Source organism: Rhizobium sp. F40D2 (assembly GCF_051810745.2).
Classification (GTDB): Bacteria; Pseudomonadota; Alphaproteobacteria; order Rhizobiales; family Rhizobiaceae; genus Rhizobium.
Window position 1 is genome coordinate 677870 of the sequence record NZ_JBPWQX020000004.1, and the last position, 56790, is coordinate 734659.

Annotated in this window: 50 protein-coding genes and 5 pseudogenes (2 of these 55 only partly in view); 21 read left to right on the forward strand and 34 right to left on the reverse strand. The window is 61.3% G+C overall.

From position 1 onward, the window contains the following. The 4 genes from ACS4RS_RS31915 to ACS4RS_RS31930 all read right to left on the reverse strand — a co-directional run. A protein-coding gene (locus ACS4RS_RS31915) for an AAA family ATPase (RefSeq protein WP_449314106.1) crosses the window boundary here: on the reverse strand, positions 1–2732 show its start. The gene continues 3217 nt to the left of window position 1, outside the view; the window shows 2732 of its 5949 coding nt (coding positions 1–2732); it begins with the start codon at positions 2730–2732; its stop codon lies beyond the left edge, outside the window. Positions 2733–3194: 462 nt separating this feature from the next. Further along, on the reverse strand, positions 3195–3362 hold the full coding sequence (locus ACS4RS_RS31920; protein WP_449314107.1) for a histidine kinase: 168 nt from the start codon (positions 3360–3362) through the stop codon (positions 3195–3197). A 362-nt stretch (positions 3363–3724) separates the two neighbouring features. Further along, a complete protein-coding gene (locus tag ACS4RS_RS31925) occupies positions 3725–4108 on the reverse strand; it encodes a type II toxin-antitoxin system VapC family toxin (protein ID WP_439012214.1) in 384 nt (127 codons plus the stop codon). Beyond that, positions 4105–4305: a type II toxin-antitoxin system VapB family antitoxin gene (locus ACS4RS_RS31930; RefSeq protein WP_439012215.1), complete on the reverse strand. Its 201-nt coding sequence runs from the start codon at positions 4303–4305 to the stop codon at positions 4105–4107. The genes ACS4RS_RS31925 and ACS4RS_RS31930 overlap by 4 nt, the downstream gene beginning before the upstream one ends. A gap of 424 nt (positions 4306–4729) precedes the next feature. On the opposite strand from ACS4RS_RS31930, the gene ACS4RS_RS31935 reads away from it, so the two are divergent. After that, on the forward strand, positions 4730–6913 hold the full coding sequence (locus ACS4RS_RS31935) for an ATP-binding protein (protein WP_439012216.1): 2184 nt from the start codon (positions 4730–4732) through the stop codon (positions 6911–6913). A gap of 740 nt (positions 6914–7653) precedes the next feature. On the opposite strand, the gene ACS4RS_RS31940 is transcribed toward ACS4RS_RS31935, so the two are convergent. Together ACS4RS_RS31940 and ACS4RS_RS31945 are read right to left on the reverse strand one after the other, a co-directional pair. Next, entirely contained in the window at positions 7654–7992 is a 339-nt protein-coding gene (locus tag ACS4RS_RS31940) for a hypothetical protein (RefSeq protein ID WP_439012218.1), read from the reverse strand. Beyond that, positions 7992–8231, reverse strand: a pseudogene (locus ACS4RS_RS31945) (divalent metal cation transporter); the annotation flags it as partial. The pseudogene ACS4RS_RS31945 and the gene ACS4RS_RS31940, both read right to left, overlap by 1 nt. Between ACS4RS_RS31945 and ACS4RS_RS31950 the strand changes: the two are divergent. The 4 genes and pseudogenes from ACS4RS_RS31950 to ACS4RS_RS31965 form a co-directional block, all read left to right on the forward strand. Beyond that, a pseudogene (locus ACS4RS_RS31950) lies at positions 8218–8511 on the forward strand (ABC transporter permease subunit); the annotation flags it as partial. The pseudogenes ACS4RS_RS31945 and ACS4RS_RS31950 sit on opposite strands and share 14 nt — an antisense overlap. Next, entirely contained in the window at positions 8508–9359 is an 852-nt protein-coding gene (locus ACS4RS_RS31955) for an ABC transporter permease subunit (RefSeq protein WP_439012219.1), read from the forward strand. The pseudogene ACS4RS_RS31950 and the gene ACS4RS_RS31955, both read left to right, overlap by 4 nt. Positions 9360–9372: 13 nt before the next feature. Continuing rightward, a complete protein-coding gene (locus ACS4RS_RS31960; protein WP_449314108.1) occupies positions 9373–10371 on the forward strand; it encodes a 4-hydroxyproline epimerase in 999 nt (332 codons plus the stop codon). 40 nt (positions 10372–10411) lie between these two features. Further along, positions 10412–11425: a helix-turn-helix domain-containing protein gene (locus ACS4RS_RS31965; RefSeq protein WP_439012220.1), complete on the forward strand. Its 1014-nt coding sequence runs from the start codon at positions 10412–10414 to the stop codon at positions 11423–11425. Between the two features lie 25 nt (positions 11426–11450). Here ACS4RS_RS31965 and ACS4RS_RS31970 read toward each other — a convergent pair whose 3' ends face one another. Genes ACS4RS_RS31970 through ACS4RS_RS31980 form a run of 3 tightly spaced genes read right to left on the reverse strand, consistent with a single transcriptional unit; the run spans position 11451 to position 15103 of the window. Then, positions 11451–12731 carry a M24 family metallopeptidase gene (locus tag ACS4RS_RS31970; protein WP_439012221.1) on the reverse strand — a complete coding sequence of 427 codons (1281 nt, stop codon included), beginning with the start codon at positions 12729–12731 and terminating at the stop codon, positions 11451–11453. Between the two features lie 37 nt (positions 12732–12768). Beyond that, positions 12769–13860 (reverse strand): FAD-binding oxidoreductase, encoded by a 1092-nt coding sequence (locus tag ACS4RS_RS31975; protein WP_439012222.1) that lies wholly within the window; start codon positions 13858–13860, stop codon positions 12769–12771. Then, complete coding sequence (locus ACS4RS_RS31980; RefSeq protein ID WP_439012223.1) at positions 13850–15103, reverse strand: SRPBCC family protein; 1254 nt, start codon at positions 15101–15103, stop codon at positions 13850–13852. Before ACS4RS_RS31980 ends, ACS4RS_RS31975 begins: the two co-directional genes overlap by 11 nt. A 110-nt stretch (positions 15104–15213) precedes the next feature. Between ACS4RS_RS31980 and ACS4RS_RS31985 the strand changes: the two genes are divergently transcribed. Continuing rightward, entirely contained in the window at positions 15214–16101 is an 888-nt protein-coding gene (locus ACS4RS_RS31985) for a LysR substrate-binding domain-containing protein (RefSeq protein WP_439012224.1), read from the forward strand. On the opposite strand, the gene ACS4RS_RS31990 is transcribed toward ACS4RS_RS31985, so the two are convergent. Both ACS4RS_RS31990 and ACS4RS_RS31995 read right to left on the reverse strand, forming a co-directional pair. Beyond that, positions 16102–17754, reverse strand: coding sequence for a DapH/DapD/GlmU-related protein (locus tag ACS4RS_RS31990; protein ID WP_439012225.1), 1653 nt, complete (start codon positions 17752–17754; stop codon positions 16102–16104). It abuts the gene before it with no gap. Between the two features lie 66 nt (positions 17755–17820). Next, positions 17821–18315: an Lrp/AsnC ligand binding domain-containing protein gene (locus ACS4RS_RS31995; protein ID WP_439012226.1), complete on the reverse strand. Its 495-nt coding sequence runs from the start codon at positions 18313–18315 to the stop codon at positions 17821–17823. 173 nt (positions 18316–18488) lie between these two features. Between ACS4RS_RS31995 and ACS4RS_RS32000 the strand changes: the two genes are divergently transcribed. The 3 genes from ACS4RS_RS32000 (at position 18489) to ACS4RS_RS32010 (ending at position 25189) form a co-directional block, all read left to right on the forward strand. Beyond that, entirely contained in the window at positions 18489–18695 is a 207-nt protein-coding gene (locus tag ACS4RS_RS32000; RefSeq protein ID WP_439012227.1) for a hypothetical protein, read from the forward strand. Positions 18696–18723: 28 nt separating this feature from the next. Beyond that, complete coding sequence (putA, locus tag ACS4RS_RS32005; protein ID WP_449314109.1) at positions 18724–22431, forward strand: trifunctional transcriptional regulator/proline dehydrogenase/L-glutamate gamma-semialdehyde dehydrogenase; 3708 nt, start codon at positions 18724–18726, stop codon at positions 22429–22431. A gap of 220 nt (positions 22432–22651) precedes the next feature. Further along, positions 22652–25189 carry a methyl-accepting chemotaxis protein gene (locus tag ACS4RS_RS32010; protein ID WP_439012229.1) on the forward strand — a complete coding sequence of 846 codons (2538 nt, stop codon included), beginning with the start codon at positions 22652–22654 and terminating at the stop codon, positions 25187–25189. A gap of 93 nt (positions 25190–25282) precedes the next feature. Here ACS4RS_RS32010 and ACS4RS_RS32015 read toward each other — a convergent pair whose 3' ends face one another. From ACS4RS_RS32015 to ltnD, 12 genes and pseudogenes are all read right to left on the reverse strand, one after another. Continuing rightward, entirely contained in the window at positions 25283–25981 is a 699-nt protein-coding gene (locus ACS4RS_RS32015; RefSeq protein ID WP_439012230.1) for an aspartate/glutamate racemase family protein, read from the reverse strand. A 173-nt stretch (positions 25982–26154) separates the two neighbouring features. Continuing rightward, positions 26155–26676, reverse strand: a pseudogene (locus ACS4RS_RS32020) (NAD(P)/FAD-dependent oxidoreductase); the annotation flags it as partial. Next, positions 26667–27203 (reverse strand): annotated as a pseudogene (locus ACS4RS_RS32025) (aldehyde dehydrogenase family protein); the annotation flags it as partial. The pseudogenes ACS4RS_RS32020 and ACS4RS_RS32025, both read right to left, overlap by 10 nt. A gap of 26 nt (positions 27204–27229) precedes the next feature. Further along, on the reverse strand, positions 27230–28555 hold the full coding sequence (locus tag ACS4RS_RS32030) for an FAD-dependent oxidoreductase (RefSeq protein ID WP_439012231.1): 1326 nt from the start codon (positions 28553–28555) through the stop codon (positions 27230–27232). Positions 28556–28683: 128 nt separating this feature from the next. After that, the gene (locus tag ACS4RS_RS32035; protein ID WP_449314110.1) at positions 28684–30339 is read right to left on the reverse strand and encodes an ABC transporter ATP-binding protein; all 1656 of its coding nucleotides are present in this window, start codon (positions 30337–30339) and stop codon (positions 28684–28686) included. Then, positions 30336–31202, reverse strand: a complete 867-nt coding sequence (locus ACS4RS_RS32040) for an ABC transporter permease subunit (protein ID WP_439012232.1) — start codon at positions 31200–31202, stop codon at positions 30336–30338. Before ACS4RS_RS32040 ends, ACS4RS_RS32035 begins: the two co-directional genes overlap by 4 nt. Next, a complete protein-coding gene (locus ACS4RS_RS32045; protein ID WP_283200596.1) occupies positions 31199–32149 on the reverse strand; it encodes an ABC transporter permease in 951 nt (316 codons plus the stop codon). Before ACS4RS_RS32045 ends, ACS4RS_RS32040 begins: the two co-directional genes overlap by 4 nt. Positions 32150–32233: 84 nt before the next feature. Next, positions 32234–33844 (reverse strand): ABC transporter substrate-binding protein, encoded by a 1611-nt coding sequence (locus ACS4RS_RS32050; RefSeq protein WP_439012233.1) that lies wholly within the window; start codon positions 33842–33844, stop codon positions 32234–32236. Positions 33845–33907: 63 nt separating this feature from the next. Next, positions 33908–34621: an HAD-IA family hydrolase gene (locus ACS4RS_RS32055; protein WP_439012234.1), complete on the reverse strand. Its 714-nt coding sequence runs from the start codon at positions 34619–34621 to the stop codon at positions 33908–33910. Between the two features lie 453 nt (positions 34622–35074). After that, positions 35075–36355, reverse strand: a complete 1281-nt coding sequence (gene otnK, locus ACS4RS_RS32060; RefSeq protein ID WP_439012235.1) for a 3-oxo-tetronate kinase — start codon at positions 36353–36355, stop codon at positions 35075–35077. A 3-nt stretch (positions 36356–36358) separates the two neighbouring features. After that, positions 36359–37135, reverse strand: coding sequence for a 2-oxo-tetronate isomerase (gene otnI / locus ACS4RS_RS32065; RefSeq protein WP_439012236.1), 777 nt, complete (start codon positions 37133–37135; stop codon positions 36359–36361). Between the two features lie 15 nt (positions 37136–37150). Next, positions 37151–38095, reverse strand: a complete 945-nt coding sequence (gene ltnD / locus ACS4RS_RS32070; protein ID WP_439012237.1) for an L-threonate dehydrogenase — start codon at positions 38093–38095, stop codon at positions 37151–37153. 244 nt (positions 38096–38339) lie between these two features. Between ltnD and ACS4RS_RS32075 the strand changes: the two genes are divergently transcribed. Then, positions 38340–39338 carry a LacI family DNA-binding transcriptional regulator gene (locus tag ACS4RS_RS32075; RefSeq protein ID WP_449314141.1) on the forward strand — a complete coding sequence of 333 codons (999 nt, stop codon included), beginning with the start codon at positions 38340–38342 and terminating at the stop codon, positions 39336–39338. 16 nt (positions 39339–39354) lie between these two features. Then, positions 39355–40023 carry a 3-oxo-tetronate 4-phosphate decarboxylase gene (gene otnC, locus ACS4RS_RS32080; protein WP_439012238.1) on the forward strand — a complete coding sequence of 223 codons (669 nt, stop codon included), beginning with the start codon at positions 39355–39357 and terminating at the stop codon, positions 40021–40023. A 56-nt stretch (positions 40024–40079) separates the two neighbouring features. On the opposite strand, the gene ACS4RS_RS32085 is transcribed toward otnC, so the two are convergent. From ACS4RS_RS32085 to ACS4RS_RS32095, 3 genes are all read right to left on the reverse strand, one after another. Further along, a complete protein-coding gene (locus tag ACS4RS_RS32085) occupies positions 40080–41123 on the reverse strand; it encodes a tartrate dehydrogenase (protein WP_439012239.1) in 1044 nt (347 codons plus the stop codon). A 291-nt stretch (positions 41124–41414) separates the two neighbouring features. Continuing rightward, complete coding sequence (locus tag ACS4RS_RS32090; protein ID WP_439012593.1) at positions 41415–41615, reverse strand: hypothetical protein; 201 nt, start codon at positions 41613–41615, stop codon at positions 41415–41417. 498 nt (positions 41616–42113) lie between these two features. Beyond that, complete coding sequence (locus ACS4RS_RS32095; RefSeq protein ID WP_184377972.1) at positions 42114–42425, reverse strand: hypothetical protein; 312 nt, start codon at positions 42423–42425, stop codon at positions 42114–42116. Positions 42426–42638: 213 nt separating this feature from the next. On the opposite strand from ACS4RS_RS32095, the gene ACS4RS_RS32100 reads away from it, so the two are divergent. The 4 genes from ACS4RS_RS32100 to ACS4RS_RS32115 all read left to right on the forward strand — a co-directional run bounded on the left by ACS4RS_RS32100 (position 42639) and on the right by ACS4RS_RS32115 (position 45578). Further along, a complete protein-coding gene (locus ACS4RS_RS32100; RefSeq protein ID WP_439012240.1) occupies positions 42639–43094 on the forward strand; it encodes a MarR family transcriptional regulator in 456 nt (151 codons plus the stop codon). A 96-nt stretch (positions 43095–43190) separates the two neighbouring features. Then, complete coding sequence (locus ACS4RS_RS32105) at positions 43191–44096, forward strand: LysR substrate-binding domain-containing protein (RefSeq protein WP_439012241.1); 906 nt, start codon at positions 43191–43193, stop codon at positions 44094–44096. Between the two features lie 55 nt (positions 44097–44151). Further along, positions 44152–45273, forward strand: coding sequence for an HPP family protein (locus ACS4RS_RS32110; protein ID WP_439012242.1), 1122 nt, complete (start codon positions 44152–44154; stop codon positions 45271–45273). Positions 45274–45314: 41 nt separating this feature from the next. After that, positions 45315–45578: a DUF6522 family protein gene (locus ACS4RS_RS32115; RefSeq protein WP_439012594.1), complete on the forward strand. Its 264-nt coding sequence runs from the start codon at positions 45315–45317 to the stop codon at positions 45576–45578. Between the two features lie 94 nt (positions 45579–45672). Here ACS4RS_RS32115 and ydiJ read toward each other — a convergent pair whose 3' ends face one another. Beyond that, the gene (gene ydiJ / locus ACS4RS_RS32120) at positions 45673–48711 is read right to left on the reverse strand and encodes a D-2-hydroxyglutarate dehydrogenase YdiJ (RefSeq protein ID WP_439012243.1); all 3039 of its coding nucleotides are present in this window, start codon (positions 48709–48711) and stop codon (positions 45673–45675) included. A gap of 130 nt (positions 48712–48841) precedes the next feature. On the opposite strand from ydiJ, the pseudogene ACS4RS_RS32125 reads away from it, so the two are divergent. The 5 genes and pseudogenes from ACS4RS_RS32125 to ACS4RS_RS32145 form a co-directional block, all read left to right on the forward strand. Then, positions 48842–49036 (forward strand): annotated as a pseudogene (locus tag ACS4RS_RS32125) (SDR family NAD(P)-dependent oxidoreductase); the annotation flags it as partial. A 110-nt stretch (positions 49037–49146) separates the two neighbouring features. After that, the gene (locus ACS4RS_RS32130) at positions 49147–49437 is read left to right on the forward strand and encodes a hypothetical protein (protein WP_439012244.1); all 291 of its coding nucleotides are present in this window, start codon (positions 49147–49149) and stop codon (positions 49435–49437) included. 121 nt (positions 49438–49558) lie between these two features. Further along, complete coding sequence (locus ACS4RS_RS32135; RefSeq protein WP_439012245.1) at positions 49559–49912, forward strand: hypothetical protein; 354 nt, start codon at positions 49559–49561, stop codon at positions 49910–49912. A gap of 30 nt (positions 49913–49942) precedes the next feature. Continuing rightward, a complete protein-coding gene (locus ACS4RS_RS32140) occupies positions 49943–50269 on the forward strand; it encodes a DUF2934 domain-containing protein (RefSeq protein ID WP_439012246.1) in 327 nt (108 codons plus the stop codon). A gap of 4 nt (positions 50270–50273) precedes the next feature. Next, positions 50274–50693, forward strand: coding sequence for an HD domain-containing protein (locus ACS4RS_RS32145; RefSeq protein ID WP_439012247.1), 420 nt, complete (start codon positions 50274–50276; stop codon positions 50691–50693). 73 nt (positions 50694–50766) lie between these two features. On the opposite strand, the gene ACS4RS_RS32150 is transcribed toward ACS4RS_RS32145, so the two are convergent. Continuing rightward, positions 50767–51036, reverse strand: coding sequence for a cyclase (locus tag ACS4RS_RS32150; protein ID WP_439012248.1), 270 nt, complete (start codon positions 51034–51036; stop codon positions 50767–50769). A 55-nt stretch (positions 51037–51091) separates the two neighbouring features. Further along, positions 51092–51355: a hypothetical protein gene (locus ACS4RS_RS32155; protein WP_439012249.1), complete on the reverse strand. Its 264-nt coding sequence runs from the start codon at positions 51353–51355 to the stop codon at positions 51092–51094. A gap of 273 nt (positions 51356–51628) precedes the next feature. Between ACS4RS_RS32155 and ACS4RS_RS32160 the strand changes: the two genes are divergently transcribed. Next, entirely contained in the window at positions 51629–52138 is a 510-nt protein-coding gene (locus tag ACS4RS_RS32160) for an HIT domain-containing protein (protein ID WP_439012250.1), read from the forward strand. 75 nt (positions 52139–52213) lie between these two features. Here ACS4RS_RS32160 and ACS4RS_RS32165 read toward each other — a convergent pair whose 3' ends face one another. From ACS4RS_RS32165 to ACS4RS_RS32185, 5 genes are all read right to left on the reverse strand, one after another. Continuing rightward, positions 52214–52456, reverse strand: a complete 243-nt coding sequence (locus tag ACS4RS_RS32165) for a type II toxin-antitoxin system prevent-host-death family antitoxin (protein ID WP_439012251.1) — start codon at positions 52454–52456, stop codon at positions 52214–52216. Positions 52457–52626: 170 nt separating this feature from the next. Continuing rightward, positions 52627–54477: a DUF2264 domain-containing protein gene (locus tag ACS4RS_RS32170; RefSeq protein WP_439012252.1), complete on the reverse strand. Its 1851-nt coding sequence runs from the start codon at positions 54475–54477 to the stop codon at positions 52627–52629. A 75-nt stretch (positions 54478–54552) separates the two neighbouring features. Beyond that, positions 54553–55827 (reverse strand): extracellular solute-binding protein, encoded by a 1275-nt coding sequence (locus ACS4RS_RS32175; RefSeq protein WP_439012253.1) that lies wholly within the window; start codon positions 55825–55827, stop codon positions 54553–54555. Next, positions 55818–56579, reverse strand: coding sequence for a DUF624 domain-containing protein (locus ACS4RS_RS32180; protein WP_449314111.1), 762 nt, complete (start codon positions 56577–56579; stop codon positions 55818–55820). The genes ACS4RS_RS32175 and ACS4RS_RS32180 overlap by 10 nt, the downstream gene beginning before the upstream one ends. 18 nt (positions 56580–56597) lie before the next feature. Beyond that, positions 56598–56790, reverse strand: partial view of a sn-glycerol-3-phosphate ABC transporter ATP-binding protein UgpC gene (locus tag ACS4RS_RS32185; RefSeq protein WP_439012255.1) — the 3' end only. It continues 917 nt past the right edge of the window; the window shows 193 of its 1110 coding nt (coding positions 918–1110); its start codon lies beyond the right edge, outside the window; its stop codon occupies positions 56598–56600.

A 56790-nucleotide genomic window follows, 5' to 3' on the forward strand; every position in this document is an offset into this window, starting at 1 on the left:
AGCAGCGCTTCGATAGGGCGGCCCCCGAGTTGTCGCCAAAGCCGCGCGTATTCCTGGCGCACCTGTCTCCTGGTCGGGTGGGACGACCACGAAATGCCGACCCGGTGCAGGTAGTCGAGACCAAATATGATGGCCTGATCGCTCCGACCCAGGCTCATGAAAAGGTCGACGCGCAGGCGCGTGACGCGGGCCAGATCGGCGAGGCCGGTGGCTCGGCTTGCCAGTTCTGCGAGGCGGGCCTGCGCCTCCGCCGGTGCCCCGGTCAAGAATTCGCACTCGGCCCTGTGGAGTTCGAGGGCGAAAGCGATTTCGTATCGGCGCTCCCACGCATCGTCCGGCAGGTAAGCCGCACCTGTGCCGGCATAGGCCCGCGCCGATTCGTATGCAGCCGACGCCTTGGCGCGGCGCGTGGCAAGCAGGTTCAAGTCCGCGAGACGCTCGCGCTCTTCACCGGGCGCGATCAGCGCGCCGCCGCAGTTGAGTTGGCCGACAATCTCGAAAATATTCTCATCGAGTGCCTGCGGCGGCGTATGCATCAGCAGGAGGCGGCCAATGGAAAGATGCGCTGCCGCCCGCTCATCTTCAGGGATCAGCCCATAGGCGGCCTCCTGAACACGATCGTGCAGGAAGCGGTATGATGACCCCTCTTCAAGCAGCACGAGTCCGGCCCGCGCCGCGGCCCAAAAGGCGGCATGAACTGCGTCGTGATTTTCGCTCCTGATCAGAGCCAGGGTATCAACCGCCGCCCGATTGCCGAGACACGCCAGCATGTTCAGGGCAGCCTGCGTAGTATCGGGCAGGCGCCGCAGCTTGCTTAGCATAAGATCCGCGACGTTATCGGTATAGCCTTTGGCTCTTATGCGATCGAGATCCCAATCCCAGTGCGCCCGTTCGCGATTGAATTCGAGCAGGCCTTCGTCCGGCAGCGTGCTCAGAAACTGGAGCGCGAAGAAGGGATTGCCTCCGCTCTTCTTATGCACTAGCCGCGCAAGCGGCTGGACACGGTTGCTTCCGCAATGAAGAGCGTCTGCCAGCATCCGGGTCAGATCTTCCAGCCTAAGCGGCGTCAGCACGATTTCATGCACTTGGCCACCGGCCTCCCGGATCGCTGTCAGCCGGCGGATCAGCGGATGGGTGGACGATACTTCGTTGTCGCGATAGGCGCCAATGAGCAGCAGGTGACGCATATCCTGCTGGGTGCACAAATCTTCAAGCAGATCGAGCGTTGCTGCGTCCAACCATTGGAGATCGTCTAGAAATAGCGCGAGCGGATGTTCTGCTGTGGCAAATACTCGCAGTAGGCGCCTGATGTTCAAATGGAAGCGGCGTTTGGCATCCTGAGGCGGCAGATCCGCAACCGCCGGAAGCCGGCCGATGAGAGATTCAAGTTCCGGAATGAGCGTTACCAGCAGCCGACCGCCGGCGCCCAGCTCTTCGGTTAAAGCAGCGCGCCATGGCGCGAGTTCCGCTTCACTCTTGCCCAGCAGCACTCTGACGAGGCCTTGCAGGGCCTGCGCTAGACTCGCATAAGGAATGTGACGCTGATTCTGGTCGAATTTGCCGGAAGCAAACAGCCCACGCGACGGCACGAGGGCGCGGTGGAGCTCCTTCACGACCACGGATTTGCCCACGCCGGCATGACCCGAGACCAGCAGCAGCGTCGGCCCAGCGCCCGCGACGACCCGGTCGAATGCGGAGGTTAGGGCGGCGATCTCGCGTTCGCGACCGTAGGGCCGCTCGGGAATCACCAGTCTGTCCGGAACATCGCGTGTCCCGAGCGGAAATTCTGCGATCCGCCCATGCCTCTCGCTCTCGACGAGGGCACGTCGCAGATCCGCCTCCAGCCCGGCGGCCGTCTGGTATCGTTCCTCTGCGTTCTTGGCGAGCAGCTTCATCACGATTGCCGAGATAACGCGTGGTAGCTCTCTTACACGCTCGGACGGCGGCACCGGTCGCCTGGCAACGTGGCAGTGCACCCATTCCATCGGCTCCGAAGCAGTGAACGGCAACTGGCCGGTGATCATTTCGTAGAGCGTGATGCCGACGGCGTAGAGGTCACTGCGCGAGTCCACCGATCGGTTCATGCGGCCGGTCTGTTCGGGCGCCATGTATGCGAGGCTGCCGGCAATGACCTCAGGGGGCTCGGCAGCCTGGCGCTCACGAGAAAGATGCGATACCACTCCGAAGCCCGTGAGACGGACCCGCCCTTCCGCCTCGTCCACCAGTATATTCGCCGGCTTGATGTCCCTGTGAATGAGGCCGCACCCGTGAACCTTGCCGACTGCCGCCGCAATGCCCTTGGCGAGACGCAAAAAGACAGTGAGTTCGGCGGCCATGCCATGGCTGTGCCGTCCCATCAACTGCGGGAGGGGCACGCCGCCGCAATCTTCGAGGACGAGCACGGTACGACCGTTTTCCGTTGTGAAATCCAACGGTTTGGCTGCCCACTCCCGGTCGAGTTCGTCTTTCAGGCGATATTCGTGGGCCAGTCTGTCAAGACTGGTTCGACTGGGATGTTCGGCTGCAAGCTGCACCCTGAGAACGGCTTTTGATGCGCCTTTGCCGCTCCAGATTAGCTCTCGTGTAAAGATGCGATCGCCGTCAGTCCAGGAGGATTGTGGCTCGTGGTGCCGAAGGTCAGTCGATGTCTGCTGGCTGATGGAAGCGAGCGCGCGCTTCCGTCCGAACATGTTCCTCCTGGTCTTCTGCGCATCTTTGACCGTGTCGTCCATGGCACACCGCTCGCTTCGATGCCGCCCGCATGCATCTCAGGTGCAGGCATCGCAGATCCAATCAAGCTTCACCGACTTTCCTCTCATGTCAACGAGCCTATGCTTCGGATTATTGAGGCGGTCGCATCTCGGTTGATCTTCCTCCGACTCAGGTTCCGGTGCATGTTGTTAAGTCAGCTTCGCGACGAGCAAAGCTGCTGCAACACGGTTTCATGCTTTAAGAAGTGCCGCGCCGGCAGGGTGAAGGTCTCGCGGTCAAGCAAAACGCCGGCGCGGCAAGTCGGCCCGTGATGGGAGGGTGTCTCTTTTAGGGGCCGTTGCAACATTAACTCTGCCTAGATTGCCCTCGCTATTATGCCGAAGTATATTTTTTTAGCCCTTTCGCCCGATTCCTAAACCAAACCAATTCTGCCGGATGTATCAGGTCGCCCTCTTTCTTGCTGATCACCCAGCCGCGAGCATTTACCGGCGGATCCCTTTGGGGGCTATCTGCAGCGAGTGGCGCAACCTCTTTAAGTCTGCACGCCGGCCGAACAGGAGCTCAACGCGCTTCAGATGACGCGCAATATGCTCGAACGCCTTCGGGAAGCGCAGCAATGGGTCGGGCTGGCGGACGAGGGTGACGTACATCTCGTCATCGTAGGCACCCATGGCCGGGCGGGCGTGCTGAATCTTCCCAAGGGGTGTCCCTTACCCGCCCCCGCTCCTCTCTCGCAACCCGGCCCAGCCGGTCGGATCGGGGGCTGCCATCAGCGCCAGCGGCGATGCTGAGTGTCGCATTTCTAAGTGGCTGAGGACGTCGCGTCTCTACTCAGCTTTGACAACAGTGAAATACCGGGGTCAACGGTTCTGGCACGGTGAGAGCTTTCAAGGCCAACGACCGGCTGGTTGCCATAGAGTTCGCTTTTTGAGCCAGCAAGATCGCATAATGCATCGATCGGAACTCTGCGCTCAGGCGGCTCACGACCAGCATGAGTGCTTCGATACAGCATTTAGTTTCCCGCGCTGGCAGGGGTGTGCAATGAAGCCCCCGCCTTTTCGGCCGCTGCCCGCAGACGCCTGTCTCTGGTCCATAAGACCGCTCTTTGATCGAGGAGAACTGAGGCCATCAAGTGGGCATCTGTATAGCCAATGCCCATACTGAAAATGGCGTGGCGATCAATCATCATCATAACTTCGTCGTGCGTCGCGACGAACGCTTCGCGCTGGGCCGCCAGGAAAGCCATCACGCTACTGCGATCCCGAAGGCTGCCAAGTGCGAGCTCTCCGATTACGGCTGGGTGGCATAAGAGACGATCGTCCTCAATAATCCTACGCAGCTCTGAATCGGCATGCCGGAAATGATCGATCCAGATGGAAGTGTCGGCAAGTATCACTTGGCAGCTGCGCTCCGGCGGCGTGGGGCTGCCTCCGCATCCGGCATAGTTCCGCCAAGCGCGATGAGGCGTTTTCCCGACTCCACACGAACAAGCGTCTCCAACGCTCGGCGGACCAGAGCGGCGGTTTCTTTCGTGCCCGTTAGAGACCTAGCCCTTTCCATGAGGGTGTCGTCTAGATTGATAGTCGATCGCATCGTTTGGCTTCCTTATTATGGTGTTATAGATAGCACCATTTGGTGATAAAATCTACGCCTGATCTTCACTCCAATAGGTCGGCTGTCGGATGTGCAAATCCAGCGGCGCGATATTTGCATGAGGCGCGCGGGTTCCGGTCCCATCGACTGCACGCTTGTGGAATGGCGGGGTCGGTGGTCCGTATCCCTTCAAGGCGGATGTAAGTTCGGATTAGGGCGCGGTGTCTGTAGGTTGAACGAAACGGGGCTGTCGGTCGGACCAGTCAGGCCGCTGCTCCGGGGTTGAAGCGCTGGCAAGCCTTCCTCCCAACTTGAACGGTGCCAACAGCCAAGGTTGTGACAGCGTCAGAGCGAATGCTGGACCAGCAAGATGCTTGTGATACTTTGGAGCCAATTCGCGCCCTTACACTCCCGATGGTAGAAGATGACCTCATCCACGTACCTGCCTGCCGAGCGACTTCAGCAGATCCTCGACAGTGCCGTCGATACCGGCATCATTATCTTAGACCCGCACGGAATCGTCGTCAGTTGGAGCAAAGGGGCCAGCAATCTGCTTGGCTGGACTGAAGATGAGATGGTGGGAAAGACTCTGCTCGAGATTTTTCCCGCGCATCAGGATGCCGCGGGTTTGCTCGCCACCGAACTTGCCGATGCAAAGGCAAACGGCAAGGGTGGCGGCGAGGGGTGGCGATTTCGGAAGGACGGGAGCAAAATCTGGGCGGTTGGTGAAACCACGCCGCTGTTTGCCGATGGCGAAGGCTTAATCGGTTTCGTAAAAATTCTCAGAGATCGCACAAGGCAGCGGCGGACCGAATCCGCGCTGCGCGAGCGCACTCGCGCGCTGGAGGTTCTTAATCGTGCAGGAGCTATCCTGGCACGCGAAAACGATCTGGAACGGCTTGTTCAGGCGGTGACGGACGCCGGCGTCGAACTGACGGGGGCGCAATTCGGCGCGTTTTTCTACAACCTTGTCGATCACGCCGGCGAAAGCTACATGCTCTATTCGCTTGCGGGCGTGCCGCACGAGGCGTTCTCAAGCTTCCCCATGCCTCGCAACACGGCCGTATTTTCCGCAACATTCAAAGGGGAAGGCATCGTTCGGTCAGATGATATCACGCAAGATCCTCGTTATGGACAAAATGCTCCCTACGCGGGGATGCCGGAAGGGCATCTTCCCGTGAGGAGCTATCTCGCGGTCCCTGTCATTTCTCGAACAGAAGAGGTGATTGGAGGGTTGTTTTTCGGCCACGCTGATACCGGCGTGTTCAGCGAGGAGTCGGAACGGGGATTGCTCGGTCTTGCCGGTGAGACGGCTGTTGCCATCGACAACTCTCGGCTTTTCGAGGCTGCACAGCGCGAACTGGAGGAACGACGGCGCGCGGAAGAGGCTCTGAAGGAGCTGAACGCTCATCTCGAAGATCTTGTAATGCAGAAGACGGATGAGTTGACCCGCAATGCCGAAGCCTTACGGCAAGCGCAAAAGATGGAGGCGGTTGGGCAGCTGACCGGTGGCGTCGCGCATGATTTCAATAATCTGCTACAGATCATCGTTGGAAATCTCGACACGCTGTTGCGGACTCTGCCGGCTGAGGCAACCCGGCTTCGCCGCGCTGCTTCGCAGGCGATGGGCGGTGCCGAAAGAGCGGCGGCGTTGACCCAACGGCTCCTCGCCTTCGCCAGGCGCCAGCCGCTTGATCCGAAACCTGTCGACGCCAATAGCCTTATTCGGGGGGTGTCGGACCTTTTGCATCGAACGCTGGGAGAAATTTACGAGGTGGAGATCGTTCTTGCAGGCGGCCTTTGGAAAACTGAAGCAGATCCGAATGCGTTGGAAAGTGCCCTTCTTAATCTGGCCATCAATGCACGGGACGCGATGTCGGATGGCGGGAAGCTCACGATCGAGACCTTCAACGCGCACCTGGATGAAGCCTATTCAGCAAATCATGCTGAAGTGGTTCCGGGACAATATGTTGCAATATCTGTCTCCGATACTGGATCGGGGATGGACGCAGAAACCGTCGCTCGCGCTTTCGAGCCTTTTTTTACGACCAAGGATCAGGGGAAAGGGACCGGGCTTGGCCTAAGCCAGGTCTACGGCTTCGCCAAGCAATCGAAAGGACATGTGAAAATCTACTCAGAGCTTGGGCAAGGGACAACCGTCAAGATTTACCTGCCGAGGCTCCTATCGGGGCATGTCGATGAGGAAGCCATTGCCCCTCTCCCACTCCCCGAAGCGGCTGTCGGCGAGATCATTCTGGTGGTTGAGGATGACCCCGACGTCCTGACCTATTCTGTGGAGTCATTAAAGGAGCTCGGTTATCGCGTCTTGGAAGCCAAGGACGGTCCAACGGCATTGCAGGTTCTGGCGTTCAACCTACCGGTGGATCTTATATTTACCGATGTCGTGTTACCCGGGGGCATGAGCGGCGCGGATGTGGTCGCAAGGGCGAGGGAACGTCAACCGTCGATCAGGGCCCTGTTCACGACCGGTTATTCTCGCAATGCCATCGTCCATCAGGGCCGGCTCGATAAGGGGGTCCATCTCCTGCAGAAGCCATTTGCACTCGCAGATCTCGCCTTGCGCATCAGGAACGTGCTCGATCGGTAGCATGGGGGGCGGCCATGTAGTTTCTTTTAACCGGTTGGCGTTTCGCCCATGGCGAACACCACCGCATTTTCCTACTTTTCGCGCAGGCCTGGTAGGAAGCAAACCGCAAACCGCATAGTGGGTCCGTCCTCGAAACTAGCGGCTGAACGAACATCAGTTTCTTGCGCCGAGTGGCGTGGCCCCCAAATCGGTTCCCAACTTGTCGAGCGTGGCGTGCGCTGTCTGCCGCTAATGCCCGTCATCGCTGTGAACGGGCATAGGAAGGCTGTCGTCCTTTTTGCGGAATAGTGAAGTCCGAGAAGGTGGCGGAGGTTGAGTCCGATGATCGTGCCAGCTCGCTCGATAGTGAGTCCTGTCGCCATCGTCGTGGTCGGAAGCTGCAGATGCGGTTATGCCGGCTGACACCGCAACGGCTATTTCTTCAAATGGCTACCGTCCAGCGGGGCAAGTTCCGTTTCGTCGCAAAGCAGCCTCAACTCGGCCTTGCCGATCTGATTTGATTCCAGCGTATGCGATAGCCGCGATGCCTGCGGCGGAGGTGAAAAAGATCAAGTAGCTCTATACCTAATGGCGATGCAGACATTCGCTCCATGGCGGCGTATAGGCCGACATGAAACTCGGTTATAACAAGATCTGGCCCGTCTTGTTCGGCCCGTATCGCTTCGATATGGCCAATCGTTTTGCCCGCTCTCGATGAGACGGCCCGGCCCAGAAGCAATTCGATATTGATCTCCACCAATTTAGGCTCCGGGAATTTTACCCACCACTCTTTCTCGCAGCCAGTCTTGCCAGTCAAAAATCGCGGTGTCTCTCACGGCCGCGTTCAACTGAACGTCAATCCCAATCCCGTGGACAGCGCTCCACGCCACGCGATGGCCAAGTTTGGTGGCAAACCAAGTTATCCATCGCTGTGGTCGGTGACCAAGTCGACCGGCCATCGCAATAGCGCCGACTTCTATCGCGACCACGCGGGGAGGGCCATCTTGGCGCAGTTCGGCGACGATACCGTCTACCTTGCCCATCTTCACGCCGTCGCGGTCGACCAGTTGCTTGTCCAGAACATCATGCAGCAAATCCATCACGTGCCTCCGAGCAGCTCCAGCGGGATGGTCACAATCGCCAGGACAGAGCCCAGAAGAATGATCAAGACGACTGCCTAATTAGAAATAATGCCGTTCCCATGTTTTCCAACATATCGCTCATCATTCATCAGGAAGAGAAACGGAACGACTGTCAGCGGAAGCGTGGCAGCAGTCAAAGCCATGGACAGAATTGTCAGATTTAGCGGATCGACCCCAAAGGCGATCGGGGAGGCGCTCGGGATGACGCCGGCAAAGATGTTCTTCAAGATCCGTCTTCCCTTTGCCCTGCCGAGCATCATGGCTGGCATCAACCAGAGCCTGATGATGGCCTTCGGCATGGTGGTCATCGCCGGCATCGTCGGCTCCGGCGGGCTCGGAGAGACGATCTACGGCGCGATCAGGACACTCGACATCGCCACCTCTATCAATGGAGCGATCGCCATCGTGGTATTGACCATGGTGATTGACCGGATAACCCAGAGTGCCGCTCGCTTGGGAACAGGGAGGAAAGCATGAATCTCTCGACCTTGCAGTTTTCGCCCGGCGCCTTCCTGGCTCCATCAGTCGATTGGCTCAACACCAATCTTCACCCGCTCTTTGCGGCCATCAGCTATCTGGTGGAAACGGTGCTTTCGGCAATCGAGGCAGCACTGCTCTTCGTGCCGCCCTATGCGCCGATCGCGGTCGTCGTCGTCCTGGCATTTTTTGCCGTCAGCCTGCGCGCCGCGGTCCTTGCCGGTCTCAGCCTCGGCTTCTGCCTGCTGGTCGGGCTGTGGACGGCATCGATACAGACCCTTGCGCTGGTCAGCGTCGCTGTCATGATCTCGGTGCTGATCGCCTTTCCGATCGGCGTCCTGTGCTCGCGGCACAAGACACTGGAAGCGGTGGTTCGGCCAATTCTCGACGTGATGCAGACCGTGCCGCCCTGGGTCTACCTCATTCCGGCGGTGATGATCTTCAGCCTTGGACGCGTGCCGGCGATTATCGCCACCATCGTCTACGGCATTCCGCCGATGCTGCGCCTGACGACGCTGGCCTTCAATCAGGTGCCCAAGGTCTTCATCGAACTCGGCAGCGCCATCGGGGCGCCGCCGCGCTCGATCCTGTGGAAGATCGAAATCCCGCTGGCCAAGCAGACGCTGCTGGTCGGACTCAACCAATGCATTCTTCTGTCGCTGGCCATGGTCGTGCTGGCCGGCCTCGTCGGCGCAGGCGGCCTCGGCGCCGAGGTGACGCGCGGCCTGACGCGCATGGAAATGGGGCTTGGTCTGAGGGCCGGCCTGGCGATCGTCGCGGTCGCCCTCCTGCTCGACCGGTTGTCCCGCGGCCTGCTCGACCGTGACAGGCTGCCGAAGGCGAGATGAGGAGTAACCGAGGATGAGAAACAGCTTCTTCTGCATCGACGCGCATACCTGCGGCAACCCCGTCCGCCTCGTCGCCGGCGGCGGCCCATTGCTTCCGCACCTGCCGATGGGCGAGCGTCGGGAAATCTTCGTCCGCGACCACGACTGGGTCCGCAAGGCGTTGATGTTCGAGCCGAGGGGACATGACATCATGTCGGGCTCGATCATCTATCCCCCCTATCGGGAGGACTGCGATTTCGCCGTTCTTTTCATCGAGGTCAGCGGCTGCCTGCCGATGTGCGGCGCCGGCACGATTGGCACCGTGACCGCAGCCATCGAAGAGGGACTGGTCAAGCCGCGCGAGCCGGGTAGGGTCGCCATCGAAACGCCGGCCGGCAGAGTGGATGTCACCTATGAGGAGAAGGGCGGATATGTCGATTCCGTTCGTCTCCACAATGTGGCGAGCTATCTGCATGAGGCGGATGTCGAGGTCGATGTTCCTGGTATGGGCCGTCTGCGCGTCGATATCTCCTATGGCGGCAATTATTATGCGGTTGTTGAGCCGCAAGAGAACTGGAGTGGGCTAGACGGCAAGAGCGCCTCCGACATCGTCGGCTGCAGCCAGAAGCTCAGATCAGCACTTGCCGAGGTCTGCGATCCCGTTCATCCCGACGATGCCAGGATCCGCGGCGTGCATCATGCAATCTGGTGCGACCGCCCGGTGAACGACGTCTCGGACGGACGCTGCGCGGTCTTTTATGGCGACAAGGCGATCGATCGGTCCCCAGGCGGCACCGGCACCTCGGCGCGCATGGCCCAGCTCCATGGGAAGGGGCGGCTCGCCGTCGGGTCGAGATACCGCCATGAAAGCCTGATCGGAACCATTTTCGAGGGCTGGGTCGAAGCCGAGGCAAGGATCGGATCCTATCGCGGGATTCTTCCCAGCATCGGAGGCTGGGCGCGGGTCATCGGCCACAACACCATTTTTGTTGACGACCGGGATCCGCTGGCGCACGGTTTTCAAATCCGATGAGCGCGTTTTCCGAGTTTTGCGAGGCGGCAAGGAGATGACAATGCGACCGGAGCAGCATCGACAGGGAGACGGCGCCGCGAAATCCGCTGCCCGGCTCAAGGTGGGATTCGTGCTGTCGCGGTCGTTTACGCTGTCGGCCTTCGCACTCTTCGTCGACACGCTGCGGCTTGCCAGTGACGAGCAGGATCGGTCCGGAAGGGTGCTTGCCGACTGGCAGGTGATCGGCAGCACGCGGCATCTGATCACCTCGAGCTGCGGGGTCCAGGTTGCTCCAACCTCCGATTTCGTCGATCCGCTGAAATTCGACTATATCGTTGTCGTCGGTGGGCTTCTGACGGTGGAAAACCCTGTCGACCAGCAGACCATCAATTTTCTCAGACAGGCGGATGCCAAGAAGGTGCCGCTGATCGGCGTTTGCACCGGGTCGTTCATTCTTGCGGCGGCGGACCTGATGAAGCGGCACGAGTCCTGCGTGAGCTGGCTGCATTACAAGGAGTTTCGCGAGCGGTTTCCCGACCTCGGCGTTCGGTCCGACCGGCTCTTCAATCTCGATCGCCAGCGCGGATCCTGCGCCGGCGGCAGCAGTTCGGCCGACATGGCCGCGTTGCTGGTCAGGAAATATATCAGCCGGGATGCCGAGCGAAATGCGCTTGAGGTGCTTCAGATCGAGAAGGCCCGGGCGCCGGCGGACATCCAGCCCCGCCGTCCGCTGTATGACGACTATGACGACGCTCGCGTCAAGGCGGCGATGATTACGATGGAACAGTTCGTCGACGGCAGCATATCGATCCAGAAGCTTGCCGGCATGGTTGGCCTGTCACGGCGGCAGTTGGAGAGAATTTTCATCGACAAGACGGGAATGTCTCCCGCCAAGGCCTATAATCGGGTTCGCATGGAGCGGGCAAAATCGATCCTGGTCCAGTCGAAGGCGCCGCTGATCGAGATCGCGCTCGACGTCGGCTTCGAAAACGCCTCGCAGTTCACGCGAACCTTCAAGCGGACCTTCGGGCACACCCCGTCGCAGCATCGCGCGGCAGCTTTAAGAGCACACTGACCGAGACGCCTCGCGCGACGAGGTTTCAGATATCCTCCCACGGAAAGCTGTCCAGCCGCTCCGCGCCCTTTGATGTGATCAGGGCCTGGGTTTCCAGTTTGATGCTCTCAGATCCGGCTTCGGCGATCAGGCTTTCGACGTTGAGCACCATGTTCTCTTCGATGATGCCGCTGAAATCAGGATCGAAATCCGGGTGCAGCAGCACGCCCGGCCATTCGTCGGCCATGCCGGTGCCGTGCAGGGCGAGCGTATAGCGATAAGGCTGGTATTTCTCCGGGATTTGCCACGACAATTCGTTGAACTCCCGGAATGTCATTCCCGGTCGGATGACCGAGAGATTGTGCTCGATCTGGTTCCTGGCTGCGGCGTAAAGCTTCTTCTGCTTGGCGTTCATCGCCACATGGCCTGATGTCCATGAGCGCGAGAGGTCGGCGCAATAGCCGTAGGGGCCGATCATATCGGTGTCGAAGGAGATCATCTCGCCGCGCTTGATGACGTAGTCCGAACATTCCTGATACCAGGGATTGGTTCTCGGGCCTGCGGTCAGCAGTTTGGTTTCCAGCCATTCGCCGCCGCTGCGCGCATTTTCGAAGTGGAGCTCGGCCCAGATTTCCCGCTCGGTGCGGCCCGGCTCTGATACTTCGTACATCCGCGCCATGCCCGCTTCGCAGACGCGGATCGTCCAGCGCATCAGCTCGATTTCCTCGGCGCTTTTGATCGACCGCGCCCGTTCGGCCAGCTCCTGGCCGTCGAGAAGGGTAAATCCGCGTTCCGTGAGTTCGAACGCGCCTGATGGTTCGAGCCTGTCGACGGCGATGCGCCTGTTGGCGCCATTCCCCTTGACGATGTCGGCGATCTCGTCCGCCCAGGCCTTCAGGCGGGGTTCCACGAGGTTGCCTGCGGTGAAGAAGATCCAGGATTTCGACGGCCGGATCTCGTCGATGCCGGGCAGCCCGTCATTGACGTGTTCGGCGCCTTCGAATTCGAAAATAATCGCCGGGCCGTCGGCCAGGATCAGCGCGTAGCGCGACGGATTGTGCATCGTCCAGATGCTCATATTCGACGAGTCGAAGGCATAGCGGATGTTGACGGGATCGTAGAGCAGCAGGGCGCCGCAATCCCATTCGCGCATCTTCATGCGCAGCCGCTCCAGCCGGTAGCGGCGCGCCAGGTCCAAGGTGGCGGCCGGCACAGGACTGATGAGAGGCCGGTCCGCTCCATCGGGATTGAGGTAAGCCTGCTTCCGCTCGTCCTTGAAGACGGTCGAGCCGGCCAGCTCGACGGATTCGTTTTCGTCTCGCAGCATCTGGGATCCCTATTGTCGAAAAGTAATGCGGTGTCGCTCAGCGTTCGATGATGAGATCGCTGAGCGGCTTCGAGCAGCAGGGCAGGAAAAAGCCGGCGTCGATTTCCCTCTGGCGGATGCCGCCATTGTGGTTCATGTCAACCGTGCCTGATGTCAGCTTCGACTTGCAGGTGCCGCAAACGCCGTTGGCGCAGGAAGATGGAATCCTGACGCCCGTCTTCTTCGCACAGGAGAGCACGCTCTGGTCGCCTGTTACCGCGATGCTGCGGGCCTGCTTCGAGAATGTGACTTGAAAGACCTTGGCCGTCGCTTCCTGGATCGCGGGGATCTCGAGTTCGTCGATGACCGCGGCGTCGAAGCTTTCTTCCAGGTAGTGCGAGGTGGGGACGCCGAGCTCGGCGGAAATGCTGCGTGCTGCCGCCATGAATGGGACGGGGCCGCAGCACATTACCGTTCGCTCCGCAATATCTGGAACCGCGAGCCTGACATAGTCCGCCGAAATGCGGCCGGTGAGGCCCGGCCAGGATGCCTCGCCCGCAACGGTCTCCGGCAGGAAGTGCAGTCGAAGGCCCTTGAGCCTGCCGGCGATGCAGGCCAACTCGTCACGGAAGATCAGATCCTGCGGCGTGCGCGCGGCGTGCATGAAGACGACATCGGCAGGATCGCAGCTGTCGGCGAGTTCACGCAGAATCGACATGACCGGGGTAATGCCGGAGCCGCCGGAGAGCAGCAGAAGTTTTGGCTTCGATGCCTCAGACCGGATGAAATGGCCAAGCGGGCCGTTCGCCTTAACGGATGCGCCCGGAACCAGGGTGTCGTGAAGCCAGTTGGAGATCTTGCCGCCCGGAACGCGCTTCACCGTGACGGAGAAGGCGTTCGTGCGATGCGGCGAAGAGGAGATGCTGTAGCACCGGCTTTCTGGCTCTCCGTTGTGCTCAAGGTCGAACAGGAAATACTGGCCGGCCTTGAAGGCGAACCGCTTCCCATCCGGGGATGCGAAGGTGAAGGTCTTGACGTCATGGGTCTCCTGCTGGACGTCGAGACAGACGAGCGCATCGTCTTCCTCGGGATTCCAGACGTCGTGACGGGCGGCCTTTGCGAGCAGCACTTGCGGGGTCCTAGTATCCATGAGCGCGCATCCGGTCGATGTACCAGCTGGCGAACTTGTCGAGGTTCGTCTCGGAAAAGCGGGAATAGGGGCCTGGCTGATAGGCGGGATCGAGAGCGCCGGCATGGGAGCGGGCGACGAGATCGGCGTCCTGATCCGTGGTGGCGACCCAGACATCCGTTAGCTTGTCGAGATCGTAATCGACCCCTTCGACGGCGTCCTTGTGCACCAGCCACTTGGTTCTCACCAGCGTCTTGCCGGCCGAGAGCGGGATGACCGTTGCCACGACAGCATGGTCGCCCATGAAGTGGTTCCAGCTGTTGTGACCCCAGAGATGCGTGTCGCCGAGATCCTTGCGGGTCATCTGCCCGAGGAGCTTGGAGGATGCGGCGGTGGCGTCGTGGGTCTGGGATTCGCCGGCACCTGATATGATCAGCCGCTGCGTGCGGAAGTTCGTGGCGCAGTCGGAAAGCTGCTCGACGGCAGCCGAGGGAAAACCGTCGGCCTCCCATGCCTGCGTGCGCTCCTCGTACAGCCGGAAATGCTCCTCGGCCTGCTCACGATCCTCAGGGCTCAGCGTTTCCGGATCGAAGCCGAAGTCGAGATCGACGAAGGAGACGCAGAGTTCCGGGTGGTTGGCGGAACAGTGATAACACTCGCGATTGTTCTCCATCGTCAGCTTCCAGTTGCCGTCCTCGATGACGTCGGTCTGGTGGGCGATCTTGGCATTGCGGATATCGTAGGGAGCAAGGCGCTCGACCATCGCCTGTTCGAGGCCGGCAATGTCCTCGGGCGGATTGTCGGACAGGCAGACGTAAATCAGGCCGCCGATCGATTTGAAGGTAACGGGCTTGAGACTATGACAATCCTTGTCGAATTCCTTGCCCATATGGGGGGCGTGGCTGAGCTCGCCCGTCAGCTCATAGGTCCAGGTGTGATAGGGACAGACGAGCTTCGAAACGATCGTCTTGCCCGGATTGAGAAGGCGGGAGCCGCGATGGCGGCAGACATTGTGCAGGACGCGGATTTCACCGTCGTCGTCGCGCAGAAGGATCAGGCTCGTCTTGCCGATATCGACGACGGTGGCGTCGCCGGCTTCGGGAACGTCACAGTCGAGGCCGACACAGATCCAGTGCTTGTGGAAGAAGACGTCGATGTCTGCTTCGAACACGTCTTCTCTGACATAGAGGCCGGCCGGCAGCGAATGGCCTTCAGAGCGGGAGTCGAGCAGCGCCGAAATGGAAGATGGGAGCCTGTTTAGCATGAGAACCTCTTATGTGAGAGTTTCCCCAGATTGCGCTTGCAGTGTCGGCCTTTCAACGGCATAAAAAATCATGTTCGCATAATCTTTTCTCATGTGAAAAGGTCTCCAAGATGCAATTTCGAAGACGGCTTCCATCGCTGACCGCACTGGTGACCCTGGAGGCGGTGCTGCGCCGGAAAAGCTTCACCCTGGCTGCGACCGAACTCGGCGTTACCCAGGCAGCCGTCAGCAGGCAGATTGCGTTGCTGGAGGAGGAGTTCGGCCAGTCCCTATTCGTGCGCAAGCATCGAGCGATCGAACCGACGGCAGCGTGCATCAGCCTTGGCGCGACACTGGCGAAGAGTTTTGCCGATATCGCCGAGAGTGTGGAAGCGCTCCAGTCGCGCAGTCAGGACGTGGTGACGATCGGCGCAACCGTCGCATTCTCTTCCTTCTGGCTGCTGCCGCGGCTGGCTGAATTCCGCCGGGCCAACCCGGGCATTCTGGTGCGGGTGATATCCCAGGATAGCCCGATTGCGCTCGACGACGGGGAGGTCGATGTGGCGATCCGCTACGGCCTGCCTCCCTTCAGCGACGGGACGGTTATCGCCTCGCGCGGCGATGTCATTTCCCCCGTCTGCTCTCCCGATTATCTCCGACGTCGGGGAGATGGGCCGCTCGGCTCGGCTGATGAATTCATCGAAACGGATGTTTTCGATCGTTCCTGGTACAGCTGGTCGCAATGGGTTTCGCTCACCGGCGCCAATATGACGGTCAAGCCGTCGCTTCGGTTCAGCCATTATACCGAGACAATCGCCGCCGCGCGCGCCGGGCAGGGGATTGCCTTGGGTTGGCGCATGCTGATCGGCACTTTTCTCGAGGACGGAACCCTGGTGCCCGCCGACCAAAGCGAGCTTGCCGCGGAAGATCGTTACAACGTGATCGTGCCCGTCAAAGCCAAGCGAAGCAATGCCCGCGACCTCGCCGCCGCCTGGCTGACCGCATCGCTGCACGGTTGATTATAAGCCGAGCCCGGACGTTGCAGTCCGGTGCACGCCTTTCGGGACGAAGGCGAACCGATCCGACAGATCCAGGAAATCCGCCGCCAGGTGAATGACCGAAAGCCACATTTCCGTTCCCTGCAAGCTCGGTTCACCGCCATCGGCGAAGGAAAAACCCTTGCCATCTCGCCATCGATCGAGCGCTTTCGATATGAGATCGCGGGCGATCGCCTCGCCATCGGCCCGCCGGTAATCGGTTTGCTGGGCAATCAGCAGCAGCGGATGGATCGTATCGAGTAGGTTGCACGCATTGTATTGCGCGCCGACGAAACCCTTGTGATTTCGGTAGTTGAGGTGAACCGTTTCGAGCGAAGCGTGCGGATGGGGAAGCGGCATGCCGAACTGCGCGTAGGTGCCGCGCGTCAACCGGTAAAAGCCGTTCACCGGTTGCAGCCATCCTTCCAGCGCCGTCGGTTCGCCCCACAGGCCCGAGACGGTGTTGGCGTTACCGCTCAGCCACTCGAAAAGCGCCTGGCGTGGACCTCTGATGCCGAAATACCGCGCGTTGAAGTACATGGCAGTTCCGATGGCATCGACGACGCTGCCGGCGTGCCATGCCCGGCTCGACCAGGGCAGGGTGTTCAGCCATCGCTCCAGCTCTTCAGCACCGAGCTGAACCGCCTGGATGGTGTGCCGTGGCCTGGAGCCGAGCAGTTCAAGCGAATAGCCGACCGAAAGCACATTGTAGAGTGCCTTCGGATCCGCCCTCAACGCCCGGCCATCTACGCGCGAATGCTCTTCGGGGAAAAGCCCGGTCTCTCGATCCTGAAGGCCTTGGAGAAGCTCGACGGTCTGCGACGGATCGAGCCCGGGCGGCAGATGCCCGAAGCCGGCGGCGATCTCGATGGCATCGCACAGATGCCGGACTGCCGGCCGCCTGACGCCGTCCGCCTCCAACGATTCATAGGCCTCAGGCGTTTTCCACCGTGCAAGAATGTCAGGCCATTGCTCTTTCGCGTTCTGACCGAGCTTGAGCAACCGGTCTTCGATATCTCCAGTGCCGGATTTCCTGGTTGCCGCGCCTCGGCTCCGCAGCACCTTTGCCGGTACGCCACCGGCAATCGACAAGGCGGGAATGTCCTGCGTGACCACAGCCCCGGCGGCGATCACCGCGCCGTTTCCAATGGTGACGCCATCAAGGATCACGCAATTGGCGCCGATCCAGACATCGTCGCCGATCGTGATGCCGAGGCTGATAACGCCTTGGCGGTGGATGGGGCGATCAGGATCGTCAAAGCTATGATTGAAGCCGACGATCGATGCATGCGAGGCAATCCGCACCCCATTGCCGCAGGTCACCTTGCCGGACACGCAGGCATAGGGATTGATGGAGCAATCATCACCAAGGATCACGTCGCCCCGAACGAGCGCGTGCCCGGCAATCCAGGACCGCTCGCCCATCGTCAGGCGCTCGGTGAAGATCGCAGCGTTCTCGGCGATATAGGACGTTTCGGCCAATTCAGCGCCGCAGACCCGCCGAAGCTCCGCCTTGCGGGCGAGGTGAGCGGGATGGTCGAGGTCCGACGCAATACGTTCCCACGGAAGATATTGCAGCCGGCGCGCTTCGTTATGTTCGGTCGCCGAGGTTTGCGGGCTGCTGGTGTGATCCATCTCGATCCTCATCTGCGCTTCAGTGGCCGAATATTGGCTTGGCGAGATTGTCGGCAATCGCGCCCTTCAGGACAAGCTCGGCCCGAACTTGTCCCAGGCTTCCTTGACCGTCTCCATCGCGACATTCGTCGAGGTGCTGGCAACGTGGGGCAGCGTCGAGATGCGTTCGCCGAGGACGCGGCGGTAGCGGCCGATGTCGCGGGTGCGGATCTTCAGGAGATAGTCGAACCGGCCGGCGATCATATGGCATTCTTCGACTTCCCGGATTTTCTTGATGGCGTCGTTGAAGCTTTTCAGCGCATCCTCGCGGGTGTCGGAGAGTTTCACCTCGACGAAGGCGATGTGGTCAAGCTGCATTTTCGCGGGGTTGAGGACGGCCTTGAAGCCTTCGATATAGCCGTCGCTGATCAGCCGCTTGAAGCGGATCTGGCACGGCGTCTTCGACAGTCCGACCTGTGCTGCGAGATCGGTGATCGACAGCCTGCCGTCCTCGGCGAGCGCGGCGAGGATCTTCCTGTCGAACTGGTCTAATTCACTAAAGATATCGGTTTCGCTAGCCATGTGAACTTTCGGGAATGAGTAAATAAGTTCATACAGCCTATAAACTGAAAAAATCAAGTGAGATCACGATTGGCGACTGTGATACCTTACACAGCGGCAATCGGAGGAAGGGCGTAGCCGCCCGGCATATTGTCGGATCGGCATTGGCGCTGCGCTCGAAATGGGGATCATGCATGCTCAGGAGTGAACCGGATGACGATCAGAAACCGGACCTGCTCGCTCACTACAGGCCGGTGGCGATAAGGGCGGTGGCTGCGGCATTCACCCTCAAGCGCGGCAAGCCAGATGTCCGCCCGCTTCGCGAGACGGAATATTCCGGCCCAGCTTTTACGGATGACGCCGCCTGGGACGACGAGCCCGGTGTCCCATTTATCCGTTAGACCGAACATCGATTTGATAGGGACTCCCATGTTGAACGCAGCGACCGACACCGTATCCTCCAATGATCCCGCCAACGGCGCGCCGTTCTCGGGCTTTGCCCCGCCGATCCGGCCGCAATCCGAACTTCGCCAGGCCATCACGGCGGCCTATCGCCGTCCCGAGACCGAATGCCTGCCGCCGCTCGTTGCCGCAGCGCGCGTCTCCGAGGCGAAACGCTACGACATTCGCAGCACCGCCCGCACGCTGATCGAGGCGCTGCGCGCCAAGCACAAGGGCACCGGCGTCGAGGGGTTGGTGCAGGAATATTCGCTCTCCAGCCAGGAAGGCGTGGCGCTGATGTGCCTTGCCGAAGCGCTGTTGCGCATTCCCGACACGGACACCCGCGATGCGCTGATCCGCGACAAGATCGCCGAGGGCAACTGGACCTCGCATATCGGCGGCGGCAAATCCATGTTCGTCAACGCCGCCACCTGGGGCCTCGTCGTCACCGGCAAGCTGACCTCGACGGTCAACGACCGCAGCCTCTCGGCAGCGCTGACGCGGCTGATCGCGCGCGCCGGCGAGCCGGTCATCCGTCGCGGTGTCGATATGGCGATGCGCATGATGGGCGAGCAGTTCGTCACCGGCGAAACGATCGAGGAGGCGCTGAAGCGCGCCCGGCCGCTCGAAGCGCGCGGTTTCCGCTATTCCTACGACATGCTCGGCGAGGCCGCGACGACCGCTGCCGATGCCGAACGTTATTTCAAGGACTATGAAAAGGCGATCCACGCCATCGGCAAAGCCTCGAACGGACGCGGCATCTATGACGGCCCTGGTATTTCGATCAAGCTTTCCGCCCTGCATCCCCGCTATGTGAGGGCGCAGGCCGACCGGGTGATGGGAGAGCTGCTGCCGAAGGTCAAGGCGCTCGCCGTCCTCGCCAAGGGCTACGATATCGGCCTCAATATCGACGCCGAGGAAGCCGACCGGCTGGAGCTTTCGCTCGATCTGCTCGAAGAACTCTGCTTTGCCCCTGATCTCGCCGGCTGGAACGGGCTGGGCTTCGTGGTGCAGGCCTATGGCAAGCGCTGCCCCTTCGTGCTCGACTATATCATCGATCTCGCCCGCCGCTCGGGGCGCCGGGTCATGGTGCGTCTGGTCAAGGGGGCCTATTGGGATGCCGAAATCAAGCGCGCCCAGCTCGACGGTCTCGACGATTATCCGGTCTATACCCGCAAGATCTACACCGACGTCGCCTACATCGCCTGCGCGCGCAAGCTGCTGAACGCGCCCGACGCGGTCTTCCCGCAGTTTGCCAGCCACAATGCGCAGACGCTGGCGACGATCTATCATCTCGCCGGTCCCGATTTTGCGGTCGGCAAATACGAGTTCCAGTGCCTGCACGGCATGGGCGAACCTCTCTACGACGAAGTCGTCGGCAAGGAAAAGCTCGACCGGCCCTGCCGCATCTACGCACCTGTTGGAACGCATGAGACGCTGCTCGCCTATCTGGTGCGGCGTCTCCTGGAAAACGGCGCCAACTCCTCCTTCGTACATCGCATCTCCGATCCGAACGTCTCGGTCGAGGCGCTGATCGCCGATCCCGCCGAAACCGTCGCTGCCATGCCCGTCATCGGCGCCGCCCACGCGCAAATCGCCTTGCCGAAAGCGCTTTACGGCAGTGCCCGCGCCAATTCCGACGGTCTCGATCTCTCGAACGAGGCGACCCTTTCCGATCTGGCGCAGACGCTCGCCTCTTCGGCTGCAAGCCCATGGCATGCGCTTCCGATCCTCGCCGACGGCTCGACGGACGGGGTGACGCGTGACGTCCTCAATCCTGCCGATCACCGCGATGTCGTCGGCACGGTCACCGAACTGAAGGTCGAAGAGGCCGCTCGTGTCGTGGCGATGGCGGCCGACTATGCGCCGCAATGGGCGGCGGTGCCGCCGGCCGAGCGGGCGGCTTGCCTGGAGCGGGCGGCCGACATCATGCAGGCCCGCATCAAGACGCTGATGGGCATCATCATGCGCGAAGCCGGCAAATCCGCGGCCAATGCCGTCGGCGAAGTGCGCGAGGCGATCGACTTCCTGCGCTATTACGCCGAACAGGCGCGCAAGACCCTCGGGCCATCTCATGCGCCCCTCGGCCCCATCGTCTGCATCAGCCCGTGGAATTTCCCGCTGGCGATTTTCACCGGGCAGGTGGCCGCTGCACTGGTGGCCGGCAATCCCGTGCTCGCCAAGCCTGCCGGCGTCACGCCGATCATCGCTTCGGAGAGCGTCAAGATCCTCCATGAGGCGGGCGTGCCTGTCGGCGCCTTGCAGTTCGTGCCCGGCAGCGGCCGCCTCGGCGCCGGCATGGTGGGTGCAAAGGAAACAGCCGGTGTCATGTTCACCGGCTCGACCGAAGTTGCCCGCATGATCCAGGCGCAGCTGGCCGAACGGCTGTCTTCGACCGGCAAGCCGATCCCGCTGATTGCCGAAACCGGCGGCCAGAACGGCATGATCGTCGATTCCTCGGCGCTCGCCGAGCAGGTGGTGGCCGACGTCATCGCCTCGGCTTTCGACAGCGCCGGCCAGCGCTGCTCGGCGCTCCGCGTCCTCTGCCTGCAGGATGATGTGGCCGACCGGACCCTCAACATGCTGAAAGGCGCCTTCCGCGAGCTGACGATCGGCCGTACCGATCGGCTGAGCATCGATGTCGGGCCTGTCATCAACGATGGCGCAAAGGCCGAGATCGACCAGCATATCGAGCAGATGCGCGGCGCCGGCCGCAAGGTCGATCAGCTACCGCTGCCCGAAAGTGCCGCGGCAGGGACCTTCGTTCCGCCGACGATCATCGAGATCAAGGACCTGTCGGACCTGACGCGGGAGATCTTCGGACCGGTCCTACATGTCGTCCGCTTCAAGCGAAACGGCCTCGATCGCCTGATCGACGACATCAACGCATCGGGCTACGGCCTGACATTCGGGCTTCACACCCGGCTTGACGAAACGATCGCGCATGTGACCAGCCGCATCAAGGCCGGCAACCTCTACGTCAACCGCAACATCATCGGCGCCGTCGTCGGCGTGCAGCCTTTCGGCGGCCGCGGCCTGTCGGGCACTGGTCCGAAGGCCGGCGGTCCGCTCTATATCGGCCGGCTGGTGCAGCGTGCTCCGGTGCCGCCGCAGCAGGATTCCGTTCATACGGACCTCGCCCTCCGCGATTATATCGTCTGGCTCGACAAGAAGGGCTTACCGGCCGAAGGGGAAGCGGCGCGCGGATATGCAAGCCGTTCGGCGCTCGGGCTCGAGCGGGAACTGGTTGGCCCGGTCGGCGAGCTCAATCTCTACGCGCTCCATCCCCGCGGCCGCATTCTTGCCGTGCCGCAGACCGAAAGCGGGCTCTATCGCCAGATCGCTGCAGCGCTGTCGACGGGCAATCACGTCGTCGTCGACGCCGGCTCCCTGCCGAAATTGGTCCTGGCTGATTTGCCGGCGGCTGTCGCCAGCCGGGTCTCATGGACGTCGGATTGGGAAAAGGACGGGCCATTCTCGGGCGCACTGGTCGAAGGGGATCGCGACAGGGTTCTGGTCGTCAACCGGAAGATTGCTGCTCTGCCGGGTCCGCTTCTGCTGGTCCAGGCGGCGACAAGCGAGGAGTTGACGACAGATCCCGAAGCCTATTGCCTCAACTGGCTGCTGGAGGAGGTGTCGACATCGATCAACACCGCGGCAGCCGGCGGCAACGCCAGCCTTATGGCGATCGGCTGAGAAAAACGATGCGAGGGCGCGCACATGCGCCCTCGATCGCCGTTTCGCATGTCCTGAAAAACTCGACACCATTGACCATTTTTTTAAGAGTTCTGGCTATCGTGGCAAGCTGGCGCGACGACTGCCAATTGCGGTCACATCGACATGATCGCCGAGGCTGTATGTCGATGTGATTGGTCGCGCCGGAGAAGCAGACAATTTCCTGGGCGGGGGCTCCCTTATGGCGTTGATTGACCGACTGTTGCAGCGGATGCGGATCGTGACGAAGGTGCTCTTCTTCGTCGTGCCGCTGATCGTTCTCATCGCCGGCATCGGTCTTTTCGGTTATTTCACCGCCGGCACGCTGAACGGGCAGATGACACTGACCCGGCAGACGATCGATACGCTTTCCAGTTTTCAGCAGCTGCGATCCTCGCTGACCGCCTTTACCGATCTTCCGACAGCGGCCACGCGCGATCGATTGATCGCCAGCATCGCCGAACAGCAGAAGGGCGCGGCGACGCTCGATGCCATGTTGATCGATCCTGCGCAGAAGCAGCAGATCGCTGCCGTGCGTGAACTCGGGGCTAAGATGCAGGGCGGCGCCGACGCGCTTTGGGCCGTGTCGCAGGAGCGCGTCAATACCGAACAGGCGATCGACAACGCGGTGGCCGGGCTGTTTAAGGAAAGCCAGACGGCGCGCAAACAGCTCGACGTTCTCCAGGATCAGGCGAATGGCAAGGAGGCCTTCGTCCGGGCGCTTCTTCTGGATGCCTCGGCCTACAAGAATCTCGCGGGACGCATTGCGAAACTGCGCAAGGCGACCGCTGCGGCAGCCGACGCTCAGAAGCTCGGCCAGGCCATCGGCAGCCTTCTGCCGCCGCTCGTCAAAGAGGTCGGCGACAGCGGGGCGCTTGCCTCCGACAAGGCTCAAAGCCAGATCGCTGCGCTGAAGCCGGTCCTGGACAAGCTCGCCCCCATGACCAAGGACAGCAGCCTGACGCTCGAAGCTTACGCTCCCGTCGATCAGGATCTGCAGGGCCTTCAGGAGCAATTTGCAAAACTCGCCTCCGGCAATGCGGACACGGCGATCGAGCGCTTTACCGGCATGGATGCGAGCATATCAACGCTTCGTTCGATGGTGGTAATCGTCAATGCCGCCTTCAAATCAATCGACGATCTGCGCCTGCACCTGAGCGAACTGAACAGGCGGGTCGATCCGGAGTCGCGGGATGCGGTTCTCGCGGATCTTAAGGCATTGCGCGAAAGCGCTGCAAAGCTTGTTCCCCTGAGCGGTAAAAATGCCGCGCTGCAGGATCTTGCCAAGAAGATCGAGCCGTCCCTTGCGACGATCGAGAAGGACACGTCCCTTCTTATATCGATCGCCGACCGCTGGCGCGCAGACAAGGAGGCGGCGACCGTACTTGTGGCTGAGGCAAGCCACACGCTCGAACAGTTCGTCAGCACGGCGCAGGAGAGCGGCAAGGAAATCAGCCAGCGCTCGGCGACGATGTCGCTCGCGGCAATGATTGCGGGGACGGTGCTTGCGATCATCGGCGGTCTCATGTTGATCGAAACTCTGCGCGGGCCGCTGAAGCGGATTACCCAGACGATGATGCGGCTTGCCGCCGGCGATCTGAACGTTGCCATCGGCGACGGCAAGCGTGGCGACGAAATCGGCGACATGATCCGCTCGGTGACCGTCTTTCGCGATCAGGCGCTTGAGAAGACCAGGCTGGAAGAGGTGGCCGAGGCAAACAGGGCGCGGGACGAACGGGAGCAGGCCCGCCGCGCCGCCGAGCAGGCGCGCATCGAGGCGGAACAGAGCGAGGCTCTGACAGCGCTCTCGGAAATGCTGGGCAAGCTTGCCAATGGCAATCTCACCGCCGAGATGAGCGAGGATCTGGCCGCAGACTATGTCGCCATGGCGCAAACCTATAATCACGCCATCGATGCGCTGCGCCTGACGCTCGCCGAGGTTCGCAACACGACCTACGAAATCGCCGAGGGCAGCACCAACCTTTCAGGAGCGGCCGACGATCTGGCGCGGCGCACGGAACAGCAGGCCGCAGCACTCGAGGAGAGCGCGCGGGTGCTGAGTGAACTGACCGACAGCGTGCGAACGACCGCTGAAAACGCGCGTCAGACATCGCTTTCGGTCGCGGAAGCCCATCGCCAGGCGGAGCATTCCGCAGCCGTGGTGGCGAAGGCCGTCGATGCCATGGGCGCCATCAACCGGTCGTCCGAGCAGGTCACCAGCATCATCGGCGTGATCGACGAGATCGCCTTCCAGACCAATCTTCTTGCCCTCAACGCTGGTGTGGAAGCGGCGCGCGCAGGGGAGGCGGGAAGAGGTTTTGCCGTGGTTGCTCAGGAGGTGCGCGAGCTTGCCCAGCGCTGCGCCAAGGCCGCCCGCGAAATTAAGGAGCTCATCTCCAACAGCGCATCGCAGGTCGGCGCGGGCGTCACGCTCGTCGAGGAAACCGGCCATGCGCTTTCTGCCATCATTGAGCACTTCACCTCGATCAATGGACTGGTGCAGGTCATCTCTGCTTCGACGACCACGCAATACAAGGGCATCGACGAGGTGAACAACGCCGTTCGCGACGTCGAGCATATCACCCAGCACAACGCCGCCATGGTGGAGGAAAACACCGCGGAAATTCACAGGCTTCGGCAGCAGGTGGAGCTGTTGAACGAAAGAATTTCCCACTTTCAAACTGCTGACGGCCGCAGGACTTCGCCTGCCAGCATCGTGCGGATGGCCGTAGCCTCCTGACGGAAGCCCTCGGAGACCTCCCCATGGTGATCAAGCGTCGTCGACGCTGACCGGTCGAGGTGTCATTTTCCCCTCTACCGCACCCCGCCGCCGTTAGGTTCCGCACTGGTCCTTTGGCTGCACCAAACGCCGTTTCACGTATTCGATCCCAAGTACCGGGCTTGTCAGAACTGGAAGACCGTGGTCGATACCCTGCACTGCACGAGCCATTGAGGCCTGGGCAAAAACGATCACATCGACCTTCTGCGACAGTTCTTCCAGCGCTCGACGGATTTGCGCGTCATGCGCTTCGACGTTCCCGTCGGTAAGGAATTGAAACGCTCCCTGAACAAGCACATCGTCGATCACGACATTTTTGCCCAGCTCGCATGCCTGGCGCCTGAGCAAATCTACTGTCGGCACCAGCGTTGTGGATAATGTCGCCAGGACACCTATGCGGTTTCCGTGCTCGACAGCGGCTTTGGCCATGCCTTCGTCAATACGGAACAGCGGCACAGGACAAAGCGGCGCAATGGCATCGACCGCCGGCCCAAGCGTTGAGCATGTGACGACAATCGCATCTGCCCCGGCGTCGACTGCGGACCATACGTAGGTGGCGAGCCTCCGTTTCGTCAGATGGGATAACGACCCGCGCTCAATGGTATTTCTCAACAGGCTCTCGTCGAGGATCGCGAACGGTTTCCAGTCGGGCAAAAGTTCTTTAGCAAGGGCCCGGAATTCGGAAGCAAGATCGGACACCGTGTGGATGAAAGCCAGCTTTCTGACAGAGGCACTCGCAGTTTGAATTGACATATGGTTTTCCATCCAAGTGTTGGAAGCTGAGTTGGCGGAACGGGATACTTGCATCAGTTCCAAGCTGATCCGGTGTGCGAATGCTCCCCTGCGGGCAAGATCGCGCTTTGATCCCATAGAAATGGCCAACTCGCGATCGCTCGGCGCCTGTACTTCCACGCGAATGAATTGCGTCAGATGGCGCCAACCTCAATTTTCGATCTGCCCCTGAAACGCGACAGGCGGAATGGTGTCGGATCGACGATTGCCGTGTCGCCCGCGACCAGATCCGCCGCCAGATGGCCAATGCCAGGGCCGGCGCCGAAACCGTGTCCGGAACAACCTGCGGCGACAAACACTCCGCCGATGCTGTCCACCGGTGAAATCGCGGGTATGGCGTCCGGGGTAGAGTCGACGTATCCACCCCAAGCGGACGCGATACCGGCATCGGCCACGGCGGGGAGCAGGGCTTTTATCCGAGCCATTACGGCAGCCGTCATCCGAATGTCCGGAGCAGGGTCGAGTACACGAATGCGTTCGAAGGGGGTCGGCTTATCGAGACGCCACCGACCGAGTGTTTCCGGACCCTCGAAGAACGAACGGCCTATGCCGATCTCGACGGCCTTTCGTCGTTTCAGGAACATCGGCAGAAACGGGCGAGCATAGCGGATGCTCTGCGGCGTGAGCTCGAGCGTCGCCCTGCCGCTGAGTTGAAGGGCGCGATCTCAGAAGGTTTGAGCACCATCGTGCAGCCTGTCGCGAGCGCCGGAGCCACCTTGCAGGCAATCTGATTGATCGGCCAATTCCATGGCGTGATCATGCTCACGACGCCAACTGGTTCGTGAACGATCCGGGTCGAGCCCTGCATATATTCGAAGTCGAACGCATCGAAAGCCCGGATCGTCTCTTCGAAATGCGCCGCCCCCAGCCCCGCTTGGTCCGCCCGTGCCATGGCCAGCGGGGCGCCCATTTCGCGGGAGATGATGTCGCCGATCTCGTGCTGACGGCGCTTCAGGATCATCAAAATTCGCTCAAGCAGCGCCCGCCGCTCCGCCTTCGTCGTCTGTGAGAAGGTCGGAAAGGCCGCGCGGGCGGCTTTGATCGCCCGCTCGGCATCGGCGATACTGCCGATCGCTATCGTTCCGATGGATTGTTCAGTCGACGGATCGATCACCTGAAGCTCTCTTAGCCTTTCGGGATCGACCCACTCACCGCCGATATAGAATTTGTGGGCGTCTTTCATGCAATGTTCCTCCGGCCGAGCCGAAATCAAAAGTCGGCCACCTTACCCCAGGCGGATTGCCCGAAGCGGTCTGGGTGGTAGGGCCGGGGATCGACGATCGGCTCATCGCCGGTGGCGATATCGGCAATCAGATGGCCGGCGCCTGGGCCGATGCCGAAGCCATGGCCGCTGAAGCCCGCAGCAAGGATGAAGCCGGGAAGGGAGGCGATCTCGCCAATCCCGGGCACGCCGTCGGGCGTGCTGTCGATATAGCCTGCCCAGGCCGCGTTGATGCTCGTTTTCTTCAAAGCGGGTAGAAGTTCGAGCGCGCGCGAATGCGTGAGGCGGATGGTGGCCTCATTGATCGCAGGGTCGAGGATGCGCATGCGCTCCATCGGCGTCGGCCTGTCGAGCCGCCAGCGTGCAAGAGACTCGTGACCGGAACGAAATCCCTCCAAGCCGCCGGGCGCGAGACTGCGCCATCGCCGAGCGAACATCGGCAGAAACTCTCGGGCAAAGCGGAACTGCTGCGCGGTCGGATCGACGCGGCCGCGGCCGCTGATCGCCAGCGTGTAGCCGCCATCGCTGCGACGCGTAACGGAGACCGCAGATGTGTGCAGCGCATCCGGCAAGCCGTTTGCTCCAGGCGAAACGGAAAGGATCGACGAACGGATCGATGCCTGTGGAAATCGAATGCCGAGCTGGCGGCAGAAGGAGGAGGCCCAGGCGCCGCCGGCCAGGATCGCAATTTTTGTCCGGATCGTACCGTGCTCGGTGACGACGCCGGCGATCCTGCCACCTTCGATGTCGATGCCGCGGGCGGCACAGGATTGATGCACCGTGCCGCCGAGCTTCAGGATCGCCCGCGCGACGGCGGGCGCGGCGCGTGCCGGATCGGCGGTGCCGTCGGTCGGCGAAAACACCCCGCCCTTCCACGAGGCGCCGGTGGCGCACCCGCGTTCCGTTGCCTCTGCACCGCTCAGCATATGCGTCGTGACGCCGACCGAACGCGCGAAGTCGCGCCAGCGTGCCCAGCCGGCCAGTTCCTCGTCGCTATTGCTGAGATAGAAGAGGCCGCATCGGCGAAAACCGGTATCCTCACCAGTCTCGGCAGCGAAGCGCTCCCACAGATCGAGGCTCTTCGTCGACATCGGCAGTTCACGGGCGTCGCGGTTCTGCTGCCGGCACCAGCCCCAGTTGCGGCTCGATTGTTCCGCCCCGACAAGGCCTTTCTCGACGAGGGCAACCTTCAATCCGCGCCGGGCAAGATAATAGGCCGCGAAAATGCCGACGATGCCGCCGCCGATCACCACCGCATCGGCGGCAGCGGGCAGCTCCGGCGTCGTATCGACACGGTCGAGCGGTGCAGGCATGGCGGTGTCTCCATTTCAGTCTCCAGAGCGGTTCAGCCTTTCGCCGAAGCGCAGAACCTCTCTAACGTTTTGTTTTTACGTGATTCCCGGGCAGAATGTTGCCGGACAAACGATCGCCACGGCGACCCTCACTGCCGAGAATAGGCCCGTACCAGTTCAGGATCCTGCTGGAGACCATCGAGCCAGGCCGGATCGAGCGTCGGCACCGAGGAGAAGAGCAGTTGCGAATAGGGATGCGTCGGCGCGTTCACCGTCGAGGGCGTGATTTCCTCGACCTTCCGGCCGCCATACATCACGACGATCTCATCGCAGATCGCCTCCACCACCGAGAGGTCGTGACTGATGAAGATGTAGGAGAGGCCGAGTTCGCGCTGCAATTCCTTGAGCAGGTCGATGACCGCGGCGGCAACCACCGTGTCGAGCGCCGAGGTAATCTCGTCGCAGAGGATCAGCTTCGGATCGGCGGCGAGCGCCCGGGCGAAATTGACGCGCTGCTTCTGCCCGCCCGAGAGCTCTCCCGGCCGGCGGTGGCGCAAGCTGCGGGGCAGGCGCACCATGTCGAGCAGTTGATCGATCCGGGCATTTCGCGCCTGCCGATCCATGCGATGGTAGAAAACCAGGGGCCTGGCGAGGATGTCCTCAACCGATTTTGCCGGGTTGAGCGCGGTATCGGCATATTGAAAGACGATCTGCATCTCGCGCAACTGGTCGCGCGAACGCTCACGGGCATTGCGGCGCAGCTCCGTGCCGTCGAAGACGATCTTGCCGATTGCCGCCGGTAGAATGCCGGCGATGGTGCGGGCAAGTGTCGACTTGCCGCAACCGGATTCGCCGATGATGCCGAGATTTCGACCTTTCTCCACCTTCAGGCTGACGTGCTCGACCGCGCGAACGAGGGGCAGGCCGTCGGCTTGGCGCTGCCCATAGCCCGCGACGAGATCTTCGATCTTCAGAAGCGGCGCCGCCGCACTTGCGGCCAGTCCTGCCGCGCCGCGCGATTTCGGTTCAAAGGCTGCGAGCAGCTCTCTGGTGTAGGGATGCTTCGCATTGTTGAGGATTTCATTGGTGGTGCCGGCTTCCTGGGTCTCCCCGCCTTTCAGCACGACGATGCGGTCGGCGATCTGCGCGACGACGGCGAGATCGTGCGAGACATAGACGCCTGATATGCCGCCCTTCTTCATGACCGACTTGAAAGCGCGCAGCACTTCGATCTGGGTCGTCACGTCGAGCGCCGTCGTCGGCTCGTCGAAGATGACGAGGGTCGGGTCGCCGATCAGCGCCATGGCCGCCGCCAGGCGCTGCAGCTGGCCGCCGGAAACTTGGTGCGGGTAACGGCTGCCGATCGTCTCGGGTTCCGGCAGCGACAGCGCCCGGAAGAGTTCGATTGCCCGGGCCCGCGCATCCTCCGGCGACATGAGCTGATGAATACGGGTGACTTCGATCACCTGGTCCATGATCGTTGTGGCTGGGTTGAAGGCGGCGGCGGCTGATTGCGGGACATAGGCGACTTCGGTGCCGCGCACCTTGGCACGCTGCTTCTCGCTGAGGGTGACCATGTCCTTGCCGCCGACCGAAACGCTGCCGCCGGTGATGCGGCAGCCCGCACGAGTATAACCCATCAGGGTCAGGGCGATGGTTGTCTTGCCCGAGCCGCTCTCGCCGATCAGCGCCACGATCTCGCCCTCGGCAACGTCGAGGCTGACACCCTTAATGATCTCGACACGCCGGCCGGAATCGGTGGTGGCCTCAATCTTCAGGTCGCGGATTTCAATGAAATTGCTCATGACACGCTCCGGTCGCGAATCTTCTGCGGCAGGTTGTCTATCAGCAGGTTGACGCTGATCGTCAGGCTGGCGATCGCAAGTGAGGGAAACATCACCGCCGGCGCGCCAAACGGCAGCCCGCCGATATTCTCGCGCACCAGGGCACCCCAGTCGGCATAGGGCGGCTGTACGCCGAGGCCCAGGAAGGAAAGCCCGGATAGGAGCAGAACGATGAAGACGAAGCGAATGCCGAGGTCGGCAAGCACTGGGCCGACGATGTTGGGCAGGATTTCCGAGCGAATGAGATAGAGGGTGCTTTCGCCGCGGATGCGCGCCACCGTGATGAAATCCATCGCATTGATGTTGACGGCGAGCGCCCGGGCGAAGCGGTAGGCGCCTGGGATATAGATCACCGACAGCGTCAGGACCAGAACCGGGACCGAGGAACCGACGGCGGCGACGACCACCAGGCCGAACAGCTTGCTCGGGATGGAATTGAGGGCGTCGAGGAAGCGGCTGAGGATCGTGTCCAGCCAGCCGCCGGCGACCGCTGCGATCATGCCGAGCACGACACCGCTGAAGCAGGCGATCGTCACCGCCGCCAGCGAGATGCCGACCGTGTACCGCGCGCCCATCAGAATCCGCGAGAGCATGTCGCGGCCGAGATAATCGGAGCCGAGCCAGAGTTCCCGGCTCATCGGGCCGAAATAGTCGACATCGACAATTTCGCCGACGGGGTAGGGGATGATCAACGGCGCGAAAATCGCGACGAGCGCCCAGGAGAGGATGACGGCAAGCCCAATCGCTCCGACGATGTTGAAGCGATAGCCAAACGAGGTTCCGGACAGCCGGCCGGAGGTGGTTTCGGAACTGCTCATGGTCATCGGAGCCTCGGATTGGAAAGGATGGCGATGATATCGGCGATGGTGATCAGGAGGAGATAGCCCAGGCAGAAGATCATCGCGCAGCTCTGGATCAGCGGCAGGTCGCGGGTGGCTACGGCATCCAGCATCAACTTGGCGATGCCGGGATAATTGAAAATGGTCTCGACGATGATGACGCCTCCGAGCAGGTAGGATAGGGAAAGTGCAACGGCATTGACGATCGGGCCCAGCGCATTGGGCAGTGCATGGCGAAAGACGATGCGCGGCCGGGAGGCACCCTTGAGCAAGGCCATTTCGACATAGGGTGTGTTGAGCGTCTCGATGACAGCCGCGCGGGTCATGCGGATCATCTGGGCCGAGACGACGAAGGTAAGGGTGATCACCGGCATGGCATAGACGCGCAACATGTCGGCCAAGCTGTGGATTTCATTGGCGAAAGACAGCGCCGGCAGCCATTTCAGATAGACGGCGAAGATCAGCGCGGCGGAGGTCGCGACCATGAACTCCGGAACGGAGATAACGCCGATGGTGATTACCGTAACGATCCGGTCGTAAAGAGTGCCGCGCAGCATCGCCGCGGTGATACCGAGCGTCAGCGCAATCGGCACGGAGAAGAGCGCGGTAACGCCGGCGAGTTTCAGCGTGTTGACGAAGCGGCCGGCAATGAGATCGGCGATCGGCATCTGGTTGGCATAGGACGTGCCAAGGTCGCCCTGCAGCAGTCCGACGGACCAGCGCAGGAAACGAAAGAGCGCCGGCTCGTCGAGATGCATGGCCTTGCGAAGACCTTCAACGGCTTCCGGCGTGGCGGCCTGGCCGAGCAGGATCGTCGCCGTGTCTCCGGGCAGGAGCGTTGTCGCAAAGAAGACGGCGAACGAGACGATCACCAGGGTGATCAGGGCGATGAGCAATCTGCTCAGCACAAGGGATAGGACCTGGTTGTTCACGCGCGGCTCCCTTTTTTGCGTTCGAGTTGGAAACCAATACAAATGGAAGAACCGGGGCCTGCAGCCCCGGCTCCCGGTGCCTTATCAGGCTTCAAGCCAGACATATTCGGCAAACGCGTATCCCATCTGGCCGCCAAGCGGGCTGGGCTCCAAACCCTTAAGCTTGGCGGTGGTGGCATCGACATTCGAAATATAGGCTGGAATGATGGTGCCGGCTTCCTGAGCGACCATAGCCTGCATCTCGTTGTAGATCGACTTGCGCTTCTCCTGGTCGAGTGAACCGCGCGCCTCGATCAGCATCTTGTCGAACTTCTCCGACTTGTAGTGGCTTTCGTTCCACGGGGCGTCCGAGCTGTAGAGCAGGGAAAACAGGATGTCAGGGGTCGGCCGCGGGTTGATATTGCCGAAGTGGATCGGCGCTTTGAGCCAGTAATTGTCCCAGTATCCATCGGAAGGTACCCTCTGGACGTCGAGCTTCATGCCGATTTCAGCGCCGGCGGCCTGAATGATCATGGCCATGTCGATCGACGAGTTCGCCGCATCAGAGGCGATGATGGGAATCGATTGGCCGAGAACGCCGGCTTTTTCGAAGTGGAACTTCGCCTTCTCGGGATCGAAGTCCCGCGCTTTCAGGTTCGCATCATGAAAGAAGTTCGCTGGTGAAATGGGTTGGTCGTTGCCAACCTCCCCAAGTCCGCGCAGCGCCGACTTGACGATCTGCTCGCGGTTGACGAGAGACTTCATGCCTTCGACGAAGTCGCGCTTGTTGCCGGGCTCCATATCCAGCCGCATATTGAGGTTGGTATAGCTGCCGGAAGTCGTCTTCGACAATGTAAACCCTTCGCCCTGAGCCTCGATGAGGCGCATGGAGCGCGGATTGATCGTGGCTGCGAGGTGGATGTCGCCGGCAAGCAGGGCATTGACGCGGGCGTTGTCGTCGCTGATCGCAAAATATTCGAAGGAATCGACGTTCGGGCCCGATTTCCAGTAGTTCTTGTTCTTGATGCCGACCGAGCGTACGCCGGGCTCGAAGACCTCCTTGACGAAAGCACCGGTGCCGTTCGCCTTTGAAAAGTCGGTCGTCCCGTCGGCAACGATCATGAAATGATGCAGAGACAGGATGGTCGGCAAGTCCGCGTTTGCATCGGCAAGGGTAATCTCGACGGTCTGCTTGTCGACTGCCTTGAAGCCGGTCATCTGGGCGGCGATCTTGGCGACCTTCGAGCCGACCGCAGGGTCGAGATGGCGCTTCAGTGAGAAGACCACGTCGTCTGATGTCAGCGGCTTGCCGTCGTGAAACGTGACACCGCTCTTCAGCTTCACCGTCCAGGTCTTCGCATCCTTGGACTCGATCGCGTCGGCAAGCTCCATCTGCGGCTTGCCGCTCTGGTCGAGGATGGTGAGGCGGTTATAGAAGGAGCAGCACCGGACATAATCGGTGGAGAGCGATGCCTTGGCGGGGTCGAGCGTATCGGCCGTGGAGGACGACCAGCCGGCTGCCTTGAGCGAACCGCCGGAAACCGGCGTCGCCGCAAGCGCCTTGCCGGCGCGGCCGAGCACGAGCCCGCCGGCGGACATGGCCACGCCGCCCGCCAGCATCATATGCAGCAACTCGCGACGGGTCGCGCCACGACGGATGGCGGTTTCGACCATGGCGTCGTCGGAGCTGGTCCAGTTGGTAATCTTGCTGTTCATCTCATTCCCCTTTTCTTCTGTGGCGGGCTGCCCGTTTCGGGCAGGCCCGATCCGGTTTTAAAGTCAGGCGCGTGCAGCGGCCACGGCATCGGTAAGGCCTGCCATGGACGTGAAATGGTAATCGGGTTCGGTGAACTCGACCGGCTCGATCGTGCCGCCATAACCCTTCTGGGCATGTCGCCGCTCGATCCAGCAATTGGCCAGCCCGAGTTCCCTGGAAATCCCGATATCGTGGTACTGGCTCTGGGCGACATGCAGGATGTCGTCCTTCGAATGGCCTTGCGCAGCAACGTAGGCGAAGACCGTCTCGAAGAATGCGGGATCGGGTTTTTCGGTGCCGGTATCGTCGGCCGTGAAGGTTGCACAAAAGGGATTGCCGAGTTCCTTCTCGAAGAAATCGAATGCCCAGCGGCGGGCATTGGTCATCGCGACAAGGCGGTAATCCTTCGCAAGTCTGGCCAGCGCTGCGGCGCTGTCTGCAAAACCCTTCCAGTTCTTCGCCGAGTCCCGCAGCCGCTCGCCATATTTTTGGTCAGTGGGCAGGCCGAGCTTCGGCGCGATCGCGAGGTAAACGCGCACGAGGTCGTCGGGAAAGAGATCGGCATCCTCGCCATAGCGGGCTGCGCGGTAGAGGGTCAGCGCCTGCTCGCCGTCGACGGTCGTTCCCGCCTCGGCGGCGATCTCGGCGAAGCAGGTCTTGAGGCCGCTCTCGAAGTCGATGAGCGTGCCGACGACATCGAATGTCATATATTTGAATTCCGGAAGGCTCTTGCTCACGTGAATTCCCCAGTGTTCGGCCCCAGTGGGAGCACGGTGAAGAAGAATATTCTGTTCCCGCAGGCAGGATCATTGTCCCGCTCTTCTATGGAAGGCCTCGCATTTGCCGGGATCCGAGCCCTTCAGTGATCGTAGTGTGTCACCTGCACCGCGCCGGATTCTCCTGAAAGGCGTCATATGGCGGCACAAAATACCGAATCTGGCCGTTTCGCGATATTCTGAGGCTTGCATCGCCCACGCGTCGATCCGCGCTGTTCATTGTTTGTTCGGAGTAGGTGCCCAGCGCCCGATGACCATGTCTGCCGCACGCGGCAGCGCATGGCAAAGACGCCATCGCCGAAGGCCGGGGATGACAAGGTCGAATGCCGCGCGTTCAAGCGCCGTGCCGACAGGGAGATCGGTGGTGCCGGCGGGTTCCGTTTCCGCCGGCACTTCTGCCAAGCTGGCGACAGGTCAGTGCATCATCGCCAGCGCTGCCGCAAAGAAATCCTCGCCTCCGAAATTGCCTGACTTCAAAGCCAGAAGCATGTCGCCCTGGGCATTGCCGACCGTGCGCAGCACCGGCACGCCGGCGGCAATCTCCGGTCCGATCACAAATGCCGGAATGGCGAGCCTGTCAACCGCTGCGCCCGACGTTTCGCCGCCTGCGACCACGAGCCGGCGCACGCCTCTTGCCACCAGTTCGGCGGCGATGATCGAGGTTGCTGTCTCGATCGCGTGGCCGGAGGCCTCCCGTCCATAAAGGGATTGCAGCCGGGTCACGGTTTCGGGCGCAGCGCTTGCGGCAATCACGATAGGGCCGGCGGCGATGCGGTCTCCGGCCCAGGAAATCGCCGCGGCGATCTCATCCGGACCGGCAAGCAGCCGTTCCGGGTCGAGCCGCAGCACGGGCATCGACCGTTCGGCGACCTCGAGCTGGCGCAGCGTTGCCTTGGAACAACTGCCGGCAACGATCGCTGAAAGCCCGCCCACTGGGCGAATGGCATCCGCCGGCGCTGCGCCGCCGGACGATATCCGACCGGAGCGGACGAGTGCGCGGGCAAGGCCGAGGCCGAGCCCGGAGGCGCCGGTGGACACCGGCGTTTCGAGCGCGATCTCGCCGAGCGTTTCAAGATCCCGCTCGAAAATCGCATCGGCGATGGCAGCGGTGACGCCGGCCGCGCTGAGGGCCTCGAGCCTCCCTTTGACGGCGCCGGGTCCGGCCGCGATGGCGGTGAGATCAATCAGCCCGACAGCGCCATGCGATTGTCGGGTCAGAACCCGCACGAGATTGGCGTCATGCATTGGGTTGAGGGGGTGGTCCTTGAGCGGGCTTTCGTTCAACGGCTGTCCACCGACGAAGAGATGGCCAAGATAGACGGTGCGACCCGTTTCCGGGAAGGCTGGAGTAACCAGCACGATGCCGCCGCCCGCAGCATCGCTCAATGCCTCGGTGACCGGTCCGATATTGCCGGCGTCGGTGGAATCGAAGGTCGAGCAGATCTTATAGAGCACGTGGCTCGCGCCCCGCCGGCGCAGCCATCGCTCGGCGCTGGTTGCGGCCGTTACCGCGTCCGAAGCCGGGACGGAGCGGATCTTCAAGGAAACGACGACGGCGTCCACGTCAGGCAGAGCGAGCGACGGATCGGGGATGCCGACCGTCTGCACCGTGCGCAGCCCGTTCTTCGTCAGCGTATTGGCGAGGTCGGAGGCGCCCGTATAGTCGTCGGCAATTGATCCGAGCAAAATGGCCATTGTCTAGCTCCGTGCAAAAGGTCTGAACCAGCCGAGGCCGTTCAGTGTGTGGCTACGCGGGAAGTATTCGCAGCCGATGAAACCGTCGTAACCCAGGCGGTCGATTTCGCCGAAAAGGTAGGGGTAGTTCAGTTCTTCCCCGTCCGGCTCGTTGCGGGACGGGACGCTGGCGATCTGGATGTGGCCGGTGATCGGCAGCAGGCGCCGCAACGCCATCGTAACGTCGCCATGGATGATCTGACGATGATAGATGTCGAACTGGAGTTTCAGGTTGGCCAGGCCGGATTCGGCAATCAGCTTTTCGGCGGCGCCGAAGTCGTTGAGGAAATAGCCCGGCATGTTTCGCCCGTTGATCGGCTCGAGCACGAGATCGATGCCTTTTTCCGCAAGCCGCCCGGCAGTATAAGCGACGGAGCGCCGGTATGATGATGAGGCGTCTTCGTCAAGAGGGTCGGCAATGCCTGCCATCAGGTGCAACCGCCTGACGGCGGTTGCAGCCGCATAGTCGAGTGCCCGCTCGACATCGGCTTTCAGCGCATCGAACCGCCCGGGAAGAGCCGCGATGCCGCGCTCGCCGGCCGCCCAGTCGCCCGGCGGCAGGTTGAACAAGGCCTGCTGCAGATTGTTGCGGGCAAGCCTTTCGGCGATTGCCTCCGGCGCAGCTTCGTAGGGAAAGAGATATTCGACGGCGGCAAAGCCGGCATCGGCTGCGGCGTCGAAGCGGTCGAGGAATGTCCATTCGTTGAACATCATGGTCAGGTTGGCGGCGAAAACCGGCATGGTGGCGTTTCCTTCTTAAAGCGTCTGCGGCTCTTTGCCGGAACCGGGCAATTGCGCGCCGGAAAGCTTTGCGTAGAGCCGCGCGAGCGAGGAATCATCATCACGGCCCATGCCGGCGCCGGCAGCGGCCAGATACATCTGCAGCGCCGCTGCGGCGAGCGGCACCGGATAACGCTCGGAGCGGGCCATGTCTTGGACGATACCGAGATCCTTGACGAAAATCTCGATGCTGCTGAGCGGCGTATAGTCTCCGGCCAGCACATGCGGTACGCGGTTTTCGAACATCCACGAATTGCCGGCCGAGGCGGTGATCACCTCATAGACCTTGTCGAGGTCGAGGCCTTGTTTGGCGGCAAATGTTATGGCCTCGCAGGCGGCCGCGATGTGCACGCCGGCGAGAAGCTGGTTGATCATCTTGAAGGCGGCACCTGCTCCGGCCGCGTCGCCGAGCTCATAGACCTTGCCGGCCATGGCGTCGAGACCCGGACGGGCGGCGTCGAAAGCCTCGCTGGAGCCGGACGCCATGATGGTCAGCTCGCCCAGCGCCGCCTTGGCCGCGCCGCCTGAAATCGGCGCGTCGAGATAATGCAGGCCGAGAGCCTCCACCCTTCGTGCCAGATCGCGGGCAACGGCGGGATCCATGGTTGCCGAGGAGATGAAGACGGCTCCGGGCTTCATCGTGTTCGCAACGCCTTCCGGCCCGAACAACACGGCTTCGGTCTGGGCGCCGTTGACGACGACGGAGACGATGATGTCAGCGTCCTTCGCGGCGCCGGCCGCGGTCTCTGCGCCACGTCCGCCGCCGGCCATGAAGCGGTCAACCGCGGCCGGCGTGATGTCATATCCAACGACATCGAGCCCGGCGCGCTTCATCGACCGGGCCATCCCGAGCCCCATGGAACCGAGACCGATGACGGCCGCGACGATGGCAGAGCCTGGATTTTCAGCAAGTGATGACATCAGGAGGTTCTCCGGTCTTGTAAGGAAAGGTCGCGCCGCTCCGTGCGCTCTTGCGGAAGAGCAGCGCAGCGGTGTGGCAGCGCTGCCATTTTAGTAATGCATTTTGGCAGCGCTGCCAACGTCAAATTGGTAGCGCTGCCAAAAAACCTTTGCTTCTTGGCGAGAGCCGTGAAAATGGTGAGGCAATGGTCGGAAAGCCAACAGAACGCCCAACCACCTGAACAGCTGGATTTCAGACGTGACGATGGAATTGAAACAGCCGGCGACCGTAACGCTTGCCGAGGTCGCGGAAGCAGCCGGTGTTGGCGAGAGCACGGTGTCGCGCGTGCTCCGCAATCACGGCTCGTTTTCCGGCAAGACGCGGGAGCGGGTGATGGCTGCCGTGGAGCGGCTGGGCTATGTGCCGAACCGGATCGCCGGGACGCTGGCCTCCACCGGCTCTCGTCTCGTCGCCTTCGTCATCCCCTCGCTGTCCAACATCGTCTTCCCCGATGTGCTGCGCGGCGCCAGTGCCGTCCTGGAGGAAAACCGGTACCAGGCGGTGTTCTCCGTCACCGACTATGATCCAGGCAAGGAGGAAGCGCTTGCCGCCGCGATGCTCGCCTGGCGGCCGGCGGCGGTCATGCTGGCGGGATACGAGCATACCGACGGGTCAGTGAAGATGCTGCGCGCCAGCGGATGCCGGATTGTGGAACTGCTCGATCTCGACGGAGATGCGCTCGATATCGCGGTCGGCTTCTCGAACCGCGCGGCCGGACGGGAAAGCGCCGCCTTCCTGCTAAAACGAGGCTATCGCCGGATCGGCTATGTCGGTCACGATCTCAACCGCGATACCCGCGCCGGCAAGCGGTTCTCGAGCTTTTGCGAAACGCTGGAGACAGGTGGCGTCCCCCTCATCGCGCGTGAAATTCTCGCCGGCGCTTCGTCCGTGGAAAACGGCAGGCTGGGGCTGGAGCGGCTGCTTGCCCGGGCAAGGGATCTCGATGCGGTTTATTTCTCCAACGACGATATGGCGTTGGGCGGCTATTTTCACTGTCTGGCCGAGGGGATCGCTATCCCGTCGAAGCTTGCCATTTTCGGCTATAACGGTCTCGATATCGGCCGGGCGATGCCGCAGCCCTTGTCGACCATCCGAACGCCGCGTGTGGCAACCGGACAGATCGCCGCGCAGCTGGTCGTCGCCAACGCGCCGCCCCAGGCCGTCGATCTCGGTTTTGAGCTGATCGAAGGCGCAACCGCGTAATATTGGAGGAAATGTCATGTCCGACGCGCGCCAGCGTGAAGATATCTGCCGATACGGCCGCTCGCTGTTCGAGCGCGGGCTGACGCCCGGTTCGTCGGGCAACATATCGTTGCGGCTCGATGATGGCGGCTGGCTGGTGACTCCCACCAACGCCTCGCTCGGGTTTCTCGATCCGGCGCGGATCTCCAGGCTCGATGCCGAAGGCCGGCTGCGGTCCGGCGACAAGCCGACTAAGGAAATTCCGCTGCATACCGCCCTCTACGACACACGCGGCAGCGCCCGCGCCATCGTCCACCTTCACTCCACGCACGCGGTGGCGCTGACCATGCTGCCGGAGATCGATCCGCGCGCCGCCCTGCCGCCGATGACGCCCTATTATCTCATGCGCGCCGGCGAAACCGCACTGGTGCCGTATTATCGTCCCGGCGATCCGGCGGTGGCCGACGCCATCCGCGGGCTGTCGGGCAAGTATTCGTCGGTGCTTCTGGCCAACCACGGACCTGTGGTTGCCGGCGACAGCCTGGAGGCGGCGGTCTTTGCCACCGAGGAGCTGGAGGAAACGGCAAAGCTCTATCTCTTGTTGCGCAACCTCAATCCCCGTTACCTCAGCCCGGGACAGGTGGCCGATCTGGTCAACACCTTCGGCCTGGACCTTCCATCGCATCACGACCACGACGACCATTAACGGCCAAAAGAGTATTCAGGTCAGGCGGCCAAACCCGCTCACTTCGTTGGCATGTCTTAATCGAGCGCAGAAAGCACCGATGCCGTGATCGCGTCCGTCTTGTCCCTGCCGGGACTTGCCCCGATGCCGCGTGCCGTCGTTGCCTCGATTGCGGCCATCACCTTGCCGGCGGCGCCCATTTCTCCCAAGTGCTCCAGCATCATAGCGCCCGACCAGATCGCGGCGATCGGGTTGGCGATGCCGAGATGAGCGATATCCGGCGCGGAACCGTGGACCGGCTCGAACATCGACGGCGCCGAGCGATCGGGATTGATATTGGCGGAGGCTGCAAAGCCGAGCCCGCCCTGAATGGCGGCGCCAAGGTCCGTCAGGATGTCGCCGAACAGGTTGGAGGCGACGACCACATCGAGGCTCTCCGGCGCCATCACCATGCGGGCGGCCATGGCGTCGATATGGTAGCTGGTCACCTCGACATCGGGATAATCCGCGGAAAGCCTCTGGGTGATCTCGTACCAGAAAACCATCGAGTATCTTTGCGCGTTGGACTTGGTCACCGAGGCAAGCTTGCCGCGGCGCGCACGCGCCTGTTCGAAGCCGAAACGCAGGATGCGCTCGACCCCCTGGCGAGTGAAGATCGAGGTCTCCACGGCCACCTCGCTGTCGGTCCCCTGGTGGACGCGCCCGCCAGCGCCGGAATATTCGCCCTCGGTATTTTCACGAATGCAGAGGATGTCGAAGTTCTCCGACCGCAACGGTCCCTGCACACCCGGCAGCAGCCGGTGCGGGCGGATATTGGCGTATTGGACGAAAGCCTTGCGGATCGGCAGCAGAAGCCCGTGCAGCGACACGGAATCCGGCACTTTGCGGGGCCATCCGACGGCGCCGAGCAGAATGGCATCGAAGGAGCGCAGCGTTTCGATGCCATTGTCCGGCATCATGCTGCCGTTCTCCAGATAGTAGTCGCAGGACCAGGGATAGCTTGTTGTCGCAAGCGAGAATCCGTTTCGTGCAGCCGCCTTTTCGAGCACGGCCTTGGCTGCTTCCGTGACATCGCGGCCGATGCCGTCTCCCGGCAGAAGGGCAATCCTGTAGGTCTTCATGGCAGGTCCTCTCAAGGCTGATCAGCACACTCTTGCTCTGTGGGTTGACGGGATAGGCTTCGCAGCCGGGATCCTTGCTGATTCCGGACTGCGTGTTGCGCCGCGCTGCCATGACTGTAGAGCGCGGGTCAGGCTTTATTTGCCGAAAGCGGCCAGGATTTGGTCGATTGTTTTGTGCACGCCGGCATCACCAGCGAATTCTGTCGAACGATCTGTTGGGACCTGGGATCATCGCGACCTGGCGGGATCGACGGAACCGGTTCAGCGGGATCCTCGGCATTGCCGCGGGTTTCAGGCGCCGGGATAGATGGGCGTGGAGACCAGAGCCTGTCGGCGTTCGGATTCGGGCCGGAACGAGCGGTATTGCCAGAAGCCGTCCGGGGATTCTCGCCGGTATACGGTCTCGAGCCAGAACACGGTATCGTCGATCGGCAAGACCGGATGCCAGGCATACCATTCAGACCAGATCTTTTCTGCCTGTCTGCTCTCCATGGCCATCGCTACTCCCCATGCTTGGAGGCATCGTTCGATGTGTTCCAGAATAGAGAATAACAATGAAACATCATTCTTCAATAGAGATTGTTTTCCCGCGTTGCGCGAAAACTTCCTTGCTATGCCATTGGGCGTTCTGGCCTTCCGAGCGGATGAAGCGTCGTTATGTCGGTCCCTAAAAGTGCCCGTCAGCATCTCTTGAAAATATATCGTAGTACGATATATTAGAAGGATGCCGATCGTTGATGAGTGAGCTTCATGGAAAGCCGATTGCATCCCGCATTGCACCGCCCCGCGCCTTATCCCGCTGATGAGGCGTTTGAAAATCTCAGGCAGAGGGTTCATGCCTTGCTTGATAGTGGAGAGACAAGCCGTTGGGAGCTTTTTCGGGCGGAATGGCGGTATGATGTGGCTTTGCTGACCAATGATTTTCGACTTTGGATGCAACACCTCGACAGAGGCTTCGATACCGCCAAATAGGCAGGCATTCGAGATGGCTCAGTTGATCGAACGCAAGCCGAGGTAGGCCGCCAGACTGATGGCGGAAAGGGCGATCGTCAGCTTGGGTCTGGCATCGTCGAACATGGCCGCCAGCAACAGGCCGAGCATCAGGATGGCGGATTTCGCCCAAAGGTCCTGATCGGAGACGGTGAAGGCGAGCGTCGCCAGGAAGACGGCGCTTGCGACGATCGTCACGGGCGCAGATTTTTCCGCGAGATCGCCGCCCGCGAAATAGGGCAGAAGAAAGCGCCGCATGCTCAGGCCGGAAGCGATGCTGAGAAGTAGACAGGTCAAGACAAGATGCAACATGGGGTCGGCGCCGATCGATCTGCAGATGGAATTGCAGATGCAAACCCCGTGCCAGCCTCAAACGCTTGAACCGTCATGGGATGAAGGCGATGCCGCGGCCTGTCTGGCTATTTCCTCGGCGTCACGATCCTTTTTTCGGCAGCCGCTCCGGTTCGCTCGAGCAACCGAAACGCATGGCGATGCGACGTAAAACACGGCAAGGATGGAGGTGACATGGCGATGAAACAGCAGGAGCGTCTCCATGACGGAGATTACGAAGCATTGGCCAACTTGCGTTATCGCATTCGCCGGTTTCGGCAATTCAGCGCGAAGGAGGCACACAGGCTCGGCCTTACGGCGCCACAGCATCAGGCGCTGCTTGCGATAAAAGGCCAGCCGGCCGTCAAGAAGATGAGCGCGCGGATGCTGGCCGAGCGGCTGCTGATAGACAGGAAGACGGCGGATGGCCTCGTTCAAGAACTCATCGACAAAGCCTATATCGACGTAGGCCCGGCGGCAGCAGGCCCTGGCAAGCAGTTCATTCGGCTGACGGATAAGGCTGAGGGTGTGCTCGACCGGCCGGCAAGCGCCCATCTGTTCGAGATCCGCAAGATGGCGCCTGAACTGATGCAGGCGCTTCGCGTCCTGCAGGATCGCCAGAACATGCAGCGTATCGCCTGGATGCAATGACACTCGATTTCGATGCCGAAACCGGCTTGAGCTGCGGCGATGATTTTTATATAGAGAATTATCTTTCTTCATAATTCCGGAAACGAGATCTTTTCATTGGACCTTTCGTCGATCGAAATATTCCTCGCCGTCGCCAGCGACCGCAGCGTTACCAAGGCCGCCAAGGCCGTCGGGCGGGTGCCGTCGAACGTGACGACGCGCATCCAGCAGTTGGAGGAGGATCTCGGCGTTTCCCTCTTCAGCCGTGACGGCAAGAAGATGACGTTGACGCGGGAAGGCGAGACGTTCCTAACTTATGCCAACCGGTTGACGGCGCTTGCGCTCGAAGCGCGCCAAGCCGTGCGGCCTCTCGTCCCGTCGGGAACATTGCGCGTTGGCACGATGGAAAGCACGGCCGCCAGCAGGCTGCCGGCGGCGCTGACTCAATTCAACCGGATGTGGCCTCATGTGTCGCTTCATCTGACCATGGGCGCTTCCCGCGATCTCGCCCGCGCCGTCGCAACCGATGGGCTGGACTGTGCGCTGATTGCCCGCCCGCCGAAGGCGATGCGCGCGGAAGACATGGGTTTTGAGGCCGAGCTCAAGGGGCTGGAGATGGAAGCGGTCTTTGTCGAAGACCTGTTGATCGTGCTGCCATCAGGGCATCCCGCGATCAAATCCGCTGCTGACCTTCGTGTCGGGTCAATTGCCGCTTTGGAACCCGGCTGCACCTATCGCAGGATCGCCGAAAACTGGGCGCGGAAATCGAGCGCCCTGCCGACGAGCGAGCACGGCTCCTACCATGCGATCCTCGCGAGCGTTGCGACTGGCAACACCGCCGGCGTCATGCCGAGATCCGTTCTCGACCTTATGCCCTGGCCGACGTCCGTCCAGACCCATCAACTGGGACCTGTCGAGACGCTGCTGGTCTACCGCAGGAACGATCGCCCCAGCGCCTTTAACGCCTTCCACGAAGTCCTCAGCGCGACAAAAGGCAGGGATATCAGGCTTGCCACAAACTAGACTTCATGCCTTCCCTCAGTCCGCCAGATAATCCTCGCTCAACATTGGTCTTGTCATGCAGTATCCCGTTTCCCGGAAGGTGGGACCGAGCCGCTTCCGTCTGTTTTCACCGATTTTGGCCGGCGCGACCTTACGCGAGCGGCTGATCGCGTGCCTCGGCGCTTTGCTGGCCATCGGCCTCACCGGCGTCATCAGCGGCTATTTGTTCGGGCAGGGGCCGCATCTTCCCCTGATCGTCGCGCCGATGGGAGCATCGGCGGTGCTTCTTTTCGCAGTGCCGGCCAGCCCGCTTGCGCAGCCATGGTCGATCATCGGCGGCAATACCATTTCCGCCCTGATGGGAATCATCGCCGCCTATTTCATCCGCGATCCGATCATCGCGACCGGCGTCGGCGTGTCGCTTGCCATCGGCGCCATGTCGTTCACGCGCTGCCTTCATCCGCCGGGAGGTGCCGCGGCACTCACCGCCGTGCTCGGCGGCCCCGTCGTCGCCGGCTGGGGGTTCCTCTTTCCGTTTGTACCGGTCGCCCTGAATTCCTGCCTTCTCGTCGGCCTCGGTCTGCTGTTCCACAAGCTCTCCCGGCGAAACTATCCGCATGTCGTTCCCAAACCCGCGGAGAACACCCATCGCACGATCGATTTGCCGTCCGCAGTGCGGGTGGGTTTTCGCGAGGAGGATGTCGATGCCGCCCTTGCTGCGCTCGACGAAACCTTCGATATCGACCGCGCCGATCTCGGTCGGCTGCTGCAGCAGGTCGAGCTGCAGGCGGCGATCCGCTCAAACGGCAAGATCAGCTGCGCCGATATCATGTCACGCGATGTGATCGCCGTCAGCGAAGCTGCAGAACCGGATGCCGCACGGCACCTGCTTTTGAAGCACAATATCCGCACGCTGCCGGTAAAGGACCCGGAGGGCCGCCTGATCGGCAGCGTCGGCTTGCGAGAATTGTCGACCAGCATCGATACGATCGCAGGCGCAATTTCAAAACCGGCGGTGGCGAGAACTTCGGATCCGGCCCTGTCGCTGCTTCCCGTTCTGACGGACGGTCGCACGCATGCCGTCATCATTGTCGATGACGATTACCGTATCCTCGGCCTGATATCGCAGACCGACCTCCTGAGCGCAGTGGCGCGGCTGCTGCCGAACGACAGCGCCCCCATCTCGGCCGTGGCGTGAGCGGTGATCGTGGATTGTCAAGCAAAGAGAAGAATGAGCCGGTGTTGATCGAGCGCGATCCGAATGGGGATTTTATCCTGGATTCATCCGAACTTGCGGAACGGTTCGGACTGTCGCTGGCCGATCTCCGCCGTCACATGCGGCATGGCTCCCTCGTCAGCACCGTGGAAATCGGCACCGCTGAACACGAAGGCACCAAGAGGGTGTCGCTTCGCCTCGGCAACAGGCTTTGGCGCGCGGTTCTGAATGATGAAAATGAGGTTCAGCACGAACAGATGACCGTGCTTCGGGGAAAATCGGCCTGATGGCACCCGGCTGACCTCATCATGATTGATGCCTCGCGGCCGGTCGGCTGCCGCAGGTTCTCCGTTTCTCCGAGGCAAGGCAACGCCCCTATGGTCAGATATGCTGCTTGTGAAGGATCATCCGATCGATGACTTGAAACGGATGCGGGATGCGCTTGCCGTCGATTTCCTTCACCTGCGAGCGGCAGGAATATCCTGTCGCCATGAGGATATCGGCTTTTCCGGCCGTATCAAGCTCCGGCTTCCAGCTTATCGCATAGAGACGTTCGGAGATTGGCCGGTTACGGGCCTCGTGGCCGAAGGTGCCGGCCATGCCGCAGCAGCCGGTTTGCGCTGCCTGAAGGTCGATGCCGAGGCTTTCGAATATTTTTTGCCATTGTGCGACGGAGGCAGGCGCATTGGTGCGCTCGGTGCAATGTGCCATCAAGCGGAAGCTTTTGCCTTCGGCAGTTGAAGGCGAGGCGTCGAACCGGTCGAGATGGGCGGCCAGCCATTCCTGCGGCAGCAGGACATTGGCTTTCGATATCCCCTTATATTCGCTGCGAAAGGCGAGCGTCATCGACGGATCGAGCCCGACGAGCGCCACGCCTGTCTCATCCAATCGTTCGAGATAGCGGGCCGTCCGCTTGGCCGTAGCCTCGAAGCGTCCGAGATAACCGTGTACATGCAGCGCTTTGCCATTGATATGGGAGGCGGCAAGGAAGGGCGTGAGTCCGATTTTTCTGGCGAGCTCGATTGCGGCAAGGGCAACGTCTGGATCGAAATAGGCGGTGAAGGCGTCGGCGACGAAGACGACGCTGCGCTGCCGTTCTTGCGGCGACAGGGCTTCGATCGTTTGAGCGGTCGCAGGCGGCACGCCGAGGCGGGCGGCTTCCTTCGCGAGCGAGGTCCGCGGCAGATGCGGCAGAGAGGTCAGCCCGGCGATGCGCATCATCGCCCTGCCGGCGTGGGTGCCCACGACCAGATTATAGGCCGGCCGGATGCGCCGGACGAGCGGCAGGGTGGTTTCGATCGCCGCGACCAGCGGATCCTTCAGCGGGCGGAGGTAGCGTCCGTAATAGAGTTCGAGGAATTTCGAGCGGAAAGCAGGCACGCTGACCTTGACCGGACACTGCCCCGCGCAGGCCTTGCAGGCCAGACACGTGTCCATCGCCGCGCGCACCTCGTGGGAAAAGTCGTTCCGGTTTGCCCGATTCAGCGAGTTGAAGGCGCGTCGCGCGAGGCTTGTCAGCGGCATGCTCCGCCGCAGACGCGCCGCCTCCTGGTGAGGGTCGATGCCTTTCTCGGCAAGCAGCCTCAGCCATTCCCGCATCAGCGCGGCGCGGCCCTTGGGCGAAAAGCGCCGGTCGTGCGTCGCCTTGTAGGAGGGGCACATCGGGCTCGTTTCGTCGAAATCGAAACAGGCGCCATTGCCGTTGCAATAGGCGGCATTGTCAAAGGCGGAGCGGATCTCGTTGCCGATGATGCGGTCGATATCGCCGCGCAGCGGAACATCGTCGATCTTCGTCAGCGCCTCGGTGGTTGGGGTTGCGATTTTGCCCGGATTCAGCCGGTTCTCCGGATCGAACGCCCGCTTGATTTCCTGCAGGCTCGGATAGAGATCGCCGAAAAATTCCGGCACATATTCCGAACGCACGCCCTTGCCGTGCTCTCCCCATAGCACGCCGCCATATTTGCGGGTGAGGGCCACGACGGCGTCGCTGATGTCGCGCACCAGCCTGACATGGTCATCGCGGGTGAGGTCGAGCGCCGGCCGCACGTGCAGGACGCCAGCATCGACATGGCCGAACATGCCGTAGGAAAGGCCCGCGCCATCGAGTAGCGCGCGGAATTCGCGGATATAGGCCGCAAGGTTTTCCGGCGGCACGGCCGTATCCTCGACGAAAGCGACGGGCCTGACCGGCCCGTCGACATTCCCGAGCAGTCCGACCGCCCGCTTGCGCATCGACCAGATCGCTTCGACATCGGCGTGGCCCCGGGCGATCGTATAACCGGCATGGCGGGCATTCGCGCCCGTGTCGAGGGCTGTGGTCACTTCCGCAAGCTTGCGTTCGAGCTCCTCTTCATCATCGGCCAACACTTCGGCAATATTGATGCCGTTGGTCGCGCTGCCCGCGTCGTCCGGAAAGAAGCGGGCAATGCCGGTCCAGACGATGTCGCCCTTCGCGAGGCCGAGCACTTTCTCATCGACCGTCTCCACTGAGGCGACGTTCAGCGCCACCAAGCTGCGGGCATCCTCCAGGGCGGTGTTGAAGTCGCCGTAGCGGATGTTGATCAGCGCCGCGTGGGCGGGGATCGGCAGGAGGTTGAGTTCGGCTTCGGCGATCATCGCCAGCGTTCCCTCCGAACCGCAGAGAACGGCATTGAGGTCGAAGCGCCCGTCGCCGCGCCTGACATGGGCGAGGTCGTAGCCGGTCATGTAGCGGTTGAGCTTCGGGAAAATTTGGGCAATGCGCTCGTGTTTTTCCCGGGCGATCCGGCCGACCGTCCTGTGAACCTCGCCGACGCGGCTCTCACGCGCGGCGATCTCCGAGAGCGCGTCCGCGTCGAGCGGACGCGACCAAAAGTCGGATCCGTCCGTAAACACGATGCGCAATCCGAGGACGTGGTTGCTGGTCTTGCCGTAGAGGCAGGAACCCTGGCCGCAGGCATCGGTGGAAACCATGCCGCCGATGGTAGCGCGGTTGGAGGTGGAAAGTTCGGGGGCGAAAAAGAGGCCGTAGGGCTTTAGCGCCCGATTCAGCTGATCCTTGACCACGCCCGCCTGGACGCGCGCAACCCTTCGGACCGGGTCGATCTCGAGAATCGACGTCATGTGCCGCGAACAGTCCACCACGACGCCCGATGTCAAGGATTGACCGTTCGTGCCGGTGCCGCCGCCGCGCGGCGCGATGCTGATCCCTCGGAAGGCCGGTTCCGACAGCACGGCCGCCACGACCTGCAGGTCTTCGACGCCGCGCGGAAAAAGGATGCCGGCCGGCTCCACCTGGTAGATGGAGTTATCAGTCGAAAATACGGTTCGACTTGCCGCGCCGGTCTCGATATCGCCGGTGAACCCCGCCTCGATAAGCCGCTCGAAGAAACTCGCGGGGGGATGGGAGATTGAAACCTTCGGCTGGAGGCGTGGGATCATTTGGAAACTTTCAGAATGCCCTTGAGCTTTGCCACACTTGGCATATGGCCAAACAACGAGCTGGAACTTCGAAGAACCAGATCGCACTTATCGACCGCAACTGCTCTGTTCGTCGATTGCTGCTCATCGCGCCGTCCTGCATATGCGCCTGCACGTGTACGCGCCCGAGATGACAGCGCAGATCGTCAACGCGGTCTCAGTTGAAGCTTTCACGGCCAGTCCCCAAAACGCCTATTATGCCGCGACCAAAGCGGCCGGCGTCAGCCTGACGAAATCCTTTGCCCAGGAATGCGCCAAGGATCAGATCATTGTCAATTCGGTCGCGCAAACCATGCCGGTTGCCGAAGTGCCGGCATCGCCCTCCAGGGAACAGAAGCGCTACTCCGGCGTTCGACCTAAAGACGACGGTTCTCACGTCTTTTGGGAGTGCGGGATATGGAAGAGACGACCAATATCATCAAGGACCTCAGCATCGAGGAGCGCGAGGAAATCTTTGTCGACATCGCCCGTACGCTGGAAGACACGGCACGTGAGGCCCTTGTCGAGGGCAATATGCAGTTTGCAGAAATTTCCAACAACATGGCCGAAGCGATCCGCGGCAACGCCGACGAACTCGCCCGTGACGATCCTGAGAATGCCGAGCGCGTCCTGTTGCAGGCAACGGCGATGATCTCGCAGTTTGAGGCCGTGCACCCCTATCGCATGGTGAGCATGGCCGTTCATTGATGGCCGGCCGGGTGCTCTGGCTTGATCCTCCGTTCAAATCATTGCCATGGGCGGGAACTCTCGCTACCCGCGAGGGTTATCGGAGCACAACATCCGTTGCATGAATGGAAGGAGGCCCGCTATGACGTCCAGATCCGTTGTCCCGCCGGAAAGCGGTACCGACGACGCGCGCTCCGCCGACACGCGAGATGCTGAAAAGGATCGCCGCAGGATATTGGAGAATGCCCGCAGCAATGTAAGCGCTGCGATAGATGGTGACAGCAACACCGAAACTCCAAGCCTGAAGCTTGCGAAGCAATATCTCAGCCTCGGTGGCCGCCGCCGGTCTAAAATTGACGACAACATCACCGAAGTCCGCCAATGGGACGAGGATCCGCCTGAGGCCGAACGGTACTGGAAGGAACGGGTGGAGACGCTTTCAAAAGATGAGCGTAAACAGGTGGAGGATTTTCTTCCAACTATCAATACGCCCTGAACGGCTCATTGAAATGAGTTGGAGCAGATCATGGCTATAGACAAGCACGAGCAGATACGCCGCCGTGCCTACGAAATCTGGGAGGCCGAGGGCCGCCCGGAAGGTGCGGACCAGCGCCATTGGCTGCAAGCCTGCGACGAACTGGCCGGCGACGATGAGCATGAGACGCTGCAGGACCTGCTCGATCAAGACGACAGGGATGATGCGGCGTTGCTCCAAGGCGCCGGTGAGAGCGGCGATCTCGACCGGCCGCCACCAAAGCTTCGCCGGGCCGCCACAGCGTCCGTGCCCGATATCGAGATGACCACAGGCGAAAAGCCGTCCCAGCGGAAGATCAGGAAGACCGAAGGGCCGTAATCCGATGCAGCATCTCGACCACGCCATCCAAATCGCTCTCGAGGCGCATGAAGGGCAGGCTGATAAGACCGACCGGCCGTACTTCGAGCACTGCCAGCGGGTCGCACTTCTCGTTTCCGGCGACGAGACACGAACGGTCGCCTACCTTCATGACGTCGCCGAGAAGGGAAACGGGTGGACGCTCGACAGGCTGAGGGAGGAAGGCTTTCCGCCGGCGATTGTCTCCGCGGTGGATGCTTTGACACGGCGGCCAGACGAGGCGGACGACGACTTCGTCAGACGTGCGGCTTCAAACCCGCTGGCCCTGCCGGTCAAACAGGCCGATCTCGAGGACAATCTCCGCCAGGCCGAACAGGCCGGCAAGAATACGGAAAAATACCAAAGCGGCCTGGATCTCCTGCGCGATTTGAGGAGCGGGCAATAAGGGCGCTCGGTAGAGCGCGCACGACCCGACTTCCTGTTATGCGCCGAGAGCGGCTGCAGTCGTCTGGCCCATTTCACGTTTTGTTGGCAAACCACACGGTCGGCGTGCCGAGAACGCCTCCGTTGCGCATTGCCGTCTTCAACTCTTCGAGCTTGGCGAAGGCCTGGGCTGCTTCCAGGGTGGCAAATTCGTGCGTGACGGTAATGTCGTTTGGATTGTCAGTGGCCCGGTAAACGGCTTGCGCCGTAACGCCATTGGCCTTTTGCACCTGATCAAACGCATCATATGTCTTGCGCCATGTGGCGTAGTCGGAGACCTCGTGCCTCACGAATAGAGTCGTCATATCATCCTCCCGCGTTGCCCCGCGTTTGCATTGCCAGGTCCTGTTGCGATGTGTGCTACGATTGAACCAGGATCATCATGGTCTCCGGCAGGACGCCGTCACTCGTCATCGCATCGGCTGCGGCCTTGGTCTGCATGAAAGCCATCAACTTTTGCATGTCTGCGACATCCATCACCAAACCAACGCGGTTGGGCGTTTGAGGATCTGTAAAGGTGCGAATATTCGTCACGCCGACGGGTTCCAGCACCTGTTTGCGAACAGGCGAGGCGAGCCAGTGTTTCGTGTCCTTGACGTTATGACAGACCATTACGGTAGGCATTGCATCCTCCTCCCATGGCTCCAAAATGAAGGGAGAGTATACCACCAGGTCTGGCAGGATTTCACTTCAATAATATTGCATTGATGGAGAATTCATTCATGAAATTGAGGGGGTTAGTATGATTACATCTGTAATCCGAAAATATTAATGGCGCGTGAGAAGATAAATAGTGAAGCTCGGCAAATCTGAAAGTTCGTGACGCACTTTAGGATACGATGGCAATATCGGTCGACGTACCATCGACAATCGAAGCAGCGCACGAGAGGTTCAGCAATGATCGAGCGCCTACCATTTGATCTCAAGGCCTATGTGCGCGGCATTGAAACAAGGCCATGCTTTATCTGCGGCTTGGTCAAGAACGACCCCGCTTGCTTTCATCATCGCATTTTCGAGGACGATGAGACCATCATCTTCCTGAGCAAATATCCGACCCTTCCAGGTTATTGCCTTGTCAGTCCGAGGGAGCACCGCGAGGATCTGGCGCGAGACATATCGACAGACGAATATCTTCGGTTGCAGGAGAAGGTTCACATCTTGTCGCGCGCCCTCAAAAGGGTGTTCTACGCCGAGCGAATTTATGTGCTTTCACTCGGCAGTCAGCAAGCCAATAGCCATTTGCATTTTCACGTCGTTCCCTTACCTTCAGGCGTGCCGCTTGAGGAGCAGCAATACCATGCGTTGATGGCCGAGCATGGGGTTGTGCAGATACCGGACGATCAAATGGCGGAATTGGCGGAACGGATTGCTGAGGCGTACCATTCCGAGTTGATTAATCGCAGTTAGGTCTCACGGCGATCGAGTGGTCCAAGGATGGTGATGGCTTCGCTGCGGCGATGGAGGCGTCAAGGACAAAGGACATCAGTAGCGGCGGCCTTCGTCGCGCCACTCGCGGATTTCTCCCTGCGTCGTGAACTGACGGCCGGCGCGCTGCGCCTTGATCTCGGCGATCAGTGCGTCGATGTCGTTTTCGCGGCGAATGCGCGAAAGCCGGGCCGCGGGCTTGTTGCCGCGAGATATAATGACCTCTTCTCCGGCTTCTACCTTGGCCAGCAATTCGGACAAATGGGTCTTTGCTTCGGCGACCTTGACTGTGACCGCCATGACGGTTCTCTCGTTGTTGATCTATTATTGCGCGGCACTAGAGTCCGCGATGTCTACGTGATGATGAGCTTCAAGCTGCAAGTTGGTCAACCGCTAACCAACTTGCAACGAGACGATCCCACGATGTGGTACGCGAAGCGCAATGAGCTGGTCAGGTGGCAGGATTGCAGCTACATCTGGAGCGCAAAAGCCGGCACACGCACGCCGTTCTCACGGAAGCGTCGCTCCAGTTCGTCAAGATCCGGACGGACCGGGGGATTGCCCAGCGCCTCTGTCCAGTCCTCGCCGCTGGGAAGCGCCATTGCCGCGGTGATGAGCACGGTGGTCCCCGGGCCGATTTCATCGCGCAGTTGCGGCAGCAGGGTCTTGGCGTGAATGAGATTGGTGTTCGGGATCGGGCTCATCGCATGGCCGGTTCTCGGACTGGACGACAGATCCACGATCGCGCTGACATCCGTCTGTCCGTACCAGACCGCCCGGCCTGCGCCCTGTTCGGATCGATCGGCATTGAAATCGGCGCGTTCGATCGCAAAGCCGCCCTCGATGGTGCTGAGCGCACGCGGCGTGGCGATGCGGTGGATGCGGATGTGCCAGGGGTTTGCGGGAATGAGCCAGGTCTCGATGGCGACATCTTTCCAGGGGCGCCAGCGCGAATAGAGCCGGTCGCCTGCTATCAGCGCCTCTTCGAGGCTTTCCCGCATGCGGAAGTGAGTGCCGTCGTCGGAAAGCCCGAGCATGCCGTCGAAGCTTGCGGCTACAAAATTCCGGTCGTCGGCCTCGATATTGAAGGCGTATCGGGTGGAGTAAACGAATTTCGAGTATTTCTCGTTGGCGCCGCGCATCTTGTCGTGCTGCTGGCCGGAGGAAAGCACGACGACATTTCCCGGCGTATGCATGGCGACCATGCCCGCCGGCTTCAAGGCAACCGGCTGCGGGAATTCCGGCTGAGGCGCCTCTTCGGCGGTCCAGAAGGGATGATCCTCTGGAAGCGCGAGCGGCAGGAAGAATTTCAGCGCCCAATAGGGCGAGCCGGGAGAATTGTAACTCTCGCTCATCAGCAGGTTCGGATAGCCGTAACCGATCGAGAGAACGCCGTCGCGCTCGGCAATCGGCATCGCCGACCACCAGCGGATATGGCGCATGTAGTAGCCTTTGATCTCGGCCCAGGGCAGCGCCTCGACGCCGGCAAAGGCAAGCGCGCCCCAGAAACCGCCGGCCGCGAAGCGGTAGATCTGGCTGCGGCCGAAGGCAAGGGCCGCGCCATCGGGGCCGAACCAATGCCGGATATCCCGGGCAAAGATTTCGGCGCGACCACAGAAGCGGTCCTTGCGCGCCTCGTCGCCGTGCGCCAGCACGGCGTAGATCAGGCCGTAGAAATGCATGGCGAAGGGAATGTAATGATCGACCCGCCGCACCGGGCCGTCGCGATACCAGCCTTGCCCGAGATCGAAAGCCTCCAACTCGTCGAGATAGGCGACGGTTTTCTGATGATCGAACGGGACACCGACACGCTCCAGCCCGAGATCGATGAGGACCCGGAAGAATTTCCAGTTGTTGTCGATGAATTCCAGTTCCCGCGCCGCGACAAGATAGGCGGCAACCGTCTTCTTCTGGCTCTCGCTCAACGGCTCCCAGACGTGCTCGGGCACGAGCGCCAGCGCGAAGCCGATCGCGGCGAGTTCGACCAGCCGCTGGTTGCGGTCGGCTAGATCGCCCCAATATTCGGGATGATCAGGATTGGTCCCGTTTGCCAGTCCGCGTCGATAAAGATCCCAATGCGGGAAATGGCCGCCGCCGGCGGCGAGCGGAACCATGCCCCAGAGCGGCCGTGCAAATCCTTCCAGATCCGCCGCCGCCCGGTCGAAGATCGCGCCGGTAGCACCCAGGCGCACACGGGCGCCGCCTTCGGAAAAATAGGGCAGAAGCGGTGCGAAGAGGTCGTTGACGGCCTTCGCCAGGTCGTCACGTGTCTTCAGGGGATTGCCGAAAAGCGGGTTGGTCCTGGCGGGATCATATATCATCGTCAGCTCGAAATCTTTAGAACAGGTCGGCCGCGGGCCATGTACTGGTCCGCGGCCGTCGGCATTTCGCGAAGTCTACTTGATGGCCTTCACACCTTCGGTCATTTCCTTCAGCCCGTCCTCGATCGGGGTATTGTCGGTCATGATCGCGTCATGGACGCGGTTGAGCACGACCTCGATCTTGGCCGCGTTCGGGTTGACCGCCATCTCCAGATAGGCTTTCGACGGTATCAGCGCCTCCTTGCTGGCGGCGTCCTCTGGGAAGCCGGGTGTTGCCGCGATCTTTGCGCTGACGTCAGCGGTCTTGAGCGCCGGGAAGGTGCCCGTCGATGCGATGACGGCAGCGCCCTCCGGACCGGTGACGAACTTGATGAAGTCGAGGGCCGCATCCTTATGCTCGGAGTTGGCGTTGACGGCGAGGCCCGAGATTTGCGCAGCTGTCGTGCCGGCTGCCACGCCTTCCGGATGCGGGAACTTCACGATGCCCCAGTTCTTGCTCTTCGATTCACCCGATTTCACCTTGGCGATCTGGGTGCCGACGAACCAGGTTCCCATCGGCAGCATGCCGATCGTGCCGTTGAAGAACAGCGCCGAATAATGCGTGTTTGATGTCTTCAGGAAGGCATAGGAGGGAATGGCGCCATCCTTCTGCAGGGTGAGTGCCCTTTCGTACCAAGGTTTCAGGAAGGCGTAGTCGCCATCGACCAGCGTGTGTTTTCCGTCGAGGATACCAGGCAGCTGAACGGTCGAACGCCAGGTGTGCAGCAGCGCGCCATAGGTCTTGTTGGTGCCCATGCCGCCGGTCAGCTTCTCGGCGGTCGCGTCGAACTGCGCCCAGGTCATGTCATTGGTGGGGTAGGGGACGCCAGCTTTGTCGAAGATGTCTTTGTTGTAATAGACGATCCAGAAGTCGGAGCGGAACGGCAGAGAATAGACCTTGCCGTCGATGGTCAATTCCTCGATCAAGCCGCCATAGGGTGCCGGATCAATCTTCTGATCTTTGACGAAGCCGCTCAGATCGGCGATGTTGCCGGCGCGCACCAGATTGGTATAGCCCGGCACGTCCTTGATGGTGACGATGTCGATGTCTTTCGAGCCGCCGGTCAGCTGCGTCGAAATCATCTGCTGGTAGTCCTGCGAGCCGAGATCCATCGGCTCGAACTTCACGTTCGGATGCTTGGCCTGATAGGCCTCGATCAACGGCTTGTAGTAGGCGGTCTTGTCCCAGTCCCACAAAGCCCATTTGAGCGTCACGGCGTCTTGGGCAAGCGCTGCGCCTGATGTCATTGCTGCCAGCGTGAAACCCGCCACGGCAAGTTTCACCGTCCTCCCGAATTTATCTAAATGCATGCCTGTTCTCCTTCCCTGGATCGTCTCTGGTCAATTATTTTATGAAGCGTCGGTTTACACGGCTGCATTGCCTCTGGCAGGTCCAGAACCAACACCACTGCCCGATGAACGCCGAATGCGACGGCGAACATTCCGAGTGAAAAATTGAAGGTTGCAGGCATGAAGACGGAAACCGGATAGAAGAGGATATGCGCCAGCCACAGGGTGGCGTTGAAGGCGAGCGCGGCAAGTGCCGGAAGCGGGCGGATGACGGAGGCGAGCGCGGCCCGGCGCAGAAGCCGCAGAGCCGGTAGATCGCGCATGACCATCAGCACGACGAGATGGCAGGCCAACACTGCGACGAAGGCGGTCGCGACGAGCGCGATCGCCAGCGGTGCGGCAAGCATCAAATTGTCCCGCGCGCCGGCGGCATAGGTCCGGATCGCTTGGATGCAGATCGCGAGCACGCCGGCCAGCGCCAGGCCCCAGGGGGTGGCCCGCCAGAAGTAGCGCAGAAAAGCTTCCGTGAAGTCGCGCAGGAGATAGGTGTTGCGGTCTTCCACCAATGCCACCGAGACCCGGGCCATGGCGGCGAGCGCTGCCGGCAGCGTCACGACGAAGAGGGAGGCCAGAATGAACAGGATATTGAGCTTGACCATTTCCCACCATTCGCGGACGAGGATTTCGGCAAACAGCGCAAGGCCGGTCCTTTTCGGAGCATCCTTGGGAATGCCCGGCCCCTCCTTCGTCCACATCTCCCGCAACCACTGCATGGCCGTCTCCCCAGGCGCTCAGTAGAGAATTGAGCGCTCCGTTTCCTTGTCGAACAGCTGCGCATTGCTCATATCGGCGATGAGCCTCGCCTCGTCGCCGATATCGGGCCGGAAGCGCGGCGACACACGGGCGATGAGATTGCGCCCGCCGGCCACCATGTTCAGGTGCACTTCCGAGCCCATCGGCTCGGCAAGTTCGACCACCGCCGTG

What these genes read in the sequence shown, in the direction of transcription:
- ACS4RS_RS31920 (WP_449314107.1), bottom strand. Translation starts at nt 3,362, where the DNA reads ATGTACGTCACCCTCGTCCGCCAGCCCGACCCATTGCTGCGCTTCCCG.
- ACS4RS_RS31930 (WP_439012215.1), bottom strand. Translation starts at nt 4,305, where the DNA reads ATGCGATCGACTATCAATCTAGACGACACCCTCATGGAAAGGGCTAGG.
- ACS4RS_RS31935 (WP_439012216.1), top strand. Translation starts at nt 4,730, where the DNA reads ATGACCTCATCCACGTACCTGCCTGCCGAGCGACTTCAGCAGATCCTC.
- ACS4RS_RS31940 (WP_439012218.1), bottom strand. Translation starts at nt 7,992, where the DNA reads ATGGATTTGCTGCATGATGTTCTGGACAAGCAACTGGTCGACCGCGAC.
- ACS4RS_RS31955 (WP_439012219.1), top strand. Translation starts at nt 8,508, where the DNA reads ATGAATCTCTCGACCTTGCAGTTTTCGCCCGGCGCCTTCCTGGCTCCA.
- ACS4RS_RS31960 (WP_449314108.1), top strand. Translation starts at nt 9,373, where the DNA reads ATGAGAAACAGCTTCTTCTGCATCGACGCGCATACCTGCGGCAACCCC.
- ACS4RS_RS31965 (WP_439012220.1), top strand. Translation starts at nt 10,412, where the DNA reads ATGCGACCGGAGCAGCATCGACAGGGAGACGGCGCCGCGAAATCCGCT.
- ACS4RS_RS31970 (WP_439012221.1), bottom strand. Translation starts at nt 12,731, where the DNA reads ATGCTGCGAGACGAAAACGAATCCGTCGAGCTGGCCGGCTCGACCGTC.
- ACS4RS_RS31975 (WP_439012222.1), bottom strand. Translation starts at nt 13,860, where the DNA reads ATGGATACTAGGACCCCGCAAGTGCTGCTCGCAAAGGCCGCCCGTCAC.
- ACS4RS_RS31980 (WP_439012223.1), bottom strand. Translation starts at nt 15,103, where the DNA reads ATGCTAAACAGGCTCCCATCTTCCATTTCGGCGCTGCTCGACTCCCGC.
- ACS4RS_RS31985 (WP_439012224.1), top strand. Translation starts at nt 15,214, where the DNA reads ATGCAATTTCGAAGACGGCTTCCATCGCTGACCGCACTGGTGACCCTG.
- ACS4RS_RS31990 (WP_439012225.1), bottom strand. Translation starts at nt 17,754, where the DNA reads ATGGATCACACCAGCAGCCCGCAAACCTCGGCGACCGAACATAACGAA.
- ACS4RS_RS31995 (WP_439012226.1), bottom strand. Translation starts at nt 18,315, where the DNA reads ATGGCTAGCGAAACCGATATCTTTAGTGAATTAGACCAGTTCGACAGG.
- ACS4RS_RS32000 (WP_439012227.1), top strand. Translation starts at nt 18,489, where the DNA reads ATGCTCAGGAGTGAACCGGATGACGATCAGAAACCGGACCTGCTCGCT.
- putA (WP_449314109.1), top strand. Translation starts at nt 18,724, where the DNA reads ATGTTGAACGCAGCGACCGACACCGTATCCTCCAATGATCCCGCCAAC.
- ACS4RS_RS32010 (WP_439012229.1), top strand. Translation starts at nt 22,652, where the DNA reads ATGGCGTTGATTGACCGACTGTTGCAGCGGATGCGGATCGTGACGAAG.
- ACS4RS_RS32015 (WP_439012230.1), bottom strand. Translation starts at nt 25,981, where the DNA reads ATGTCAATTCAAACTGCGAGTGCCTCTGTCAGAAAGCTGGCTTTCATC.
- ACS4RS_RS32030 (WP_439012231.1), bottom strand. Translation starts at nt 28,555, where the DNA reads ATGCCTGCACCGCTCGACCGTGTCGATACGACGCCGGAGCTGCCCGCT.
- ACS4RS_RS32035 (WP_449314110.1), bottom strand. Translation starts at nt 30,339, where the DNA reads ATGAGCAATTTCATTGAAATCCGCGACCTGAAGATTGAGGCCACCACC.
- ACS4RS_RS32040 (WP_439012232.1), bottom strand. Translation starts at nt 31,202, where the DNA reads ATGACCATGAGCAGTTCCGAAACCACCTCCGGCCGGCTGTCCGGAACC.
- ACS4RS_RS32050 (WP_439012233.1), bottom strand. Translation starts at nt 33,844, where the DNA reads ATGAACAGCAAGATTACCAACTGGACCAGCTCCGACGACGCCATGGTC.
- otnK (WP_439012235.1), bottom strand. Translation starts at nt 36,355, where the DNA reads ATGGCCATTTTGCTCGGATCAATTGCCGACGACTATACGGGCGCCTCC.
- otnI (WP_439012236.1), bottom strand. Translation starts at nt 37,135, where the DNA reads ATGCCGGTTTTCGCCGCCAACCTGACCATGATGTTCAACGAATGGACA.
- ltnD (WP_439012237.1), bottom strand. Translation starts at nt 38,095, where the DNA reads ATGTCATCACTTGCTGAAAATCCAGGCTCTGCCATCGTCGCGGCCGTC.
- ACS4RS_RS32075 (WP_449314141.1), top strand. Translation starts at nt 38,340, where the DNA reads ATGGAATTGAAACAGCCGGCGACCGTAACGCTTGCCGAGGTCGCGGAA.
- otnC (WP_439012238.1), top strand. Translation starts at nt 39,355, where the DNA reads ATGTCCGACGCGCGCCAGCGTGAAGATATCTGCCGATACGGCCGCTCG.
- ACS4RS_RS32085 (WP_439012239.1), bottom strand. Translation starts at nt 41,123, where the DNA reads ATGAAGACCTACAGGATTGCCCTTCTGCCGGGAGACGGCATCGGCCGC.
- ACS4RS_RS32090 (WP_439012593.1), bottom strand. Translation starts at nt 41,615, where the DNA reads ATGGAGAGCAGACAGGCAGAAAAGATCTGGTCTGAATGGTATGCCTGG.
- ACS4RS_RS32095 (WP_184377972.1), bottom strand. Translation starts at nt 42,425, where the DNA reads ATGTTGCATCTTGTCTTGACCTGTCTACTTCTCAGCATCGCTTCCGGC.
- ACS4RS_RS32100 (WP_439012240.1), top strand. Translation starts at nt 42,639, where the DNA reads ATGGCGATGAAACAGCAGGAGCGTCTCCATGACGGAGATTACGAAGCA.
- ACS4RS_RS32110 (WP_439012242.1), top strand. Translation starts at nt 44,152, where the DNA reads ATGCAGTATCCCGTTTCCCGGAAGGTGGGACCGAGCCGCTTCCGTCTG.
- ydiJ (WP_439012243.1), bottom strand. Translation starts at nt 48,711, where the DNA reads ATGATCCCACGCCTCCAGCCGAAGGTTTCAATCTCCCATCCCCCCGCG.
- ACS4RS_RS32130 (WP_439012244.1), top strand. Translation starts at nt 49,147, where the DNA reads ATGGAAGAGACGACCAATATCATCAAGGACCTCAGCATCGAGGAGCGC.
- ACS4RS_RS32135 (WP_439012245.1), top strand. Translation starts at nt 49,559, where the DNA reads ATGACGTCCAGATCCGTTGTCCCGCCGGAAAGCGGTACCGACGACGCG.
- ACS4RS_RS32140 (WP_439012246.1), top strand. Translation starts at nt 49,943, where the DNA reads ATGGCTATAGACAAGCACGAGCAGATACGCCGCCGTGCCTACGAAATC.
- ACS4RS_RS32145 (WP_439012247.1), top strand. Translation starts at nt 50,274, where the DNA reads ATGCAGCATCTCGACCACGCCATCCAAATCGCTCTCGAGGCGCATGAA.
- ACS4RS_RS32150 (WP_439012248.1), bottom strand. Translation starts at nt 51,036, where the DNA reads ATGACGACTCTATTCGTGAGGCACGAGGTCTCCGACTACGCCACATGG.
- ACS4RS_RS32155 (WP_439012249.1), bottom strand. Translation starts at nt 51,355, where the DNA reads ATGCCTACCGTAATGGTCTGTCATAACGTCAAGGACACGAAACACTGG.
- ACS4RS_RS32160 (WP_439012250.1), top strand. Translation starts at nt 51,629, where the DNA reads ATGATCGAGCGCCTACCATTTGATCTCAAGGCCTATGTGCGCGGCATT.
- ACS4RS_RS32165 (WP_439012251.1), bottom strand. Translation starts at nt 52,456, where the DNA reads ATGGCGGTCACAGTCAAGGTCGCCGAAGCAAAGACCCATTTGTCCGAA.
- ACS4RS_RS32170 (WP_439012252.1), bottom strand. Translation starts at nt 54,477, where the DNA reads ATGATATATGATCCCGCCAGGACCAACCCGCTTTTCGGCAATCCCCTG.
- ACS4RS_RS32175 (WP_439012253.1), bottom strand. Translation starts at nt 55,827, where the DNA reads ATGCATTTAGATAAATTCGGGAGGACGGTGAAACTTGCCGTGGCGGGT.
- ACS4RS_RS32180 (WP_449314111.1), bottom strand. Translation starts at nt 56,579, where the DNA reads ATGCAGTGGTTGCGGGAGATGTGGACGAAGGAGGGGCCGGGCATTCCC.